The sequence below is a fragment of the Acinetobacter sp. YH12249 genome, assembly GCF_013417475.1.
Taxonomy (GTDB): domain Bacteria; phylum Pseudomonadota; class Gammaproteobacteria; order Pseudomonadales; family Moraxellaceae; genus Acinetobacter.
Window position 1 is genome coordinate 1 of record NZ_VPDX01000004.1, and the last position, 57,671, is coordinate 57,671.

Below are 57,671 nucleotides of genomic sequence, written 5' to 3' on the forward strand. Positions count from 1 at the left end.
GTCAGATAAATATCACTTAAAACAGCGCAATAAGATAGAGACTTTATTCAGTTTATTGAAAGGTCAGTACAATTTAGTGACAAGCAAAGCACGTAGTGTTCATGGATTTCTAGGAGGGATTTACGCGTCCTTGTGTGCATATCAACTGATCCATAAAAATAAGCCAACAATTCAAATTATGAAGTCATCGGCTTAAGCAGGATTCGGGTTAATTAGCTTTATAAACATAAAACGTGGATTTAGGTCCACGTTTTATTTAATACTTTCATTCTACTTTATCGATAAAGAAAAGTAGAAGCTATTTAAATCAATCCTGTAGATTTTTATTTTTTATCATCCTTATTTTTTGATATATTTAGATGACTATATTATTTAATATTTTTTATAAAAATTAAATTTTATCTAAAACTAAGTTAAAATATAATTACCTTCATGGGAAATTAATTAAAATTTAAAATATATTTATTGTTCTTTATTTTTTAAAATTGGCAGTAAAAATGATTATTTAGAGGTAGTTTATGGAAACAGGTATTATTCTTGGTATTCTATTCGCAATTATTGTGTTGTTAGTTATTTTTTATAAAAAGAAAAAGTAAATAACAGTTTTTTGGCAAATACAGATCCCCTACTTACATAAAACTGAAAAATTCATTAGATTAATTTCAGATACAGATTAAATTTTGACTTGTGGATATTGAAGACGGCGATCATATTCAAATGCAGGATGAGACCAGATGTCATGCATCGGGATTTTTACGTCTAGTGCAAGCGGTAATTTTTTGGGATTAAATTCCATCTGGCTTAAATCATTTCCCCATGCAATCAGGTCGACATCCAGGCTGATCTGATGCGATGGTCGAACCCGCCCTGAATCCGTTTCCATTTGCTTTAATAAATCTGTCATATCTTGAACAGAAACTTCACTGTATAGGAGGCAGGCCGCATTCCAGTAATCTGCTCCGATACTATCCCGACATGGAATGAGGTAAATTGGAGAAAACCGGACTTCCCCCAACTCACTGATCCGTTGCTGGGCAGCCTGAAAATGTTGCTGTGGATGACAATTACTCGCCAGTGCTAGGGCGAATATCGTTGCGGTGGCGTTCAAGACGTATCCCTACAGAATTGGCTTGCGCGATAATGGCAGGCTTACGGATCGTAATCATAATCGATTCTACACTTTCAAAGGTAGCAAAAAGCGCGTCTAGTACCAGTTTTGCTGCATGTTCGATCAATTTTGGCTGAGCTTCCTGAATCACCCGCGCTGAAATCTCACAGATTTCGGCATAATTCAAAGTATCTTCCAGTTCATCTGACTGTGCCGCTTGTTCTAAGTTGGTACGAATGTTTAGATCCAGCATTAAAGGCTGAATGATTTGACGCTCCCAATTAAAGCAGCCGACTACTGTATCGACCTTTAAGCCTTCAATAATAATTGCGTCCATTTTAAAACTCGGAATTTAATATTTAAGAATAATTTCCCTAAATCCCTCTTTAATAAAGAGGGACTTTCATCACTTCTATTTATTTTGTAATGAAAGCCTCCCTTTCTTAAAGGGAGGACGGGAGGGATTAAATTAGTGCTTTAACAACAAATTTGGGTCCATGGTCTGAACCATCTGCAAACGCTGATCCGCATAAATGTCCGTATACGGTGCAAGAATTCGCATGAAACGGTCGAAATACAGCATTTGCTTAAACAATAAGGCAAAGTCACGTGGGAAACGGATACCATGACGTTCACCGACTGCTACCATATCCATCATGATATCGTTAAGATCAGCCGGGCTTGAAGTCAGTAACTCCTGAGGATCGGCTAACATTACACCACTAAACAAACGTTCGAGATCAGCCGCAAGCACTTTGGTATCAATCTCAACTGCGGTCATGCCCATTTTCAGCATGTTTTCTGCCATCAGGGTATAATTGGTATGCTGCAAGGCATCCATAAAGGCCATACACGCGGTCCAGACTTCTGGTTTAAGCTGGCCGACAATACCAAAATCAATAAAGCCCACACGACCATCTTCAAGCAGCATCAGATTACCCGCGTGTAAATCAGCATGGAAACTGTTACACATCATCAGGCTGCCAAACCAGGTGTTCATTGCAGTGATGAGAACCTGTGACGGGTCTTTAGCGACCTTTTTCACCACTTCAAAATCAGTCAGTGGCACGCCATATAAACGTTGCATAGTCAGCACACGACGTGTTGAATATTGATGATAAACCTTAGGAGCAGTTGCTGCCTTATTATTGGTGATATTCAGATAATTGACGAAATCATCCAGATTTTGTGCTTCTTCAATAAAATCAACTTCACGCACCATCCGGGTTTTGATTTCTTCGACAATATCGGCCAATGACGCAAATTTCACTTTCGGTACCGCTTTTTCCAGCAGTTTGGTCGCCCAATGCAATACATTTAAGTCGGTATATAGAATTGTTTCCACACCCGGCTTTTGTACTTTAATGACCACATCTTCACCAGAAACCAGCTTGGCCGCATGTACCTGTGCGATGGAGGCAGAAGCTAGTGGTGTTTCCTCAATTGAGGCAAAGATTTCATCCAGATTGCGACCAGAAAACTCTGATGCCAGTACTTCCTGGATATAGCTGAATGGTAATGTCGGCGTCTGATCCAGACAGCCCTGAAACTCTTCCACATATTCACGCGGAAACAGCGACGGCGTACTGGCAATAAACTGACCGAGCTTGATATAGGTTGAGCCTAAAGACTCAAACGTTTCACGCATGAGTTTGGCATTACTTGGCTTTTCAGTAGCATATTTAATGCCGGCCTTCGCCGCAACTACCGCGGTTTCACCCATACGGGCAACCGAACGTATTCCATCTAACCAGATATTTTTTTTCATAATGTCTTAGGAAAAATTAATTACATGCAGTGTAGCAAAAAAATTAAATTTTGCAGGCCTATCTTGCCTGACAGACCGGGCAATCTGTATCTTTTTCGAAACTTAAAATGCGCTGTTTAAAACTCAGACCATCCCAAAGTAAAAGTTTCTGCCTAAGTGGCATTTTACCCAGGCCTAAATAAAGCAATGCATGATGAGCTTGCAAACTCGCCATCACATTCGGCGTAGTCGCCAATACGCCTGAATCTGCACAGCGCAAACTGGTATCAGCCTGATGTTCAGATGGGAACAGGCAAGCATAACAGGCTGAATCCCCTTCCATCATGAACAGTTGCCCTTGCAAGCCAATCGCAGAAGCACTGATTAAAGGCACATTCAGTTTTACACAGCTCTGATTGACCAGATAACGTGTCTCGAACTGATCACATCCATCCAGCACTAGATCCTGATGTTCAATAATACTTTCTGCATTTTCAGTCGTTAAAGCCTGATTAATATATTCAACCTGAACATTCGGATTAATCTGAGCCAGTCTTTTCGCGAGTATTTCTGCCTTATAAAAGCCTAAATCATTTGGCGTAAATGCCAGTTGTCGTTGCAGATTACTCATCTCAATCGTATCAGGATCGATCAGGGTAATTTTGCCAACACCTGCCCGTGCCAAAAGTTCTGCCAAGGCACAACCAATCCCGCCGCACCCCACGATACAGACATTAGAAAATTTCAACTTTTCCTGTGCTTCAATATCCCAGCCATCCAGAAGAATCTGGCGACTATATAAGTGCAATTCAGCATCGGTGAGTTCAAACTCTGGGGATATGGCATCCATAGTCGATATAGACAACGTCGTTCCTTGTTTCGAAGATTTTTAAGAAGCATGTGCCAAAAAAAGTGCATTTACCGAAATTTCAATATGCTGATAAATCTCGAGCAAATTAACTTCTCTGCGCATAAACAGCAAATCAATAAATGGCTTGGCAATACTAGCGCTAAATAGCATATCAGTTAAATGCTCCGTATCAAGCTGATAGTGTCCTAATAAATATGTAATAGTCATATTATGAATGCACTTAACTTGATCTATATGCCACTTAATTTATTCACGTATTACATCTTCCTGGAACCTCGTTCTTCTATTCTTTTATCACCCTGTAACTGAATTTCGATTGTTTAGCACTTCTGTAGCTGCTACCTGCAATTCAGTAGGAAAATGTATCAGTTCAGTGAGACCCTCTGTATCCATTCCCAAATATGATTAAGCTGCTTAAGGAATAGCAATTATCCTCGCTTTCAATAAATAGTATGGAGCATATAGATGAACGAACAAAATCAGCATAATAATCGTGAAAAATTATGGGAACTAATTAAAGATGTGCGTTACACCATGATCAGCCATGTGACCGAAAGTCAGGAAATTCATTCTCAGCCAATGACCATGCTCAATTCTGAGCAAATGAATGAAGATCAGAATTTGTATTTCATCATGCGTGACACCAATGATCTGGTTAAAGCTGCCAATACTGGTCGTACTCAGATCGGCCTGTCTTTCGCTAAACCTTCTGATGGTATTTATGTGTCAATTAGTGCAAATGCACAGATCAGTACTGACCGTATTCTGATTGAAAAATTATGGAATCCATGGGCAGAAAACTGGTTTGAAGGTAAAGATGATCCTAGCGTGCGTGTACTGATTGCTGAAGCTGAAAGTGCAGAATACTGGAATGTCACCGATAACAAAGTAACGCAGCTATTTAAGGCATTAAAAGGTGGTGTGACTGGCGAAGCTGGGGAACCAGATGCTGAGCACAAAAAAGTTGATCTATAAGTAAATAAGAATTCCACCTTCAATTTAGCCTCTTAATAAGAGGCTAAATTTTTGATTTATTTTATTTAAAAGATGAATAGTATTACATTGTAATGACAATTATTTTCTCTGATAAATTCGAACATAAACAAATTAATCATATAAAAAAGGCCGCAATTGCGACCTTTTCAAAATGTTTAAATGAATATATTAACTGACCTGTTTAATGCCTTGAATCTTGGCAATTTCCTGCTGTTTAAGCAGATTACGCTGAATTTTACCGCTAGATGTTTTAGGTAAATCACTTACAAACTCGATCTCTTTTGGATAGGCATGTTTAGATAAACGGGAACGCACATAGTTTTGCAATTTCAGCATCAGTTCTTCACTAGCGGCATATTGTGATTTAAGCACTACAAAGGCTTTCACAATTTCGGTACGTTCCGGATCTGGTTTTCCAACCACAGCGGACTCCAGCACTTCTTCACACTCCAGCAAGGTACTCTCTACATCAAAAGGTCCAACTCGATAACCCGAAGTCGTAATGACATCATCCGCACGACCAATGAAATCTATTCCACCATGTTCATTCAGTTTTACGGTATCACCCGTTAAATAGTACTGTCCCACGAAGGCTTTACGATTATTACCGCCATAGCCTTCAAACCACATCAAAGGTGAGGCTGAGCAGTCCATGGCCAAGGTCCCAATGCCGCCTTTTTCGACTTCCTGATGCTCTTTATTTAAAACTGCAAAACGATGTCCTGGAATGGCAAAGCCAGCAGAACCGATTTTCTTGTGATGCTCCAGCGCATGATGATTAGCAATCACCATCCCAAGTTCAGTCTGTCCATACTGGTCGTAGATATTCACGTCCATTTCATGATTAAACCACTGAATGACTTCAGGCGTTAATGGCTCACCTGCACTACTGACCACACGTAAACATGAGCTAATCTCAGCATCAAATTTCTCCTTAAAGCCAAAGAACATCCGGAATGCAGTTGGAGAACCAGTCAGGTTATTCACCCGATATTTTTTAATGACTTCAACAGCATTGTCTACACTAAAGGCACGTTCATCCAGAATAATGCTATGCCCCAAACTTAATGGACCTGCAATTCCATAATACAGACCATAAGCCCAACCCGGATCTGCCAGATTCCAGAAAGTATCTTCATCGCGTAAATCTACGGCGTGCAGCATATAGCCTTTAAATGCCAGTAAAGCTTTAAGTGGTACAGGCACTGATTTTGCAAGTCCCGTTGTACCCGAAGTAAACATCATCAGGAAAATGTCACTAAAACGACCTTGAACCGGCTCAAATTCAGTTGGGCATTTCTTGAGTTCTGTCCAGAAATCAGCATCCTGATTGGTACTTTCAGGCGTTTGATGGACGGTTAAAAGATGTGGAATATCGAGATTATCTAGTTTTGCACGCTGTTCCTGATTGGTAATAATCAGTCGGGTATGTGCGGTATTAATACGATGCTCGATTGCCTTGCTTTCAAAAGCGGTAAATAAAGGCTGATAAATCGCACCAATACGCCAGGTAGCAAGAATGGTAATTAATAATTCTGGGGTTCGTGGGAGCAAACCAGCGATACAGTCACCTGCTTGTAAACCCAGTGAGGTCATATAATGAGCCAATTGTCCTGAAGCCTCAGCCAATTGTTCAAAAGTCCAATATTGGGTCTTGCCATTTTTACCTTCCCAAATTAACGCGATCCGGTTTTGTCCCAGAAAACGTCCACAGCATTCTGTATAGGCGTTGAGTGCATCTGGCACTCCTGCCAGATGTTGTTGAACCATAGTGTCAAAACTAAATTCACGATACGCTTGTTCTAGTGTCTTCATCACGACAACCTCTATTCCGTTTATAAACAGACTTTATGTCTGTGTCCGTTGTATTTGTTGTTCTGTCTGCCGCCTGCAAATTCCATTGCAATGCTGGTTTTATATAACATGCCCTATTGGTAGGACATGTTAGGTGTCACTCTGCTGAGTCACTTTTCGCCTTATCAATAATTGACCATGTTTTATAGACCATCACAATTTCCATATCCCTCAAATGAGCTGCAGGATTTGAACAGTCGGCTATTTCATGACTTTTAAACTTTGCTCACTTCCCGGGCAATGACCAGACGCTGAATATCTGATGCACCTTCATAAATCTGGCTCACTCTGACATCACGGTAAATACGTTCAACCGGGAAATCTGAGACATAGCCATAACCGCCATGAATCTGAATCGCATCCGAGCAGACTCGCTCTGCTATAGTCGAAGCAAACAGTTTAGCCATGGACGCTTCTTTTAAGCATGGTAATCCTGCATCTTTAAGCGTTGCTGCATGTAAGACCAGTTGTCTTGCTGCCTCAATCTGGGTGGCCATATCTGCGAGACGGAATGCTACTGCCTGATGCTGCACCAGCTCTACACCAAAAGATTTACGTTCATTGGCATATTCAACAGCAGCATCCAGTGCAGCTCGTGCCATACCTACAGATTGTGCTGCGATCCCGATCCGGCCAGATTCCAGATTAGACAAGGCAATCTTGTAGCCGTCACCTTCTTGACCTAACAGGTTCTCAGCCGGAATCCGGCATTGATCAAAAATAATGGTCGCGGTATCGGAACAATGCTGCCCCATTTTTTCTTCCAGATTCGAGACGATATATCCTGGACTATCGGTAGGTACCAAGAAACATGAGATTCCTTTCTTGCCCGCAGATTTATCTGTCACTGCAAATACCAGTGCAATCTGGGCATGCTTACCGGTAGTAATAAACTGCTTGGTGCCATTTAATACCCATTCATCGCCATCACGTTCTGCCTTACATTCTAGTGCGCTGGCATCGGAACCGGCTTGAGGTTCCGTCAGGCAGAAACACCCCAACCATTCACCGGTCGCCAGTTTGGTCAGGTATTTCTGCTTTTGTTCCTCGGTACCATAACGCTGGGTAATCCCGCAAGGCAGTGAATTCTGCACACTGACAATGGTCGAGATGGCTCCATCTCCAGCAGCGATTTCCTCAAGAGCCAGTACCAGCGACACATAGTCCAGGCCTGCTCCACCCCATTGTTCAGACACGGTCATACCGAGTGCACCGAGTGCACCGAGTTCTTTCAATTCTTGTGCTGGAAATTGAGCCGTTTTATCCCTTAGACTAGCGGTAGGTTTCAGTTTTTGCTGCGAATAGTTTCGCATCATCTCCTGAATCATTTTCTGTTCGTCATTTAAAAGCACTGCATATATCCCTTACTTATCTTTTAATTTTCCATATAGAGTGAATAAACCTATCTACTCTGACTTTTGTATTTTGCTTCGTTGGCTCGAACTTATTTTGGAGCCATACGGATGGCGCCATCCAGACGAATCACTTCACCGTTCAGATAGCTATTTTCGAAGATATGACCTACTAACTGGGCAAACTCCTGAGGTTTGGCCAGACGTGGTGGAAATGGAACCATCTGCCCCAGAGCATCCTGTACATTTTGCGGCATGCCTTTCAGCATTGGGGTTTCCATAATGCCGGGTGCAATGGTCATGACACGAATCGCTTCACGTGCCAGCTCACGCGCGAGTGGCAGCGTCATCGCAACGACTGCACCTTTAGACGCAGAATAAGCTGTCTGACCAATCTGACCATCAAAGGCTGCAACTGAAGCCGTATTCACGATTACACCGCGCTCCTCTTCATTGGTTTGCAGCTCATACTTCGCGATTAAAGCCGCTGCAAAACGAAGCATATTGAATGTGCCACTTACATTGATATTCAACACTTTCTGGAACATCGCCAGTTCATGGATTCCATTGCGGCCCAGTACCTTGGCAGAAGGTGCAATACCAGCACAGTTCACCAAGCCATTGAGTTGGCCATACTGATTTTCAACATGATTAAAGAAAGCTTCAACCGCCTGCTCATCCGTTACATCCAATTGTACAAATTCAGCCTGCTCACCCAGTTGCTGTTGTAAGGCATTGCCCTGTTCCTGGTTCATATCCACCAGAATCACTTTTGCACCCTGTTCTACCAGATGAGTCGCTGTGGCTGCACCCAGACCTGATGCACCACCAGTTACCACAATCACTTTTCCCTGAATTTTCATGTTAATGTCCTGTTCCTATTTTTATGACAAGCTACGACTTAATAGGCAGAGTAAACAGAGATTTTATTCTGTACAATTTCCAAATATTGCATCTTCACTGATGGATTTGGACAATAAAGAAGGGATATCTGACTGGCTATGCAATTACCAGCCTTGGAATATAGTAAGGGAACCATCTCGATTGATCTGGTTCATGAAGCACTGCTGAATGCCAAAGCACAGCATTATGACATTGCTGCGATTTTAACTAAGGCTGCCATTCCTTTAGAGATTCTGCACTCTGCTAAAGCACGGGTGTCAGTGGCGCAGTATGCCGCGCTATGGACTGCACTTGCCGATAGCATGAATGACGAATTTTTTGGCATGGACAGCCATCCAATGCGCCGTGGCAGTTTCAAACTCTTGTCAAAAATGCTGTTACAGACCGATACGCTGGAAAAAGCTCTGCAGCAAATCCTGCAATTTTTTAATCTGATTCTGGATGATCTGCACAGCACACTGATGGTCGAAGAAAACTTTGCCTATATCGTGATCTATGACCAGAACCAGACCAAGCGCATGTTTAGTTATGCAACCTATCTAATGCTGATTCATACCCTGCTATGCTGGTTAAGCGGACAGCGGGTTTTACTTAATCAGATTCAACTGAAATGTGCCGCACCACTCGATGATTTTGATTATAAAGTCCGTTTTTGTGAGCAGATTGAATATCAGGCCAGTGAAAACTATATCCAGTTTGATGCAGCCTATTTGCAGCTCCCAGTAAAACAGGATCAAACCTCCTGGTATCAGTTTATTCAACAGACTCCGCATAACCTACTAGTTCGCTTTAAAAATCCTTATGCGCTAAGTGCACAGATCCGCAAACAGCTTTTAAAAGTACCTCCGGCTGAATGGCTTGAACTGAATGAGCTTGCTTTGAAAATGAATATGTCTGAAGCCACCATGCAACGGCGTCTTAAAAATGAAGGTGTGACTTATCAACAGCTCAAAAATGAAATTCGTCGTGATACAGCCATTGAACTATTAACCCGTACGGATCAAAGTTTGCAGGACATCAGTGATCAGCTTAACTTCCAGGAAGTCAGTGCTTTTCATCGTGCCTTTAAAAAATGGACAGGGGTTAGTCCAGGTGCCTATAGACAAAATATTACTAGATAATTTATATTTAATAAGACTTAAAAACGATTAAAATTTAGCATATAAATTTAAATTTATATTTTCTCAACAGTTATATTTTTCAAGGCTTACAGCCCAAAAATAGAGGACTGAACGGTCATCCATAATGCTTTGCATTCCCTATTAATATAGTTTATTTTTCAATCGATTTTTAGTGCTTCACTTTTGGCTGTACTCCCTTTCCCTCTTTCCTTGTTGAAGGTATTTTCCATGTTAAAGATGACTGATGTTCTTGGACAAAATCTTGTTCAAAACTTCGCCCAGGCTTTAGTTTCTTCGACCGATCTTAATGCAGAGCAATTGAATCAAGGCATCTTGAATGCGTCTGATTCTGCCCTCAAAGATGCTATTGTGCACTTCTTTAACCAGATTGATGCCACTGAAGCTGCGAAATCGCTTGAAATTCCGGCTGAGCGCATCGTTGCATTACAACAAGGTATTGCACTGAAAGATGAACAATATCTTGCTGATACTGCCAAAGTCGTGGCTCTTTGCCTGGCAATGGAAACTGGTAGCCTAGATCAAGTCGAGGTTTATGACTGTCTGCAAGACTACCCAATGTAAGCTATCCAGATTGATAAAATAGTGACTCAAAAAGCGATGCTAATGCATCGCTTTTTTTATGGCACTCGTTATTTATAAAACTTCCTACTGCAAAGACGAATGATTAAAAAAACAGCTTATCAATTTACGCCATACCATTTTTAAAATTTTATCTAAGCAAAACCTTTCTATTCTTTATTTAATAAATTCAAATAAAAACAAATACCTATATTTAAAGCTGTTAATTATTTCATTTTTTGATTTGATTATCTTTTTTTCTTTTTTGTGTGCTTATTTATTTACCGCTATGAATGTCAAAAATTTAATTCAAGATTGAGATATTCATGAAAAAAACATTAAGAACTTCGGGTCTGACTTTACTCGGTCTTTCTATTTCTCTCTTTACCGGCTTGGCTAACGCAGCGATTCCATCTGAATTAAAATTGGACTATGCCTATTACGCACCGACCAGTCTGGTGGTTAAAGAACAGAAACTGCTAGAAAAAGCTTTGCCAAAAACCAAGATTAAATGGGTATTTAGCCAAGGCAGTAACCGCTCACTCGAATATCTAAATAGCGGTAGCACAGATTTTGCTTCTACTGCAGGTTTAGCGGCAGTGCTTAGCCGCGCCAATGGTAGCCCGATTAAAACAGTTTATATCCAGAGCCAGCCTGAATGGACAGCACTGGTCGTTAATAAAGATTCAAATATCAAATCTCTGAAAGATTTGAAAGGTAAAAAGATTGCTGCCACTAAAGGTACAGATCCTTTCTTATTTACTTTACAAGCCTTAGATACGATTGGTTTGGGCAAACGCGATGTAGAGCTCGTTCATTTACAGCATCCGGATGGTAAGACTGCGTTAGAGCGTAAACAGGTCGATGCCTGGGCAGGCCTTGATCCTTTAATGGCATCTGCGCAGGCACAGTCAGGTGCCAAATTACTGTATCGCAATGTCAGTTTTAATTCTTATAGCGTACTGAGCGTAAAAGACCAGTTTGCCAAATCCAGTCCGGAAGCGATTGAAGCAGTGATTAAAGCTTATGAACAGGCACGTCAATGGGCGAAAGCCAATCCCGACAAATTGGCTGAATTACTGGCACGTGAAGCCAAGCTTCCGATTGAAGTCGCCAAGCTTCAACTCAGCCGTACTAATCTGGATCAGAATATTCCAACCACCAAACATACCGGGGCATTACAAAAAGCTGGTCGTATCCTGACGGAAGAAGAACTGGTTCGTAAAGGAACCAATGTCAATCAGGTCGTGACTCAATTATTTGATGCCCGCTATGCTAAAAAGGTTGCAACTAAGTAATGGCTATACCGAAAAGCATCTCGGAACAGTTGAGCGTGGAAGAACAGTCAAAATCCGCTGTGTTACCACGCAGCATTTCGCTGATCAAAGCCCTCACCCTGCCTGTTATTTTTATCGTATTGGTAGAAATACTGGTTCGTAATGGCGTAATCGAACCTTATCTGTTGCCTGCACCGAGTAGCCTGTTTCAGTCCTTTACTGAACTGGCTGAGGGCGATTTATGGCAACACATCTGGACCAGTAGCTGGCGGGTTTTTCTTGGCTTTGGGATTGGTAGTGGATTGGGACTGATCTTTGCGATCCTGGTTGGGCTAAACAGACATGCAGAAGATTTTCTGGAACCAACGTTTTCTGCAATTAAATCCATTCCGAGTCTAGCCTGGATTCCTCTACTCCTACTTTGGCTGGGAATTGATGAATCTTCTAAAATCACCTTGATTGCGATTGGTGCCTTCTTCCCGACATATACCAATACTGTGGCTGCGATTCAGGGTGTAGATCGTAAACTGCTTGAAGTCGCGAAAGTCTATCGCCTGAAATACTGGCAACAGGTTCAGCAGATTGTATTGCCTGCTGCCTCACCGGGAATATTGACTGGCTTAAGGAATAGCCTGAGTTTATCCTGGATGTTTATGATTGCAGCTGAATTGATTGCTGCCACTCAAGGGATTGGTTATCTGCTCAGTGATGGTCGTGAAACTTCACGTCCGGATATTGTGATTATTGCGATTATCCTGTTAGCAGTCCTAGGCAAAATCACCGACAGTATTATGAAATTGTTTGAAACCCGCTTACTGCGCTGGCGAGATGTGATTAAAAAGTCATAATTTATTGAATAAAAGAATTAAAAAAGCGACCTATCCAGGTCGCTTTTTTATTATATCAAGCTTTAAAAATTAATGTGGCCACTGACCTAAAGTTACCCGGTCATTTCCGCCATAATCTTTCACTGTACGGACCTGTTTATAGCCAGCTTGAGTAAACAGATGGCGGACCGCATCGCCCTGATCATAGCCGTGCTCAAGCACAACCCAGCCATTTACGGTTAGATGCTTTTTAGCTTGCTGAATAATCATCTCAATATCAGCCAGACCATTTTTGTCTGAAACCAGCGCACGTTCCGGCTCAGTCGCCAGATCAGGCATATGCTCATCGTCTGCATCAATATACGGTGGATTAGATACAATCGCATCAAAGAACTGCCGACCAAATGGTTTTAGCCAGGAACCAAGCACAAACTGCACCTGATCTAAATCATGCTGTTCCGCATTATATTTCGCAACTTCCAGTGTGGGTTCATAAATATCCGAAGCGGTAACAGACCAGTTAGGGCGCTCAGACGCCAGTGACAAGGCAATGGCACCGGTACCAGTTCCCAAGTCAACAATTCGTGCATCTTCCGGCAGGTCTAATTTCAGGACTGTTTCGACCAGCACTTCGGTATCCGGGCGTGGTACTAGCGTATCTTTAGTGACTTTTAGATCCAAAGTCCAGAACGGTTGTGAACCTGTGACATAGGCCAATGGCTCACCTGCAGCAATCCTCGCCAGGCTTTCGACATAGGCCTGTTCCTGTTCAGGCGTTAACTGCTGGTCTTTTTTCATTACCAGATCAAAAGCATCAATCTTGGTAATGTGTTCCAACAGCCAGGCATTTTCCTGACGTTCATAACTTTCAGGTTCACCACGTAAAGCCAGTGCTTCTTGAATGTTCATTAGCCACCATTCTGCTGTGCAAGCATGGCCAACTGATCGGCCTGATATTCACGATGCAGACTGTCTAATAGCTCAGTCAGATCACCTTCCATCACGGCATCCAGCTTATATAAAGTCAGGTTAATACGGTGATCGGTCATACGACCTTGTGGATAGTTATAGGTGCGAATACGTTCTGAACGGTCACCCGAACCGACCAGGTCACGGCGCATTTCAGAAGTCGCTGCATCTGCTGCGGCACGTTTGGCATTTTCCAGACGTGAAACCAATAAAGCCATCGCTTTGGCTTTGTTTTTATGCTGTGAACGTTCATCCTGACATTCCACCACAGTACCGGTTGGAATGTGCGTAATACGCACCGCAGAGTCAGTTTTGTTAATGTGCTGACCACCGGCACCTGATGCACGGTAAGTATCGATACGCAAGTCAGCCGGGTTAATGTCGACTGAAGTATCTACATCCACTTCTGGAAGAATTGCTACAGTACATGCTGAGGTATGTACACGACCTTGCGATTCTGTTGCAGGCACACGTTGTACACGATGCGCACCACTTTCAAATTTCAGGCGACCATAAACGCCTTCGCCATTAATCAGGCAGATGACCTCTTTATAGCCGCCATGTTCGCCTTCATTTTCAGACAGAATTTCCAGACGCCAGCCTCGGCTTTCCGCATATTTACTATACATACGGAATAAATCGCCCGAGAAAATCGCAGCTTCGTCACCACCTGTTCCGGCACGAATTTCCAAATAAGCAGAGTTGGCATCATTCGGATCTTTTGGAATCATCAGGATATTCAAATCAGCCTCAAGCTGTTCGATCAGGGCTTTATTTTCCTTAATCTCTTCCTGCGCCATTTCCTTAAAGTCAGGATCAGACAGCATGGCTTGCGCAGTTTCAATATCTTCTTCAGCCTGTTTGTACTTGGTCCAAACGTTGGTAATCTCGGTTAAATCATTATGCTCACGTGATAACTGGCGAAAACGCTTGTTGTCCGAAATCACTTCAACATCTGCCAATAACGCAGTCAGTTCTTCATGACGGTCAGAGAGTTGGTCTAATCGTAAACGTAACGATTCTTTCATTTTCTAAAAAATCTCAAACATAAGGCTGTGACTAAACTAAACAGTGATTTAGCACAGCGAAATCAAAAAATTGCGCCTAGTTTAACGATTCTCTGGGTCAATGAACATCATTATTCAGTAAGTCATTGCTTAGATGCAGCGATGTCACCGCCATTTGTTAACAAATATAAATAAAATCTTCAGTTTTGGATTTTTTCTGCTCAATTCGATCCTTATTTATTTCTCATTTTACAAATTGGCAAATAAACACATTAAATATGGAGGTAGATCTTCACATTCTTTTGGGCATGATTTGTTACATTTTCTGCGTCGAAACACACTAACATATGAAAGTCCTATCAGGGACACGGAGTTACAACATGAAACTCAATGCAATTTTACTGAGTGCTGCAATGGCTGCTGGCTCAATGATGACAGTGAGTGCGCATGCAGACAGTACTGCACGTGTGGCAGCAGCAAGTGCTTTAGGTAGCGTTGCTGGTACTGCACTGGGCAAAAACATGGGGGGCAACACTGGCGCAACAATTGGTGCTGCATTAGGTGGTGCAGGTGGTGCTGCTGTTGCAAGTAACAAGAAAAACCGTACCTCATCTGCAATTGGTGGTGCTTTAGGTGGTGGTGCTGGTTATACCGTAGGTAAAAACATGGGCGGTTCTAATGGCGGTTACATCGGTTCAGCACTCGGTGCTGCGGGTGGTGCAGCCTTAGGTAATAAAATTTCTAAAGATAAAGCAGCCGATCGTGCCAAAGCGAATCGTGCTAAACACTGGAAAAAACGTCACCGTTAATTTCTTGCCCTTAGGCTCTTTAAATTCGACGCTACATTTAACATTAAAAGCACCTGTTTGGGTGCTTTTTTTATTATGCGTTCAACGTATTCAAATTCATGTAATACATCAACTTATTCGAACAAGATCATGAATAAATTAAGGAGATAAAAATCACAATTCGCCAACACTGCCTCCATGCTATTTGACGGTTGCTAGATTAAATTTATCTCATCAACAAATACAGCTAGATATATAAAAGGTGTACTCATGAATTACAAATCTCTAATGATCGCTGTCGTAGCAACCTCAGCCATGGGTATGACAGCCGCCAATGCCGGAAATACAACGAATACGGCTTTAGCTTCTGCTTTGGGTGGTGTCGTTGGTGCCGCAGTGGGCAATAAAATGGGTGGTACAACTGGCGCAACAATCGGTTCTGCGATTGGCGGTGGTGCTGGTGCCGCAGTAGCAGCAAATAAACGTGACCGTAATGGCGCGATTATCGGTGGTGCTTTAGGTGGTGGTGCCGGTTATGCCGTAGGTAAAAACATGGCGGGTTCTAATGGCGGCTTAATTGGTGCTGCATTAGGTTCTGCTGGTGGTTCTGCCCTTGGTAAAAAAGTCAGCGAAGACCGTCGTTATGATGACCGTTATGACCGTCGCTATAGTTCAAAAAACTATCGTACTAGCAACTACCGTTATAACCACCGTCGCTAAGATTTCCTCTAATCACTTTTCCTCCTTGAATAAGCATCTTCGGATGCTTATTTTTTGCCTGTTATTTTGGTTTACATATATATCGATTTTTTTCGATATACAAATACAATGCAAAGTCGTATGCTCTTAGTCATGTTTATTCAAGAGTAATATTATGCGTACGCTTACCGATACCCAGTTCTCTATTCTCGAACTGGTTCCAGTTCGTGACGATAAGACCATTCAATTCTCCCTGCAACATGCGTTGGAATTGGCCCAGACCGCAGAACGTCTAGGTTATAGCCGAATGTGGCTGGCCGAGCATCATAATATGGATGGTATTGCCAGCTCAGCGACTGCCGTTCTCTTAGGCTATTTACTGGCAAATACCAATAGCATCAAACTTGGCTCTGGCGGCATTATGTTGCCAAACCATGCACCCTTGGTAGTAGCAGAACAGTTCGGTACATTAGCGACTTTATATCCAGATCGTATTGAGCTGGGACTAGGCCGTGCTCCTGGTACCGATCAAATGACCATGCGTGCTTTACGTCGTGGCCGTCAGGAAACTGAAGATCAGTTCCCGCAGGATGTTTTAGAAATTCTGCAATACTTTAAAGATCCGATTCCAGGCCAACGCATTGTGGCAACTCCAGGCCAAAGCACACACGTACCTGTGTGGTTATTAGGTTCGAGCCTGTTTAGCGCACAACTGGCAGCAAAACTTGGTCTACCTTATTCTTTTGCATCTCACTTTGCTCCGCGTATGCTTGGACAAGCGATTCAACTGTATCGGGATAATTTCGAACCGTCTGAATATCTGGATCGTCCTTATGTTTCTATGGGCGTACCAACTTGTGTCGCAGATACAGATGAAGAAGCTGAATATCTGACAACAAGTGCTTACCAGCGTGTCCTTGCCCTGATTCGCGGTCAAAGCCTGAAATTGAAAGCACCGATCGATTCTATGGAAGGACTCTGGTCACCACCTGAAAAGATGTCTGTCGACAATTTCTTTGCCATGGCACAAGTGGGTTCTAAAGAAACTGTTAAAGCCGGTCTGGAAGCACTCATAGCAAAATATGATGTAGATGAGTTTATCTTCACCTGTGACATCTATGACACAGAGAAACGTCTGCATAATTTTGAATTGCTGATGCAAATCAAAAACGGGCAATAATGCTGTCTTGTTTTGCCTAATTTATTCTCATCTATATACCTATTCTTCGGAATGGGTATATTTTTTAAAACTTTGTTTGAAAATTTTAAGTCTCCAAATGGATAAATTTATTTCTAAGATGGAACTCCTGTTCTTTAATACATCTATCTCTTATTAAAAATACAATAGAAAAAAGAATGACTGTCTAAGTTAAATTTTGAACTTTACCGTTCTAGGGCTTTTGTTAATATCTATAACAAAGCAAATAAGACCAATTATTAAATAATTTCAAGGAAAAACAATGTCCACCAAGCAGGATGCATACGCGGGTATATTTGAGAATCGTCCCGAAAATTTCCAGCATTTTACTGGCATTAAAATGCCCTCTTCCCAGCTCGCTGAACTTGACTGTGCCGGAAAAGATATTGCGATTATCGGTACGGATCAATTTACCGTAAGCCAGCTCAACAAGATTAGCCAGCAAGCTCACTCAGTAAAAGTTTTTCAGATTAATCCGCAATTTGTATTGCCAGGTACTGAACGTGGTTTGCAGCGGTTATTAAATCACCCCTTAATCATTAAAAATCGACGCCTATTTAATAACCGCATTAAAAGCATTTTATCATTACGTTATCTAGAAAATCAGGTACAAAATTTATGGCTCAGACGCCAGCTCATGCCAAATCTTGCAGCCGCATCCAAAGTTTATCTTAAATCAGATCACTATTATGCTGCTCTGCAACGTGAAAATTGCCAGCTGATTACCTGGCCTATTGCAAAAATTTCCGAAAATAGTATTCATTGTATTAATGGAGATGAACATCAGGTTGAGCTAATTGTGCATACTTTTCAATCAGCAAGTTAATCTGTTTTTAGCACATAAGATTAAAAATTCGGAGTGTATTTGGAAAAATTTAGCTCTGCAAAATTGAATTTTTGATTTCATTGAATAGCAAAAAAGTTTAAAAAACAATCACTACATTTTTTATTAAAATATTGAATATTTCAACAACTTATAATATTCATATTTTATTTCTATGAAAGCAGTATTTTTATTAATTTTTATCTATAAATCAGAGCCAAACTGAAGTCTGGCTCTGAATTCTTTTTAGCCAATTCGACGTTTTAGTCCTGTCATCTGTAAGACACGCGTTGAGATTTCTTCAATCGACATTTCCGAAACATTCAGGTACTTTATCCCTTCCGAAATATAGATGCCTTCAATTGCACGCAGTTCCATCTGACACTGGCTAAAGCTGGCATAACGGCTGTTGGCCTTACGTTCTGTACGAATTGCAACCAGACGTTCTGCATCAATCATCAAGCCAAAAAGCTTGTTTTTATGCGGTCTTAGCACTGCTGGCAGGCGGTTATCGTCCAGATCTTCTTCAGTTAGCGGATAGTTCGCTACACGAATTCCAAATTGCAGAGACAAATAAATTGAGGTTGGAGTCTTACCGGAACGCGATACGCCAATCAGGATCAGATCAGCCTTATCATAGTGACGCGTACGCGCACCATCATCATTGTCGAGCGCAAAATGTACGGCATCAATACGTGCCTTATAAGACTCAGAATCGGTCACCGCATGGGTCTGACCGACTAAAGTCGTAGGTTCAGTACCAAGCTCTTCTGATAATTTACTGATAAGCCCTTCAAAAACATCAAGATTTACTGCATTTGCAGTATTAATGATTTCACGCACATAGGGATCCACCAACGTATCGAAAACCAAAGGTTTTTGACCGTCTTTTTGGGCACGTTCATTGATCTCTGTGACCACATTCATGGCCGCTTCTTCAGAGCTAATATAAGGGATAATATGAATGTCAAAATCCACATGCGGAAACTGCGCTAACAGTGAGTGGCCAAGGGTTTCAGCAGTAATGGCAGTACCATCGGAAATAAAAAACACACTCCGCTGAATTTGTTTACCTTCTGACATTAAAATTCTCCTCAAACATTTGTCTTAGTACTATATAATCTTTATAGTAAACCGATCTTACATGACTGTCGCTTAGTAAAATCAAAAACCTAGAAGATTTGCTATACTCTCATGCCAAGATAGTGATTAATACTGCAAAAGTGGAGTAACAACTTTGGAAGCGCGCGTAATTGGTCTAGAAAAATTAGGGAAGCACGATGTTGAGCTTGTAGGTGGGAAAAACTCATCTCTGGGCGAAATGATCAGCCACTTATCTAATGCTGGTGTATCAGTACCAGGTGGCTTCGCAACAACAGCTGCTGCTTATCGTGAATTTCTCGAGCAAAGTGGCCTAAACGCTAAAATCAATGCAGAGCTTGCTGCACTTAACGTTGATGACGTCAATGCACTTGCTGAAACTGGTGCAAAGATTCGTCAATGGATTGTGGAAACTCCACTTACTGCTGAACTGGAAAAGGAAATTCGTGCAGCTTTTGCAGAACTTTCAAACGGCAACCCTGACATCGCGGTTGCCGTTCGTTCATCTGCGACTGCAGAAGACTTACCTGATGCTTCTTTCGCAGGTCAGCAAGAAACCTTCCTGAACATTCGTGGTATCGATAACGTTCTGATCGCGATCAAAGAAGTGTTTGCATCTTTGTACAATGACCGCGCGATCTCTTACCGTGTACACCAAAACTTTGCGCATGACGTGGTTGCTCTTTCTGCAGGCGTACAACGTATGGTTCGCTCAGAAACTGGTGCTGCTGGTGTAATGTTCACTCTAGATACTGAATCAGGCTTCCGTGATGCAGTATTCATTACAGCTTCTTATGGCTTGGGTGAAATGGTAGTTCAGGGTGCAGTAAACCCGGATGAATTCTATATTTCAAAACCGCTTCTAAATGCAGGCAAACACGCTGTACTGCGCCGTAACTTAGGTTCTAAACACCAGAAAATGATTTATGGTGAAGAAGCCGCTGCGGGTAAATCAGTTGTTGTAGTTGATGTAGAAAAAGCGGATCGTCAACAATTTGCATTGAACGATCATGAACTGCAAGAATTGGCTAAGCAAGCACTGATCATTGAAAACCACTACGGTTCTCCAATGGACATCGAGTGGGCGAAAGACGGTGATGACGGCAAAATCTACATCGTTCAGGCGCGTCCTGAAACTGTGAAGAGCCGTGAAAATGTCGGCACGATGGAACGCTACCTGTTAAAACAACGTGGTACTGTAATCTGTGAAGGCCGTTCAATCGGTCAACGTATCGGTTCTGGTAAAGTCCGCATCGTAACTTCAATTAAAGAAATGGACAAAGTACAAGACGGTGATGTACTTGTATCTGATATGACTGACCCGGATTGGGAACCAGTAATGAAACGTGCTGCTGCGATTGTAACTAACCGTGGTGGTCGTACTTGTCACGCTGCAATCATTGCACGTGAGCTTGGTGTTCCAGCTATCGTAGGTTGTGGTAATGCAACCGAAGTCCTGGTTGACGGTCAGGAAGTAACTGTATCTTGTGCTGAAGGTGATACTGGTTTCATCTACGAAGGTGCATTGGATTTCGAAATCCAAACCAACTCTATCGAATCTATGCCAAAACTTCCGTTCAAAATCATGATGAACGTAGGTAACCCGGATCGTGCATTTGACTTCGCGCAAATTCCGAACGAAGGTATTGGTCTTGCTCGTCTAGAGTTCATCATCAACCGTATGATCGGTGTGCATCCTAAAGCCCTATTGAACATCGATAGTCTGCCACGTGAAACTCGTGCTGCTGTACTTGCCCGTACTGCAGGTTATGCATCTCCAATCGAATTCTATGTAGAAAAACTGGTTGAAGGTATCTCTACTCTTGCCGCTGCGTTCGCTGACAAACCAGTGATCGTACGTATGTCTGACTTCAAGTCAAACGAATACGCTAACCTGATCGGCGGTAAACTGTACGAACCTGAAGAAGAAAACCCAATGTTGGGCTTCCGTGGTGCAAGCCGTTATGTATCTGACAACTTCCGTGACTGCTTCGAACTTGAATGCCGTGCACTGAAAAAAGTTCGTGACGAAATGGGCCTGACTAATGTTCAAATCATGATCCCGTTCGTACGTACTGTTGCTGAAGCTAAACGTGTTATTGAGCTATTAGGTCAAAACGGTCTGAAACGTGGTGAAAATGGTCTTAAAGTGATCATGATGTGTGAATTGCCAACTAACGCTTTGTTAGCTGAACAGTTCCTTGAACACTTCGATGGTTTCTCTATCGGTTCAAACGACTTGACTCAATTAACACTTGGTCTGGACCGTGACTCTGGTATTGTTTCTCACTTGTTTGATGAACGTGATCCAGCAGTAAAAGCGCTTCTTTCTATGGCCATCCATGCTTGCCGTAAAGCAGGCAAATATGTAGGTATCTGTGGCCAAGGTCCTTCTGACCACCCAGATCTTGCACAATGGCTGATGGAACAAGGTATTGAATCTGTATCTCTTAACCCAGACTCAGTATTGGATACCTGGTTCTTCCTGTCTGAAGAGAAAGCTCAAAAGGCTTAATTCGCTCTATAAGAAAAGACCCTTTCATAGGGTCTTTTTTTATGTTCTCAATATTACCTAGATACTGTCTTAATCACATTCATAGTTAAGCGGTTAATCATATGTTTTTTGATTTAGCTGAAATCAAATTATTTATATAAGCATAAGCTTCTTAGTGTAATGACAAACAAATACCAACAAACAGCATGAGAAAAAATTGCATAATTAAATTTAAGTGAATTTTCACATCTTGATAGCAAAATCATCAATCCTTGCTACACTGTCTCAATTATGGAGGAATTTGGTGATGAACATTCTTGAAAATCCTAAACTTATCCATATATTACACTTATATTCTTTTATTTGTTTTCAGCCTGAAAATACTTAAACTCCTAGTTCAATTTTTGTCTAAATTTATATTTTGAGATTCAGTTTATATGCAGATTTACTTGGCACGAAATAATCAACAAGCTGGCCCATATACGCTCGAGCAATTAAATCAGATGCTTGCCAACCAACAGGTACTTCTGACTGATTTGGCTTGGCATCAAGGTATGACCGAATGGAAAGCTTTAGGTGAACTCACCCAAGGGAAACTGATCTATCAGCCTGAAGGCTATGTAGCACCAGAAATGCCAGCGACACCTGCCTATCAGGCTCCACAGAACGCAAATGAGTTAAGTACAGACCATCTTCGTGCCCGCAGCTCTCAAAATGTTGCAGCAAAAAAAGAACTGGCGAGTATTCCAAGCCGTATTTTAGCCAAGATTGTGGATCTGCTTTTATGGCTGCCTGCGACGTTTATTTTGACCGCATTTTTTACTCCTGAACAGGAAACCCAATTCGCACAACTGAACCAGGAATTTATGAATGTGATGTTAAGTAGTGATGCTGACCCTGCTTTGGCACAGCAGCTACAGACTCAGATGTTTGACATGTTTTCACAGCAGGCATGGATTGCGACTGCAATTTACCTGGTGATCATGCTCGCTATTCAGGCTTTTCTGATTGCCAAATCGGGTCAAAGTATCGGTAAAAAACTGACTAAAATTAAGATCGTAGATGCTGAGACTGGTGAAAAAACCAGCTTGATGCGTGCCTTCACTATTCGCAGTGTGTTCTTTATTTTCCTGAATATTATCTTCATGCCACTCAGCACAATCATTGACTGGGCGTTCGGTTTAGGGCAAAAACGTCAAACCGTGCACGATAAACTGGCAAAAACTCAAGTCGTTAAACAATAATTAGTTATGCCATAAAATGGGATGTTTTGGCATCCCATTTTCCTACATAACTTTGAAATTACAATAAAATTCCTATAAATATTCTTGAAACTCGACCGACAAAATCGGTTTTTATTACAGTCATTTAAAGCACCTTTATATATAGCTTAGTTTGGCAATATCAGGCATAATGCCCTACAACGTAGCGGTGTATTATGATTAGAAGGGTGTTTTGTAAAAAAACGGCCTCTTTTATCATGCGACACTTTAATCGCTATCCCATATTAAATTAGGGAATGGGACTCTTCACCGAGGTTGTAAAATGAGACAAACGATTTTAGCTGTATTGTCTTTATCAACGATGGCTGCACTTTTAACAGGGTGTGGTGGTGATCTAGTACTTCTGAACTCTAAGGGTCCAGTTGCTGAAGGCCAAAGTAGCCTGATGATGACTGCGATTTACTTAATGCTATTGGTGGTAATTCCATCAATTATCATGGCATTATGGTTCGGTTGGAAATATCGCGCATCGAATAAAGACGCAGACTATAAACCTACATGGGCACACTCTACTGCGATTGAAATTGTAGTTTGGGGTATCCCTGTCATTATTATTGGTATTTTAGCTTGGTTAACTTGGTGGGGTTCCCACAAGTACGACCCATACCGCCCACTTGAGGCAGATAAAGCACCATTAACAGTTCAGGTTATTGCTGAACAGTTCAAATGGATCTTCATCTACCCAGAACAAAACATTGCGACTGTAAACGAAATTCGCTTCCCAGAGAAAACTCCGGTAAGTCTTCGTTTGACTTCTAACTTCACGATGAACTCATTCTTCATCCCTGCGTTAAGTGGTCAGATCTATGCAATGGCGGGTATGCAAACTCACCTGAACTTAATGGCAGACGAAACTAGCCCAGCTGAAGGCTACCGCGGTTTCTCTTCTAACTATTCAGGCTATGGCTTCTCACAAATGCGCTTCCGTGCACATGCTGTGACTGATGCTCAGTTTGCTGAATGGGTAGCTGCAGTTAAAGCAGGTAACGGTACTTCAGTAAATCCAGAAGCAGTTCAAAAAACTGTTTTAGACCAAGCTGAATTTGCAAGCTTGCGTGACGGTAACCGTGGTAAACACCAAATCGAAGCGATTATTGCAAAAGCTACGACTCCTGAAGAGAAGGCTGCTGCTGAAGCAATGAAGCCTTACCCAACTAAGCCACATCCAGTGACTTACTACTCTTCTGTTGAGCAAGGTTTGTTTGAATCTGTGATCAATAACTACATGAGTAACTATCACGGTGCTGATCACTCAGCGTCTTCTGTTGCTCACCAGGAAGCAGCTGCTTCTGAAGCACATGTAGATGTTGAACATGCGACTGCTTCTCAAGGAGAATAATTCATGAGCTTCTTAGGTAAGTTAGGTCCAGATGCAATTCCGTACGATCCAATCGTACTGGTAACTGTTGCAATGATGATCTTAGGTGGTATCGCAGTTGTTGCAGGTATTACCTACTTCAAAAAATGGGGCTACCTGTGGAACGAATGGTTCACATCTGTAGACCATAAAAAAATTGGTATCATGTATATCTTTGTATCAGTGATCATGCTGGTACGTGGTTTCGCCGATGCGATCATGATGCGTCTTCAGCAGTTCCTTGCAAAAGGTGGCGGCGAAGGCTACTTGCACCCAGAACACTATGACCAGATCTTCACCGCACACGGTGTGATCATGATCTTCTTCGTGGCAATGGGTCTTGTTGTTGGCTTAATGAACATCTCTGTACCGCTTCAAATCGGTGCACGTGACGTTGCATTCCCATTATTGAACTCTTTAAGCTTCTGGCTGTTCGCTGGTGCTGCGGGTCTGATGATGGCTTCACTTGCGATTGGTGAATTCGCTGCGACTGGTTGGATGGCTTATCCTCCACTATCAGGCATTGAATACTCTCCTGGCGTCGGTGTGGATTACTACATCTGGGCACTGCAGATTTCAGGTCTGGGTACGCTATTAACGGGTGTTAACTTCTTCGTTACCATCATCAAAATGCGTGCGCCTGGCATGAAACTGATGGAAATGCCAATCTTTACCTGGACATCTTTATGTACAGCAGTATTGATTATCGCAGCATTCCCAGTGTTGACTGCTACTATTGCAATGCTGTCTCTTGACCGTTACTTCGGCTTCCACTTCTTCACAAACGAGCTAGGCGGTAGCCCAATGCTTTATGTGAACTTGATTTGGACTTGGGGTCACCCAGAAGTATACATTCTGGTATTGCCAGCATTTGGTATTTACTCTGAAGTTGTATCGACTTTCGCTCGTAAAGCATTGTTCGGTTATAAATCAATGGTGTATGCAACAGTTGCAATTACAGTATTGTCATTCGTTGTATGGGTTCACCACTTCTTTACCATGGGTGCAGGTGCCAACGTTAACGCGTTCTTCGGTATCATGACCATGATTATTGCGATTCCTACTGGTGTGAAAATCTTCTCTTGGTTGTTCACCATGTACAAGGGTCGTATCGTTTACACTACCCCAATGCTATGGACACTTGGCTTCCTTGTGACTTTTGGTATCGGTGGTTTAACAGGTGTATTGATGGCAGTTCCACCAGCGGACTTCTTGGTACATAACTCTTTATTCCTGATCGCTCACTTCCATAACGTAATTATTGGTGGTGTAGTATTCGCGATGTTCGCGGGTATCATCTTCTACTGGCCGAAAATGTTTGGTTGGAGACTGAATGAGACTTGGGGTAAAGCAGCATTCTGGTTCTGGTTCTTCGGTTTCTACTTTGCATTCATGCCACTTTATATCCTTGGTTTCATGGGTATGACTCGTCGTCTGAATACATTTGATAACCCAGACTGGGATCCGTATGTAAACATCGCAATGTTCGGTGCAGTTCTTGTAGCACTTGGTATTGTATGTTTCATCATGCAAATCGTTGTTGGTTTCCTACAACGCGATCAACGTCTAGATTTGACTGGCGATCCATGGGATGGTCGTACGCTTGAATGGGCTACATCTTCTCCTGCTCCGTTCTATAACTTTGCTCATCTTCCAAAGATCAATGGTATTGATACTTTCTGGATCGAGAAAGAAAACGGTGTTGCTTATGCAAAACCTACGAAGTACGAAGATATCCATATGCCGACTAACCGTGCTGCTGGTTTCATTATCGCAATGTTCATTACTGTTATGGGCTTCGCGTTAATCTGGCACATCTGGTGGTTAGTAGCGGTTACTTTCGTAGCAGCTATCATCAGCTTCATCGTGTCTTCTTTCACCAAGAAAGTGGATTACTATGTTCCTGCTGCTGAAGTTGAGCGTATTGAAGGTGAACGTTATGCGATCCTTGAAAAACACTTGAAGAAGGACTAAGACCATGGCTGAAGTACTTCATCACGATAACCACGGACACGATGAGCATCATCATCACGATGATACTGACATCACTGTCTTTGGTTTCTGGACTTACTTGATGAGTGACCTTATCCTTTTCGGTACACTCTTCATTGCATTCGCTGTTTTAAGTAGCCACGTTCCACTAGGCACTCCAAGCGCGCGTGATCTGTTTGGTGATTCATTAGGCTTCGTTTTAACTGAAACGTTTGCCCTCTTGATCTCTTCCGTAACTTTTGGTTTTGCCGTTCTAGCTGCCTACAAGAAAAACGTTAGTCAGGTTCTTACCTGGTTAGCGATCACTTGGTTATTTGGTGCTGCCTTCATCGGTATGGAACTTTATGAGTTCAATCATTTAGTTCATGCTGGTCATGGCCCTAGCACTTCTGCGTTCCTGTCTTCGTTCTTTACGCTGGTAGGTACGCACGGTATCCACGTGACTTCAGGTTTGGTATGGATGATCGTGTTAATGATTCAAATCAAGAAATATGGTTTGACTCTACCTAACACTCGTCGTCTTGCGTGCCTAAGCTTGTTCTGGCACTTCCTTGACATCGTATGGATCTGTGTATTCAGCGTAGTTTACTTGATGGGAGTTCTATAATGAGTCATGATCATAACGCTGCTGGCGAATCACACGGTAACATGAAGCAATATACTGTTGGCTTCATCCTGTCTGTTGTCCTTACTGTAATTCCATTCGGTATGGTTATGGCAGGTGGTTTTAGCCGCGGTATCTTGATTACTGCTATTGCAATTACTGCAGTCGCTCAGATTCTTGTGCAATTAATTTACTTCTTGCACATGAACTCTTCTTCAGAGCAACGCTGGAACGTAATTGCATTTGTGTATACCATCTTAACCATCGCTATTCTTTTAGTGGGTTCTGTATGGATCATGAACTACTTACACTACAACATGATGATCTAAACTGGTTGTCATGCTGAAAAAGTATTTATTCCTGACTAAGCCAGGAATTCTCTTCGGTAACTTTGTTACCACTTTGGGTGGCTACTTCGTAGCCACTCAAGGTTCTGTAGATTTCCTTCTCCTGCTTCTTACTCTTATTGGTACTACTCTCGTAGTGGCATCAGGATGTGTGGTCAATAACGTTATTGATCAGGACATCGACCAAAAAATGCAGCGCACGCAAAATCGCGCACTTGTCAAAAAAACCATTTCTGTACCTGTTGCTCTCGCCTTTGCTTTTGTATTGGGCCTGATCGGTTTTGGCATTTTATGGTTGTGGGTAAATGCATACGCTTTCCTATTCGCAGTTATTGGTTTTGTCGTATACGTTGGTTTTTACAGCTTATGGACAAAACGAACAACTATTCACCAAACACTGGTAGGCAGTATTTCTGGCGCAGCACCGCCTGTGATCGGTTATACCGCAGTTGCAAGCCAGTTTGACCTGGGTGCCCTTTTAATTTTTCTAGGGTATGCACTCTGGCAAATGCCCCATTCATGGGGAATTGCAGTCTATCGTTTTGAAGATTACAAAAATGCAGGCATTCCAATTCTGCCTGTCGCCCGTTCAATTCGACGTACCAAGATCGAATCTTTGATCTACGTGATATTGTTCGGAATTACCATGAATGCTTTATTTGTTTATGGTTATGCAAACTGGATCTATCTGGTGGTATTAAATCTGATGACGCTTTACTGGATCTATCTCAGTATTCAGGGCTTTAAAGCTGAAGATAATCAGGCATGGGCAAAACAGTATTTCATGTTCTCGGTTAAACTAATTACCGTGATCAGTATTATTTTCAGTTTTACTTCTACTGCCCCGCAGAATCCAATCATATTCTTTTAAGAAGATAGAGTTTTACTCTATCTTTTTTATTTCTCCTGCTAAATACCTAATTCCTTTCAAGCTTACTTAAAGTAACTGTGTTTCTTCTAGAAATTTCCCTCTTGTAAATTTTTTCATTTACTTCCTTACCTGCTTAAACATTCATCATCTGGCAAGATTTGCTTGTATTTCAGCCCCAAAACCACTAAACTTCACGCTTCGCATATTATGCGACACAACCAAGGTTGTGACTCCTTGCTTCAATTTCACTTAAATTGGGGCTGTTTAAACCGTAAGGAGCTGACAATGCGTCACTACGAAATCGTACTATTGGTACATCCAGACCAAAGCGATCAAGTTGTGGGTATGGTAGAACGTTACCTAACTCACATCAAAGAAGCTGAAGGTCAAATCCACCGTCTTGAAGACTGGGGCCGTCGTCAATTGGCTTACCCAATCAACAAGATCCACAAAGCTCACTACATTCTGATGAATGTTGAGTGTGGTCAAACTACTCTTGATGAGCTAGAAGAATTGTTCCGTTATAACGATGCAATCATTCGTAGCCTTATCATCCGTCGTGAAAACGCTATCACTGAAGAGTCACTATTGGCTAAGAGTGCTGAAGAAAAACGTGCGCGTAAAGCTCAACGTGAAGAAGCACAACAAGCTCAAGACTCTGCTGAAGCATAAGGAGAACCTAACATGGCACGTTTTTACCGTCGTCGCAAGTTCTGCCGCTTTACAGCTGAGAACGTTACGTACATCGATTACAAAGATATCGACACTTTAAAACAGTACATCACTGAAAACGGCAAGATTGTTCCTAGCCGTATTACAGGTACTAAAGCTCGTTACCAACGTCAGCTAGCACTTGCTATCAAACAAGCTCGCTACTTGTCTTTGATCCCTTACACTGACAATCATAAGTGAGGTTGAGCTGTGGATATTATCTTATTACAACGCATTAAAAACCTTGGTAAACTTGGTGATAAAGTTTCAGTTAAAGCTGGTTACGGCCGTAACTACTTGATCCCTCAAGGTAAAGCAGTTGCAGCTACTGAAGCTAACACTGCTGCTTTTGAAGCTCGTCGTGCTGAACTTGAGAAACAAGAAGCTGAAGTATTAGCTGCTGCTCAAGCACGTGCTGACCAATTGAACGAAGTAAACATCGTAATCACTGCGAAAGCTGGTGATGAAGGTAAACTGTTCGGTTCAATCGGTACTCGTGACATCGCTGACGCGTTGACAAATGCTGGTCTTACAGTTGACCGTGCTGAAGTTCGTCTTCCAAATGGCGCACTTCGCAACACTGGTGAATTCAACATCGCAATCCAATTGCACCATGATGTTGCTGCAGAAGTTCTGGTTACTATCGTAGCTGAGTAATTTCTCACCGAAAAAAGGGCATGCTTTGGCATGCTCTTTTTTTATCTCTAAAAAATATAATCTGCTCAACAGTAGAAAATTCAATTTATTCTTCGCGTTCACAAAAAATTGCACTTCGCATTTTGGATCAGACCGCGTATCATTTCATCTCGTAGTGAATAAACCTTATTCATCTCCGACAATATTTAACCATTGTATTTAAAATCAGGGATTTATATGTCACAGGCGAATGCCAGCAAAAAGGCACCTACCGCTAAACCAGAAATTGTTGCTGATACCCAACTTAAGGAGTTCCGTACTCCCCCGCACAATTTAGCGATTGAACAGGCTGTACTTGCTGCCCTTATGACTGTGGCTGAATCTTTTGAACAAGTCGGCGATGTACTTACCGAAAATGATTTTTATGCGACCCGGCATAAATATATCTTCCGTGCCATTGAACAGCTTTCTAAAGAAAACTCGCCTTATGATGCAGTACTGGTTCATGACTGGCTGATCAAGCAGAACTTACTCGATGCGGTCGGTGGTGAAGAATATTTAATGCAGCTGATGGCTGATTCGCCTTCGAGTTTCTATAACCTGGAAACCTATGCCGGCAAAATTAAAGAGTTCTCTACTTTACGTAGCATGATCAAGGTCAGCTCTGAAATTTTACAGAATGCCTATGACACTAAAGGCCGTCCGGTGAGTGAAATTCTAGATCTGGCTGAAACTAATATTTTCTCGATTGCCGAACAACATAATAACAATGCCAAGGCTCAAGGCCCAAAAGCCATTAATACCGTTGTCGCAGACGTATTCGATAAGCTAAATGAACTTTCTCAGCTTGAAGGTTCAATTACCGGTCTGACCACCGGTTTCGTGGAACTGGACAATAAAACTTCCGGTATGCAGGCTGGCGACCTGATTATTGTCGCAGCCCGTCCTTCTATGGGTAAAACCACCTTTGCCATGAACCTGGTCGAAAGCGTGCTGTTTAACAACAACCTCCCTGCACTGGTCTATTCGATGGAAATGCCAGCGGATTCGATTGCGATGCGTTTGATTTCCTCTTTCGGCCGGGTGCATCAAGGTCACTTACGTGCTGGTAAAATGGACAGCGATGAATGGTCAAAAGTGACTAGTACCATTGTGCATTTACAGGAAAAGCATCTTTATATCGATGATTCCTCTGCACTACCACCGACTGAGGTTCGTGCGCGTGCGCGTCGTATTGCCAAAATGCATGGCGGTAAGCTCGGTTGTATCATGGTCGATTATCTTCAATTGATGAAAGTACCGGGTATGGGTGATAACCGTGTAGGCGAGATCTCGGAAATTTCTCGAAGCTTAAAAGCCTTGGCCAAAGAGATGCAATGTCCAGTCATTGCCTTATCACAGTTGAACCGTTCTCTAGAAAACCGTCCCAACAAACGCCCGGTGATGTCTGACCTTCGTGAATCTGGTGCGATCGAACAGGATGCCGACTTGATCATGTTTATTTACCGTGACGAGGTTTATAACAAGGAATCGAAAGAAGCCGGCACTGCCGAGATTATTATCGGTAAACAGCGTAATGGTCCAATTGGTACCGTACGTCTGGCATTTGAAGGTCAATATACCCGTTTCAGTAACCTCTCTCCTGAGTTCTATGCCCAGTATGATGATGAAGAGTAAGTATTCAAGTTTGATCTGAGTGTAGAAAAGAGGCCGAAATGGTCTCTTTTTTATTTAGAATGCTTGCTGTGCATGAAATTATATAAATGAGCATGTCCATTTATAGTAGATAGGTCTACAATATTCACAATTTTGAAATGACCGCTTTTGTTTTCACAATCCTGTTATTTCTCTCCCTGTTTTGTGTGTTCCACACGATATTATTTTTGTCATCCCGCAGGAGTATCTAGGGTGCGCCAAGCTACAGTTTATATTGACAGTGAAGCACTGCAATATAATTTAAACCGTGTCAAACAACTTGCCCCAACCGCTAAAATCGTCAGCATGGTCAAAGCCAATGCTTACGGACATGGAATTAAAGACTGCTTAGCAGCCTTAAAAGATAGTGATGCCTTTGGTGTCGCCTGTCTGGAAGAAGCCCTGGAAATTCGTGAACTCGGCTACCAGCAACCCATTACCCTAATCGAAGGCATTTTCTCTGCAGATGAAATGCAGGTTGTGATCGATCAGAATATTGAAGTCATTGTGCATCATCAGCCACAACTGGACTGGTTACTGGCAAATAAAGAAGCCTATATTGCGAAAGGCCTAAAAGTTTGGGTAAAACTCAACAGCGGTATGAACCGTCTTGGTTTTAAAATTGATGTGATTAAAAATGTGATCAATCAATTAAAAGCAGAAGGTTTTACCTGCGTGCTGGCGATGCACTTTGCCAATGCTGATGCGGAACATCCTCTCAATGAACAGCAAATCCAGCAGTTCTTGGAAGTGAAGAATGACTGCGCACCTTTAATGGGTTCTTGCTGTAACTCAGCTGCGATCTATAAATATCCAGAATTGCATTTTGACTTTGTTCGTCCGGGCATCATGCTCTACGGCGCGACTCCATTTGCAGACAAGACTGTACATGATTTAGATCTAAAACCAGTCATGACTTTTACTGCCGAAGTGATTGCACTAAACAACATCAAAGCGGGTGAACATGTCGGTTATGGTTCTACTTTCACTGCTGATCAAGATATGACTTTAGCCATTGTTTCTATCGGTTATGGTGACGGCTATCCACGAGCTTTCCCGAAACAGAACTATGTTGTAATTCATGGCCAGCAAACCCGTGTGATTGGCCGTGTCGCAATGGATATGATTGCCATTGATGCGACTAACCTAAATCTGGAATTGGGTACTGAAGTCGAACTATGGGGCAAATCCCGTCTGGTCGATGATGTGGCTGAGGCCAATGGCACCATTGGTTATGAATTGCTTTGCCGTATGTCTGCCCGCCCGGTACGCAAACTAGTTTAAAGAAAAACTAGCCAAAAATAAAAAAGCCCAATATAAATTGGGTTTTTTTATAAAGTCAGCATTCAAGCTGATTTTTGCTCTTCATTTTCGATTAATGACAGTTCAAATAATAAAGCATCTACTTGTTCCTGGTTAAAATCATTAGGCGTAAAAACCTCAAATCCCATTTCTTGGCAGAATTGTTGAATAGAACTACGTTTAGAAATATATTTCATTGACCAGTCGCCAAAAGTACGCTGCTCAATCTCTTTGGTTTCAAATAGTTTAATATTTTTATGGCGTGAATCTTTAGACAGTCTCTCTGTCAGTAAAGCTTTTAAAACCAGACATTCCCCTTCCAGGCACTGGAAAAAATGTCCATCAGCAAAATAAAGCACCCCTGTTATTTGATTAGGATGATTAAAATCACGTGCTTCTTTAAGGATATCCGTTAAATCTTGAAGTAAGTCGGCTTTGGACGAGGTACTTTCACTGGCGTAACAAAATTGGTACATGCGGCTAACCTCTATTCTTATCTATGCAATATCGTATAGAAGTTAGCACTGTACACTAAGCAGTCAATTTTTACTAATTCTTATAAAAAATACTTATTTTTATTTCTATAAATCTTATAAGAAATAATCATTCGATGGTGTAGGTAATTCCGCCAAGCCTTTCTTTAAAGTTTCTGACCACTGTCGACTGATATCCGTAAAATATTCATCGTCTTCAGCAATACGCTTACCCTTTGGCATCATTAAGCTGTCTTTTTTATAGACAAGTACATCCAGCGGCATACCGACAGATACATTTGAACGTAAGGTAGAGGCAAAAGAAATCAGAGAACAACGTAATGCCTCATCGAGTGGCATCTCATAGGTCAAGGCACGATCCAGAATCGGCTTACCATATTTACTTTCACCAATCTGGAAATATGGCGTATCCCGTGTCGCGCAAATAAAATTACCTTGCGGGTAGATATGATAAAGCTGCATTTCCTGATTTTTAATCTGGCCGCCGACCAGAAAATTACAATAGTAAGTACTTTGTTCTAAACTATCATCCGTCACATTGGCAATTACTTTTTTGAGCGTATTACCCACCAGTTCCGCGACATCAAACATGGTCGGTAAACTCAGGATATTCGGTTCCTGCCTGAGCTCCAGCTGATTTCTGATATGTCCGATCACTGCCTGTGTTGTTGCCAGGTTTCCGGAGGCCTGGAGTACGATAACGCGTTCCCCATCTACCCCAAAGGTATATAATTTTCGAAATACCGAAATGTGATCCACACCAGCATTGGTACGTGTATCACTGATAAATAGCATACCTTGCTCTAAACGAAGGGCACAACAATACGTCATTTTTTGTCCTTATTAATGAATTAACATCCTAGTACCTGGACGATGGAATACATGGATTCCTCACCGCCTTCTTCTCTTACACCACGTACCGGTGCAACATCCCAATAGTCGCGTCCCACCGCAACATAGACATGCGCACTAGGCGTAAATAACAGGTTACTCACATCAAAACAGTACCATGCCTGTTCAATAAATACCTCAGCCCAAGCATGACTCGCCAGATGTGAGGCATTCTGTGCATAAAGATAACCTGATATATAACGTGATGGTAAACCTAAATGTTTACACATGGCGATAAAAATATGACTGTGATCCTGACAGACGCCCTGACGTGCTTCAAAAGCATCAATCGCAGAACCCTGTACCGTAGTACTATTTGATATATAAGGAACATGTTCGAGTACGGCTTGGGCCAAGCTGATTAAATGTTTACGAGTTAGTGCTGGAACATGCTGCTCTACAAAATCCTTCATCTCTGCATTGCATTTTGTGGCTTCTGTTGGCTGTAAAAATAGATATGGATTTAAGGAATCATTTAAGCCCTGCTCATGCGCGAGATTTAGCTCAACGATGCCTTGTGCCATGATCATCAGGCTATGATAGGATTCACGCTGTGTACTGGTCATCCAGAAATTTTTAAAGGCATCATGCCGAATCACTTTCTGACCCGGTACACTGACATCCCAATAATGCACCTTCTGATGTTCATTGGTGGAAGGCATCATTTTGATGTACTGAATACTGTTCCTCACCTCGGCTGTGTACGTGTATTGCGTTTGGTGATTCACCATCAATTTCATACATCAGCCTCGAACAAGCGATGAATATGATCACTAAACTGATAAAACTGCTTCAGATCAGGTGCAGCACGTAACTGTGTCCAGTATTGCTTTACACTGCCCCAGCCAATCTCACAGAGCGTATCCACAATATAATCAATTTTACATAAGGTACGGGTAGTATCCTCACCGAGACGTAACTGCTGATCAAGCTGTTCCAGACATTGGCCCAGACTGAAAAACAGAAATACATCTGATGATTCTGCTTCCAGAATTTCAGCACAATCTGTCACGACATCGCAGATATAACCGGCATTCTGATCCGCAGTTTTAATCAGTTTCAGTAGTTCGGAATAGGCTTTGCCAGACAATACACCGCGTAATTCCTGAATATTGTCTTTTGCCACCTGAAACTGTTGGGTAAATGAAGTCGGTTGGGTACTATCCAGAACCAGCTCATTTAATGAACTGGCATCAAACGCAGGCAAACAGAAAGCATGTGCATAAGCCACAGCGGCTTCATCATCTAAAAATGGAAAATGCGAACATAAAAACTGGGTACGAGATAAATAACGGCCTAACCAAAAAATATGTTGCGCATTGGTATTTAACAAAACCATGACGTTATCCTTCTTTGGAATGTTATGAATGTAAGTTGTCGACTACCCAAGTATCTTTGATCCCGCCGCCTTGCGATGAGTTGACCACCAGTGAGCCTGCCTGCATGGCTACCCGAGTCAGACCACCTGGCACAATTTCAGTACGGTAGGGTGAGCTCAAGACAAAAGGACGCAGATCAATATGTCGTTCAGCAATACCAAAATTGCTTAAAGTCGGACTGACCGACAAATCCAAAGTTGGCTGCGCAATGTATAAATGCGGCGCAGCTAAAATTTTATCTCTGAAAATATCAATATGCTGTTGAGAGGCTTGTGGCCCAATCAGCATGCCGTAACCGCCAGAACCTTGTGCTTCCTTGACGACCAGCTGATCCAAATTTGTCAACACATAGTCCAGATCTTCCGGATTACGGCATTGGTAGGTTGGAACATTATTTAAAATCGGTTTTTCACCCAAATAAAAATGAATCATTTTATCGACATAAGGATAAATCGATTTATCATCTGCCACACCTGTACCCGGTGCATTTGTGATTACAACATTATGCTGTAAATATGCGGACATTAAGCCCGGAACACCCAAAGTACTGTCTGGTTTAAAGCACAGTGGATCAAGATAGGCGTCGTCGACCCTTCTATAAATAACATCAACCTGTTGACGCCCACGTATCGTTTTTACATAAACCTTCGAGTTCTCAACAAAAAGATCACGTGATGTCACTAAAGGCACATCCATCTCCCTTGCAAGAAAAGCGTGTTCATAGTACGCACTATTGAAACGACCCGGAGTCAAAACCACAATGAATGGATTATCGGTATAGGCACTTTCCGCCAGAATTTCTTTTAAGAGTTTTGGATATTGTTCAATACCGGCAATATTGGATTGCTCAAACACTTTTGGCATTAACTTCTGGCTGATCTTGCGGCATTCCAGCATATAGGACACACCAGATGGCGTTCTCAGGTTATCTTCCAGTACATAAAATTCGCCTTTGGAATCCCGAATAATATCAATCCCGCTAATCTGGCTATAAATACTGCCTTTCAAATGATGCTGATACATATGCGGCTGATACGCCTCATGGGTGAGTACCTGAAGCTCAGGGACAATATTGGCTTTGAGAATATCCTGCTGATGATAAATATCATGTAGAAACAGGTTTAAGGCTCGAACGCGCTGTGCTGAACCGAGTGCCACCATATTCCACTGTTTACGAGCAATCACCCGGGGAATTACATCAAAAGGAATAGTCCGCTCAGTGCCTTGCTCATCTCCATACACGGTAAATGTAATACCGTCATAGAGAAAATGTTCTTTTGCCACTTCATTTAGCTGATTCAGTTCATCTAATGTATGCTGTGACAGCCATTCTTCAATTCGTTGACCTGCCTGGCTGTTCATCACCTGATGATTACGCATTTCATTGAAAAATTTCGAAGAAATCTCTTGGTATAAAAAATGCGGACTGTGCTTAATTGAAATATTGAGTGCTGTAGTATCTGTAAAATTTTTGCTTAAATCTGCTGCAGTATGATTTTCTACTGTTGTAATAGTATTTGTATCCTGGCTTTCTTTTAGCATACAAACCTCGTCATTGTAATCTATTATAATAAAATCAGAGCAATATCCATGCCATGACATCCGTTTCGAAGTCTGTATTAACCCAGCAAAGTGCCTATTCACTCAATATCATTTTTCACCAAGATGTTTACGGATTGTAGGACAATTGTTGCGCAGAATAACTTGCGAAAAAAATCCAGATTTCTTATTGTGGTAAGCTCATATTTAATTTGTTTCCACTGATTGCCAGTAAAAATACATTATGTCAGCACAAGAAAAAGAAACCTCCAATAGCCTTTACCGCCAATGGCAAATCTTGTCGCGTCTTTCTACCGGCAAATGGATGGGAACCCGTGAACTCCAGGAAATCCTGAATCGTGAAGGGATCGAGATCAGTTTGCGTACCATTCAGCGTGATCTGAACCAGATTGCCCAGCGTTTCCCGATTGAGAGCAGTAAAACCACGCCCCAGGGCTGGCGCTGGCGTTCAGATGCCCCAATTCAAAGCTTGCCGCATATGACCAGTTCGCAAGCGGTGACCTTTATGATGGTGGAAGAACACCTGAAACATTTGCTACCACCTAGTCTGATTGAAGAAATGAATCCCTGGTTTGATCTGGCTCGACGCAGCCTGTCTTCACAAAATAACGTACGACAATGGATTAACCGGGTCAGAATCGTGCCAGCTACCCAACCGCTTATTCCGCCTGTCGTTGATAAAACGGCCCAACAGGCGATTTACGAAGGCCTGTTACAGGACAAACAGCTGGAATGTGTTTATCAGGGTCGTGGTCATAATGGCGAAGAGAAAACCTATATTTTAAATCCGCTGGCATTAGTGCAAAAAGGTTCAATTATCTATCTGGTCTGTACCCGTCATGATAAATCGGATATTCAGACCTTTGCCCTGCACCGTTTTAAATCAGCAGAGGTGCTGAATTCTCGTGCCCTACACCCGGTAAATTTTGATATTGATGAATATATTGAATCTGGCGCTTTAGGATTCCGGGTCGATTTTAACCAGCCAACGGAAAATGTATTGCTTCAACTGAGCATGCCTGAATCTGATGCGCACTATTTTGAAGAAAGTCAGCTCAGCAAAGATCAAAAAATTGAAAAAATTGAAAATGGCATAGCCCTGATTAGCGCAACTGTGCCTTTTACCTCACAACTGGTTTGGTGGTTACGAAGTTTTGGCAATAAAATCAAAAATATCGAACCAAAAATAGTGGCAGATGCTGTTTACCAAGTAGAGGAAATTGATTTAACTTCTTCTAAAGAATAAAAAAGTCCCCATTTTGGGGACCTGATCAATTTATCATTTTATTTTTATTATTGCTCTGGTGATCTGTTACTGAGCCAGTCTGCTTTCCTCTTGCCCCAGAAAACAGACTGGATGTGTCACATTAGAAATTAAAGAGTCCGGCAACATGAGCAAGCCAGCTCTGCATTATTAAAACGGATCGATTTTTTTGTCATAATTTACACTCCTGCTGTGGGGATAAAAATCACTATAGAGCGCTTAAGCCTATTTTTGAAATAAAAAGATAGAGCGCTTAAGCCTGTTTTTGAAATAAAAAGAATGCATGCCTTTTGCACAATTTTTCCATAGAAGATTATTTGGAAAATTTATTATCTATCTAGAAGATAAGTATGGCGGCCATTAAAAGACTTTCAGCAAGTTTATAAAATTAAAAAACAATTCTATGCTTGTATAAGCCAGGAAGCTCTGCACATTATTAAACGCTATCGTAGTGGAAATAGGGATTTAATTTCATAATGGCTAACCCTGCGCAATTAGTACGACACAAATTACTTAATACTTTCTTTTCACGGCATTCAGTCTGGTTTGCCTGCATCACCATCGCCGTTATTTTTACGATTTTTCATATCGGTTATGAGCCGCGCTATATTTATTATTTTATGCCGGCAACCTTAGTAAATACACTATGGATCGTTAGTATTCTGCTGAGCCTGCTAGGCCTATATGACGTCTTGCAGAACAGACATTCAATCTTAAAAAATTATCCGATTATGGGTCACTTCCGTTTTATCTTTGAAGAATTCCGCCCCGAAATTCGTCAGTATTTTATCGAAGCAGATCGGGATGCTTTGCCATTTTCACGTATGCAGCGTAGTCTGGTGTATCAACGGGCCAAAAATGAAAATTCAGATAAGCCCTTCGGCTCAATCATGAATGTCTATGAAGAAAACTATAAGTTTATTAGCCATTCCCTCACCCCTTGCCGACCTGCTGATCCAGAAACCTTTCGCATTCTGATCGGCAATGAACAATGTACCCAGCCTTATTCTGCTTCCATTTTGAATATCTCGGCTATGAGTTTCGGGAGTTTAAGTGCCAATGCGGTTCGGGCTTTAAATCTTGGTGCGCAAAAAGGCAAATTCTTTCATGATACCGGTGAAGGTAGTATCAGCCCTTATCATCTGGAACATGGCGGTGACATTGTCTGGGAAATTGGTAGCGGCTATTTTGGCTGCCGGACCTTAGAAGGTCAGTTTGATCCGGTAAAATTTGCAGAAAAAGCTAAGCTACCTCAGGTAAAGATGATTGAAATCAAGCTTTCACAAGGTGCCAAGCCTGGACATGGGGGGATTTTACCTAAAGCCAAGATTTCAGAAGAAATTGCTCAGATTCGCGGGATTAGCCGTGAACATGACTGTGTCTCACCTTCTGGACATCCGGCGTTTAAAACCCCGATTGAAATGATGAATTTCATTCAACAACTACGTGAGCTTTCTGAAGGTAAGCCAGTCGGATTCAAGCTTTGTCTGGGTCAACCTTGGCAATTTATGAGTATGGTGAAAGCCATGCTACATACCAAAATTTATCCTGATTTTATTGTGGTAGATGGATCTGAGGGCGGTACCGGTGCTGCACCAATTGAATTGATTGACTATATGGGTACTCCTTTAAGAGAAGGTCTTTTGTTTGTGCACAATACCTTGGTCGGTGCAGGATTGAGAGACAAGATTAAAATTGGTGCAAGCGGGAAAATTATCAGTGCCTTTGATATTGCTAGTACCATGGCACTTGGAGCTGACTGGGTTAATTCAGCGCGCGGATTCATGTTTGCAGTCGGATGTATTCAGGCTCAAAGTTGTCATACCAATCAATGCCCTGTGGGAGTCACTACTCAGGATAAAGAGCGTCAAAAAGCCCTGCATGTCCCGACTAAGGCCGAGCGAGTATTTTATTTCCATAAAAATACAATGCATGCCCTGTCTGAGCTAATCGCTTCAGCAGGTTTAAAACATCCTTCTGCTATTAAACCGCATCATCTGGCACAGCGAATCAGCAATCATGAAATCAAGAACTTTGCCCAGATTCATTTCTGGCTTAAAGAAGGTGAATTATTACATTGCGAAAATAAAGATGAGGAAAATTTCTATTTTCGTATGTGGAATATGGCCAAATTGGAAAGTTTTTAGACTTAAAATAAGTGAAATTTAATCGAGTTAGACAAGAAAAAGGCGTTTACTAAAACGCCTTTTTTTAATTGAGAGTGTCACAGTCTAATAATAGGTCTTACTGCCATGCGCATGTAAAAAGGCTGGAATTAAACCTGTTAATGCTGCACGGATATCCGCGCGTTCATTAATCAATTGATGTGAACCTTCTTCCAGCATTAACAAAGTTTGCAGGCGGAACTTGCGACGGATAAATTCAATATTATAACGCCAGTCCACTGTCTGATCCTGAGCACCTTGAGCTAACCAGACAGGGATTCGGCAAGCTGGACGTGCTTCCATTTCCTGCATCCAGCGTGACATCGCCAGAATCCAGTCCATGCCCATCATGCGGGGTTGCAAAGGATCTTTGAGGCGGATAAAACGCAGAAATTCAGGATTATGGTTATTACGACGGAAATGACGTGGTACTTCACGCTTGATCCGGCTGATAATGCCGAGTCCGAGCGGATTATGCCACCAGGCAGTTTTAGCCGGACGAATCAACGGTGACAATAACAGCACGCGATCTACAAACGGATTTTCACGTCGTTCTGCAAATTCGAGCAAATGATGCATCCAGATCGCACCACCGGTACTCTGTCCAATACCGACCCATGGTTTAGGTAACTGCTCGGCATGTTTGACATAGCGATATACCGCATGCAAAACCTGCTGATAATGGTCAAAATTCTGGATACTGGCAGATGAACCATCACTCAGACCATGCCCCGGCAGATCATAGGTTAGAACGCTAAAACCCTGTTCCAGCAACTCACGTACGATCGGCTGATAAATTCCGCTATGTTCCAGATATCCATGTAATAGAAACGCCGTTCCCTGAATTTTGTCAAAACGGGTATTTTCTAGATTAGGTGTAAATACTTGCACATGCAGTTTAAACAGCGGCATCTGTACATAGCCCTGCCAATGCTTGCAATCCAGTAAATCAAAACCATACAGTCTGCGATAAGACAACAGATCAATAGTGGGCTGGTCATCCCTATTCAAGTTTAAGGGCTGTAAAAGCTGTGGCGTTGTTTCCCTGCTTGGCACAGGTAAATCCAGCTGTTTCAGGATGGTCGGGTTTAAAAACGGAATATCAGACATTAAGGCACCTCCCGACAGTCACTGGAGCCAAACCACATATCGCGGATAGTGGCCAGCATTTCATAATTGGCACGGCGACTATGATCATAATTTTGTCGACTTGGACGCCAACGGGTCAAGGACTTCGGCATCGGTGCTTCCACTGGAATCGTTTGAATACCATTCAGTGCAAACAGACGACGGGTACGCGGCATATGATAACGGTCGGTAATCAGAATCACAGTCGGTGCCCCACCTTTTTTTTGCAATAATAACGAGCTGAAACGGGTATTTTCACAGGTATTCATGCTGCGGTCTTCAAGCAATTTGGCATCGACATTGTAATTTTGTAACCAGCGCTGCATATACGGCGCTTCCACACCACTCAATACGATCGGTAACTGATACTGTTTTTCAACTGCGAGTGTAGTTTCCAGACGCAAACGGGTATAGTCATTGACCACAATGTCCTTACCATTTTCATGTAAAGTTAAACCACCACCTAAGACCACAATGGCATAAGGTTTAGACTGATTTACCGGTTTCTGTTGCTGCTGTTCTTGCAGTAAAGCCAGATCTTCCTTGATTTCCTCTTTCGCTGTGACCTGTACGGCACTCGCTTCTTCATCTTCCAGAGGATGAGTCGTCAAGAATTCAATATATTGCTCAATCCGTTCCTTGTTTTCATTACTATCCCATTCCAGCAGTTCGCGGACCTTCTGAGTCGGGTCAACGGCTTCCACAGGTTCTTGCTGGGACAATAAAGGCACTTGTGCAGGTTGGTTCTGTTCTGCTTTTTCTTCCTGCTGTTCACGCTGATGTTCTTCAATCATCTGTTGCAGTATCTTGTAGCGTGCCTGAATCAGCATCAGATTGGACGAATGATTTTTCTGGATATCCTGCTCCATCACACGCAAATAAGCCTGACGGGCAATCCACTGATCAGAACCTGGTTCAAGCGTATCATCTTCACTCAAGGAAGCCATTTTCTGGCTTTGTGCTGCAACTTCGTTAATTTCAAAGGAAACAAATCGATTGAGTCCCTTAACCACAAGCTGCGAATAAAATGGCGAATAGATCAACATCACCAGACAGCCGAAAAATACAAACAGTCCTGCGACGATTTGTACTAAACGGACCATCCAATGGGTGTTTTTCATATACGTTATTTATCCTGATGAGATCGAATTAAGCCTTTACAATCAAATAATACCGGTTCAGGTTCGAGCATAATCTTGAATTTGTCCCAGACAGCCTGCTGTACTGCGCCATAGGCTTGACGGACATCCGTCAGAGAAGCATGACCATAGTTCACCAGAACCAGTGCCTGTTTATGGAACATGCCTACTGACCCAAGCTGTTTCCCCTTCCAGCCTGCCTGATCAATCAGCCAGCCTGCCGCCATTTTAACCTGATCATTGGCCTGCGGATAATGGGGCAAATTAGAAAAATGCACAGCAATTCGGTCAAAAACCTGTTGATTTACGATAGGATTTTTAAAGAAACTTCCCACGTTTGGAAATTCTTTAGGATCAGGCAGTTTGCTCTGACGAATCCGGATCACCTGCTGCTGCAAGTTTTCTGCTGTGAGATTACCACCCACCGCTGCTTTAAGATCACCATAATTCAGTTTCAGATTTGCCTGTTTTAGTAATTTAAAAGTAACGTGTGTAATCACATAACGTGTTGGATCATCTTTAAAAATACTATGACGATAGGAAAAATGACAGTCTGAAGCAGGAATGGAATCAAATTTTTTCAGCTTACGGTCATAGACCTCTACCGCATGAATAAATTCGCCGACTTCGACACCATATGCCCCAATATTCTGCACTGGAGATGCGCCGACCAGTCCGGGAATCAGGGCCAGATTCTGTAGACCATAGAGTTTCTGTTCTGTCGTCCAGAGTACGAAGTCATGCCAAACTTGGCCCCCACCTACCCGCAGACATTGATGCTGCTCATTTCCTTCTAGCATTTCAATGCCCTGGATATCCATATGCAGGACGAGAGCATCAATCTGTTCCGGCAATAACATATTGCTACCGCCAGAAAGAATCAGCACATTCAGTTGTTGCTGCTCAGCAAACTCCAGTGCAGCAATCAGATCATCAGTTGATTGGATCCGGCTGTAGTAAGCGGCAATCACTTCGAGATTTAGCGTATTAAAAGGTTTAAGTTGAACCTGAGTCTGAATCTGCATGACTTAAACCTTTTCTGTTTGATGTTGTTTAAAAATTTCTACCCAGGCCCGACTGCTAGACTCACATTGGTTCAGGACACGTTCAAAACCATCTGCCCCGCCATAATATGGATCTGGCAAAGCCTGTTTTGGATAAAGCTGATCATGTTCACTCATTAAAGCAACCTGAGCACGCAGGCGTCCGAATTCTGCCTCTGCCTGATGCTGGAGCGCCTGAATATCTGCCAGATTTTCCAGATCCATCGCTAGAATCAGATCATAATCAATAAAATCATGGGTTTTGAGTTGACGCGCACGCAGGCCAGAAAGATCATAACCCCGTTTTAAGGCATGTTGCTGGCTACGCAAATCAGGTGCTTTCCCCGGATGGTAATTACTGGTTCCTGCTGAGTCGACCACAATATCGAGTTTCTGTTCATCACAATAATGTCTGAGTACCACTTCTGCCGTGGGAGAACGACAAATATTTCCCAAACAAACACATAACACCTTATATGGCGTTCTGGATGACATAAACAACCTCAGAGTTAATCATTTTCAAGATACTTATGTTAAGTTATTTACCTGATGAATCCTATATCACCGCCCCATAATAATTTTGTATTTGCGATAAAAATTAAAGGATAAAGACATGAATCGATTTCAGTTTCAAACCGTTCCCAACATCATCGCCGGCCTCGGCACGATTCAGGAATTATCCTCTATTCTCAAACAGGGCCGTTATCTGCGTGTTTTACTGGTCACTGATCCAGGCATGCTACAGCATCAATTACACCTGCCTATTCTGGAAATTATTAAAGATGCGGGACTGGATTATGCAATTTATTCCGATGTACAGGCCGATCCACCTGAGCATGTAGTGCTTGAAGCAGCAGATTTTGCCAAACAGGAAAATGTCGATATCGTGATTGGCTTTGGTGGTGGCAGCTCTATGGATGTCGCCAAGCTGATCGCAATCTTGAGTCATCCGGCACAGCACCAATCTTTGTCTGATCTGTATGGCGTAAATCAGGCTACTGGCCCCCGTTTGCCCTTGATTTTGGTTCCTACCACTGCAGGTACGGGATCTGAAGTTACTCCGATTTCAATTGTTACTACAGGTGAAACTACCAAAACCGGAATTGTGGCACCGATCCTGTTTGCAGATACTGCTATTCTGGATGCAACCTTTACCCAAAATCTGCCGCCCTTAATTACTGCTGCGACCGGCATTGATGCCATGGTCCATGCCATTGAAGCTTATACTTCTAAAATCAAAAAAAATCCCTATTCCGATATGCTGGCCAAGCATGCCTTAAAACTGTTAAATGGCAATCTACAACGTGTGCTGGACGATGGTCAGGATCTAGAGGCACGTCAAAACATGCTGGTCGGCTCGATGCTAGCAGGTCAAGCCTTTGCCAATGCACCGGTTGGGGCTGTGCATGCACTGGCTTATCCATTAGGTGGGCATTTCCATATTTCACATGGACATAGTAATGCACTGGTATTAACTGAGGTGATGAAATTTAATACGCCGGATGCCAAAGCCCTCTATGCCGAACTGATGTGCTGGTTAGATCCACAAAGCAAAGGCTGCCATGATGGCCTGACTGACCTGTTTATCGATCATTTTAATAATCATCTGGTGAAAAGTGGCTTAACCCTGAAACTTAAACAGTTAGGAATTCCTGAACATATGCTAATGATCATGGCCGAAGATGCCATGAAACAGAGCCGCCTGTTACAGAACAATCCACGTGAACTTACTCTGGAAGATGCTTACAACATTTATCAGGCGATCTATTAGATTTAGGATTATTTTCGACTCAGCAGATCTAGCCACTACAAGTTATTTAAAAATATGAAAGCAGCTCTTAAACAACGCGAACATTATTTATTTTTTCTGCCGATACAGACTCGTTGGGCGGACAATGACCTGTATGGCCATGTGAATAATGTCACTTATTACAGCTATTTTGATACAGCCGCGAATGCCCTTTTGATTCAGGAAGCCGCATTTGATCCCAAATATTCTCCAATGATTGGACTGGTGGTCAGCTCACAATGCCAGTTCAATCAGGAGCTGTCTTATCCGGAAATTATAGAGGTAGGTGTCGCCATAGAAAAAATGGGGAATAGTTCTCTCAGCTATGATCTGGCAATCTTTAAAATGAATTCTGATACGGCAGCAGCTCAAGGCAGTTTTGTGCATGTGTTTGTCGATCGCTACACACGAAAAAGCACACCGATTCCAGCTGAAATGCGGGATGCTTTAGCGCGTTTTGTCTCAGCCTAAAATATTTTATTTCAGCTGAATATTGTGCAACTCACCATCAAACTGTTCCAGCAAGTCACGTACAGCCGGTTCGGCATGCAGTAGCTCTTCTGCGCGTTTAAAAGCGCGTACTTTACGTTCTTGCTGCATGGTATATGGCGTTAACTGCTCTACATCTTCAAACTTCACCTGGAAAATAGTCTGCGGCCATTGTTCCCGCAAAGCTGCTTCCAGATTATGTTGTAGCTGCGATAAAAGCGGCTGATAACGCTCTGGAATATGAAAGACCGATGCTGCATTAATCTGGCCAGTCATGATGCCATACTGAGCCAATTCCTGAACTGCCGGAGATAACTGGCTGTTACGGAACCAGAATTCCCATTTTTCTACCGTCCATTCACCCTGCATATCCTGTACCGGAATTTGCAGAATATCCTGCGGCATCAGATTACGGTCTGTAGAAATATTTGTATTTGCAATCTGAGTTGATGCAGCCTCTGTCTGAGTAGAAATTTCCGGCTGGCTTTCATCTGCTTTATGAGTCACTTGTTCTGATTCAGGAGTCGAGGCATCCAGATTAAACTCCGGTTCTTGTTCTACTGGTGCAGCAGTATCATTTTCAGGAATGAATTCTTCTAAGAGGAAATCATCACTGCTGGCTTCAGGGCTGGATGGAACAGGTTCTGCATGAACATCGTCAAAACCAAACAGACCATCTTCCAGATTTGGATCAAATACAATCTGATCAGACTCAGATTGTTCTACCCTAGTTGATTCAGCTTGTATAATTTGAGGCTCAGAATTAGTTTCTGGCTCGTCTTCATCCAGAAAATCATCCGAAGATGGTTCAGACTGTGCAGTGACTGGATGATTATCCTGCTCGTCTTCATAGCCAGCATCTAATGAAAAATCTTCTCCAGTAGCTTGAGCAACCGGCGCACTTTCCTGCTGCGTTATCTGATTTTGCTGTGGAGCTGATGCAGCTACAGCTTGTGATATCTGAACTGTATTGGCTGGAATTTCATTTGGCTGTAACGGACGGAAGGCTAGCAAACGTAGCACCGTCATCTCAAAGCCTTGCTCTTGCGTAACCGCAAGCTGTAGGTCAGCACGACCTTTACAGGCGATCTGATAATACAGTTGCAAATCTTGTGCTGAAATCAAAGCCGATAACTGCATGATCTTTTGATTGATCTCGGCACTGTATTTCAGACTTAAATCTGGCAGGTATTGTAATAAAGCCAGTTCATGCAAGGTAGAAATCAGCTGATCTAATACCAGTGATACATCCAGCGCCTGCTGACGGAATTGCAATAATAATTCGCTAACACGTGCTTTCTGGTTCTGATGAATCGCCAGAATCAGATCATAAATGATGGTTCGGTCGATCAAGCCTAGCATGTCTTTGACATCCTGATGCTGGATCGCCCCCTGACCATAAGCAATCGCCTGATCGGTTAAAGACAAAGCATCACGAAGCGAACCCTGTGCTGATTCGGCAATCTGCCAGATTGCATCCTGATCAGCCTGAATGCTTTCTTTCGTCAGGATATTGCCCAGATGTTCGGTAATTTCATCAACGGCCAATGGGCGCAAAGTAAATTGCAGGCAGCGAGAAATAACGGTAATCGGCAGCTTTTGTGGATCTGTGGTAGCGAACAGGAATTTGACATGCTCCGGTGGTTCTTCCAGTGTCTTTAATAGAGCATTGAAAGAATGCGTGGACAGCATATGTACTTCATCGATCAGATAAACCTTGAAACGACCCTGAGTTGGCGCATAAGGGACATTGTCCAGCAGCTCACGGGTATCTTCGACTTTGGTACGTGATGCCGCATCGATCTCAATCAGATCAATGAAACGACCTTCATTGACGGCGGTACACGTCGGACACACCTCACAAGGAGTTGATGTAATACCGGTTTCACAGTTCAAGCACTTCGCCAAAATACGTGCAATCGTGGTTTTACCAACACCACGCGTTCCCGTAAACAAATAGGCATGGTGCAAACGGCCACGCTCCAGTGCGCTGGTTAAGGCACGTGAAACATGGTTTTGACCGACCAATTCGTTGAAATTGCGGGGACGGTATTTTCGCGCAAGTACTTGATACATGTATGCTCCTTTTTACAGGTCTAAGCATACTGTTTTTTTGATAAATAGTGAATGAATTAATCAGTTATGATCTGGAGAGATAGGCCTATCAATCTGATTTAAATCAACTATCTCGAAGCTGTTTGCTCCATTTTTATGCCTGACTAAAATATCAGGATAGTTTTAGTATATTTGAAAGATAAAATATCTATTGAACTTCCATCTATTTAAGCAGATTAATACGATCTTAAAAATGAAAATTTCTGATCGAAGATAAAGGATTGGGTTGAATCTGTTTAAGCGAATCGCCCTAAAATAAAATCACTCTGCATCTGGTAACGTTTACCGCTTTTGTCTTCGCGGATTTCCAGCACACGCTCTTCCAGATCAATATACAGTAAATTACGAGTCGCTACATTCACCAGCTCAATTTTCTGATGAGAATCATCTTGGAAACGAATCGGGCCACTAAAGGTTTCCACCTCATTATGACCACTCAGGCTTTCACGTTCTAAAGTATAAGTCTGATCTTCATGCAGGGTTAGCATGACCGCCATACCTGGACAATCATCACAACGGGACAAGCAGCCCATACAAGGAGTTGTACCCTGATACTCTCCCGCCCATGCTGGAATCTGTGCCTTGGCTTCAACAATAGTATTTTTAGCTGACTGGGTTTGATCCTGACAACCGAATAAAGCACCGGTTGCCACTAAGGGAATCAGTATTACTTTTTTCATGGCTTCATTTCGCAGCACTGGAATTTGCCACAAAATAGCATATTTTAAATGACTGACTAAACTCCAAATCAAGGATATTCAGTTAGCGCCAGCCTTTTCTTCCCGTCAATACCGCATCAGCACAGCGCAAAGTTTCCTGCGTCAGCCCCCAAAGACGGTAATCTCCAGTTAATGAACCTGTTGGGAAGTTATGGGTATAGGCAAAACTTAAACCGCGTTCCGGATCACACCAGGCACCAGAACCGTTAAAGCCCATATGACCAAAACCTGTAGAGGCTTTACCCAATGTCAAAATACGGTGATAACCCAGACGCCAGTGCATTGGCACAGGCATCACCCGATCACGACGGGTATATTGCACCTGGCTTAGTCGCTGGAATACTGGAGGTGAAATCAACTGCTGGCCTTGCCAAGCACCGTGATTGGCCAACATCGCATAGATTTTTGCCAGACTGTCTGCAGTAAAGACGCCATTAGCTGAAGGAATAATCGCCTGTAATCCCTCATCACTAAAGAAGCTAAAATTCTTCATGCCTTTAGGAATCATGCCATCCTGAAAATCTTGTGGACTCTGACCACTCCAGACCAGAGCACGCTCCATTAAACCGGGTTTGCGTGTAACTACTCTTTTGCCTTTAGAAGATTGAGATGCAGATTTTGCTTTAAAGATCGGTCGCGCAACTCGAGGCAGTTCATCCAGCGGCACACTAAAATAGGCACCATTTAATTGCAGAGGCTGAACTAAATATTCCTGCATTAATTGGCCTAATGATTTACCGGTTGCCTTTTCCAGTACTCCCCCCACCTGCCAGCCAAAAGTCAAAGGTTGATAAGCGGCATCAGTCGTGGTCTGAAAACGTGGTTCAGCTGCCGCGATCCGCTCCAGCATGTGTGACCAGTCAGCCATTTCAGTGGCATCATCAATGATATTACGGATATCAAACAAACCACTTTGATGGCTCAGCATATGTGCCAAAGTAATCGACCGTTTACCTTTCTGGGCAAATTCAGGCCAGTATTCTGCAACTGATCTGTCATAGTCCAGATAACCTTTACTGACCAGAATGTGTGCCAATGTCGCCAGTACACCTTTGCCAGTGGAATAGCATAGTGACATGGTATCGGGCTGCCAGTTTTCTGTGGCAGACTTCTTTCCGGTATAAATATCGACAACTTTTTGTCCCTGAAAATATACGACAAGTGCTGCACCACCCTGTTCAGTACGTGCATCCTGTAGGCGGCTAAACTGACGAGCAAGGTCGCGAAAACGCGCATCCACATTGCCCTGATAATTATGCTGATCAGCAAACAGATAATCTTTGATTGGCTGCATCATTCTATCCATAGAATTTTGATCCCTTAAAATAAAAAAGCCTAAATCGAGTTTAGGCTTTTGATTTAGATTTAAATTGCTTTTACATGACCAGTGACATGCGGCTTCTGGTTTTTGCTGTTCCGGATCAGGAAATCTGTATCATTCGCTGCTTGAGCGGTCAGGAACTCAACTTTAGAGGGTAAGTACATCGGCAACTTGAACCAGACATCGGCTTCATATGCATCTGGCAATGACAGATTAGCCAGCGCTTTGGCTTTGCTCCACATACCATGTGCAATTGCCTGTTTAAAACCAAAAGCCTTCGCTGTAACAGCATGAATATGAATCAGGTTAAAATCACCTGAGGTCATGGCATAACGGCGGCCTGTATTTTCTGAAATTTTCCATTCAGTATTCAGCTTATAGTCCGGCGCTTTACTTTCTGCCGGTTTTTCAGCCGCTTTAGCATCAGTCTTTTGACGTGAAAGATAAGTCGTTAATGCCTCAACGACGACTTCATTGCCTACTTTGACTGTGGTAATAAAATCAAACTGAACACCTTTGTCATGAGGCTGTAACTCACCAAATTTGCATGACAGGGTTAAAGTCTCATTTACACCGACTTTACGGTACTGCTTGACCTGATTACGGATATGTACCAGTCCTAAAATCGGGAACGGAAATGCTTCCGAGGTCATCATGTGCATTTGCAGACTTTGAGATAGCACGGTCAAATAAATAGCTGGAATATAACCATTATTTTTAAAGCCACATACTTCATTATAGGCTTTTAAATGTTTCTGATCGACCTTGAATGAATCCACCACATATTCAACTTGCGGCAGAACTTTTTCAGCTTTCGGCTTTTTAAAAATCAAGCCTTGAATCACTTTTGGATAGGCTAAATAAGGTTTTGGAAGTTGACTAAAATGGCGCGTATTCATACTGAACCTTTGGAAATATTATCTTTATAAAGTGACCTCTCCTGAGCATACTTCAATCATTGTATGAAAGTGAAGCACTGGAGAGGTTTTGAGAATTCTTGGAATTTTCTCTTTAGAATTTTAATCTCCCTGAATTCCCCTTTAAAAGGGGGCTTCTCCTCTCTTTAAGAGAGGTCGGGAGAGATTCCATTAAGCCCCTAATAGGCTTTGACCACAGACACGAACCACGTTGCCATTTAAACCTGTTGAAGCCGTAGAAGCAAACATGGCAATTGTTTCTGCAACATCTACAGGTAGACCACCTTGGCTCATTGAGTTCATACGGCGGCCTGCTTCACGGATTGCAAATGGAATCGCAGCCGTCATTTGTGTTTCGATAAAGCCCGGTGCAACAGCATTAATGGTTATACCATTTTTTAAGGTTGGTGCTGTAAATTTCACCACACCAATCACACCCGCTTTAGACGCTGCATAGTTGGTTTGACCCAGGTTACCTGCAATACCTGAAATTGAGGATACACAGATAATGCGACCATTGGCATTTAGACCATCGTTGGAGATTAAATAGTCATTTACACGTTCAATGGCAGACAGGTTGATGTTAATCACCAGATCCCATAGCTCAGGCTTCATATTGGCCAAAGTCTTGTCACGGGTGATACCGGCATTGTGCACAATAATGTCCAGACCGCCTTGCTCAGCTGCTGCCGCTTTGATTTTCTCACCTGCATCTGCAGCAGTAATATCGATGGCTAAAGTTGAACCGCCAATTTCACCGGCTACACGGTCAAGGTCCGCTTGCTGCTGCGGAACATCCAGACAGATAACATGTGCGCCATCACGTGCCAATACATGAGCAATCGCTTCACCAATACCACGGCTCGCACCGGTCACTACAGCAGTTTTACCCGCTAATGGTTTAGTCCAGTCCACATCCACTTTTTCAGCAGGTGAAACACGGATCACCTGACCAGAAACATAGGCAGAACGTGGAGAAACTGCAAAACGTAAAGCAGACTCAAGGTTTGCTTCAGCACCGGCATCTACATAGATCAGGTTCGCTGCAATACCCTTTTTAAACTCTTTACCCACAGATTTTACAAAACCTTCCAGTGCGCGTTGAGCAATTGACTGACTGACTGATTTAGCAGTTTCAGGCGTAGTCCCCACAATCACGACACGGCCAGAACTTTGGATTTGACGCGCAATCGGGTTAAAGAAATCATAAAGTGATTTTAACTGTTCTGAATTTTCGATTCCTGAAGCATCAAAAATGACAACTTTGAATTTTGATTCTTTATCGCCCGGATTAAACGCGCCCAGATTCAGTCCAGCCGATGCAGCAGCCTGTTGCAGTTCAGCATTGTTACCTGCATAACTATTGGCATGAATATTTGCCAGAACCTGAGCAATAGCACCAGTCAAGGTACTTGCCGGTGCTGCTCCAAACAATACCGCACCTTTGACAACTGGTGTAGCAGACTCAAAACGGTCTAAAGAAGTTGGGGATGGCAGACCCAAATTTTTAATGACAAATTTACCAATAGGAGATTTTGCAAAAGTTTGGTACTGATCAGTCATGTTTATTATCTCTCATACAAATTAATTTTTGGTTGATCTAAAGTTATCCTTAAACTTCAGTATGATGCCAGACACTTATATTTCAATAGATCTACCAGTTTCCGCCCAATCATACTTGAGATAACAGGCAGATGACTTGACCTAAGCGCAGTCTGTAATGTCATTGTAGTCAATACAGCCTATCTTCTTCTATGCTAATGTAACCGCCAAGAAGACGATCTATTTGCCTGGTAAAGCCTTATGAGCAAAACAACTCAAGATAATCCAGCAGTCGAGAACTCTGCGACAGAAACTGTGTCAAAACTATCAACGCGTAGCAAGCGTAGCACTAAAAATCCTGATACAGCCAATGCCGCAGAAAAAAGTCCGGCTAAAACCACACGTACACGCAGTACATCTGCACGTACCAAAAAAACGACTTCAAGCCAACAAGATTCAGCATCTATAACACAGACTTCTGTTCAACAGGAACCAAACATGAGCCAAAATACAGTTCGCCGCGTTGCTATTATCGGTGGTAACCGCATTCCATTTGCACGTTCTAACGGTGCTTACTTTACGGCATCCAATACTGATATGTTCACAGCAGCCCTGAATGGTCTGGTTGAACGTTTTAACCTTCAAGGTCAACGCTTAGGTGAAGTGGTTGCAGGTGCTGTACTGAAACACAGCCGCGATTTCAACATGACTCGTGAATGTGTACTAAATACTGCTCTTGCACCGGAAACCCCTGCTTATGACATTCAGCAAGCATGTGGTACTGGCCTTCAAGCGGCCTTCCTGGTCGCGAACAAGATTGCTCTAGGTCAAATCGAAGTGGGAATCGCAGGCGGTGTAGATACGACTTCTGATGCACCAATCGCTTTCGGTGATGGCTTACGTAAAGCATTACTTGAGCTGAACATTGCGAAAACGGCGAAAGACCGTTTAAAAGCCCTGACTAAAATCAATGTGAAAGACCTGATGGACGCACCAAAAAATGGTGAGCCACGTACTGGTCTGTCTATGGGCGACCATCAGGCGATTACTACACTGGAATGGGGTATTTCCCGTGAAGCGCAAGATGAGTTAGCTGCTTCTTCACACCAGAAAATGGCAGCAGCCTATGAAGAAGGTTTCTTTGATGACCTGGTGACTCCATTCCTGGGTCTTGAACGTGACAACAACTTACGTCCAGATTCTTCAGTTGAAAAACTGGCGAAACTAAAGCCTGCTTTTGGTAAAGGTGATGCACGTACCATGACAGCGGGTAACTCTACTCCACTGACTGATGGTGCATCTTGTGTGCTATTGGCTTCTGAAGAATGGGCTAAAGCAAATGGTCATGAAGTACTGGCTTACCTGACTTTCCAGGAAACTGCTGCAGTTGATTTCGTAGAGAAGAAAGAAGGCTTGTTGATGGCACCTGCTTATGCAGTTCCTCGTATGCTGGAACGTGCTGGTCTGAAACTTCAAGATTTTGACTACTATGAAATTCACGAAGCATTTGCATCGCAAGTACTTTCAACGCTGAAAGCTTGGGAAGATCCAAAATTCTGTAAAGAACGTTTAGGTCTGGATGCTCCACTAGGTTCAATTGATCGTGCCAAGCTGAACGTAAAAGGTTCTTCTCTTGCTGCAGGTCACCCGTTTGCAGCAACTGGCGGTCGTATTATCGCAACTGCAGCAAAACTGATTAACCAGAAAGGTTCAGGTCGTGTACTGGTTTCGATCTGTGCAGCTGGTGGTCAAGGCGTAACAGCAATTATTGAAAAATAATCCAAACCTCATATAAAAAAGCCGCTCTTTATGAGCGGTTTTTTTATTGCAATATTATTAGCGAAGTATTTGAGGATTACTCTAGTAAAGACTCAAGTTAAGTTTTTCGGTAGTCTGGTTCCAGCCCCATTTTGGCCTCAAGGTGGTCATAGCACCACTGGAAGATAAAGGTATACACCAGAATACATAGTGTCATCGCCAAATCCAGAAGAAAAGCCTGCGCCAGACCGATCTGTAATGCATAAGCTACCATCGGAATCGTCGCCAGCATCAAACCACCCTCAAATCCAATCGCATGAGCAATCCGCACTTTGATGGTTCTTTTCAGACGATGTTTGGCTTCAAACTTTTCAAAATAATGATTAAACAGCATATTCCAGAACATTGAAGTCACAGCCATCGCAATTCCGAGAGCGCCTGTGACCTCAAGCGGCATATGCATGAGCGTACTCAGTAATATGGCAATTACCACCAATAAAATGCCTTCATATAAGGTGGCATGAATCAGTCTTCTTTTCGAAATTAACATTTCAGTTCATCAAGTCAGGAGATAAAAGAATTTTATTTCTTTAAATTTGATTATTCGAGTTAGAATCTATCAATAAAAATGAAAGATAGAATTCATGAATATTAATCAAGAACAGCTACAGATGTTTAAACTGGTTATGGAAACTGGCTCCTTCTCTGCTGCTGCGCGTAAACTTGGTAAAGTTCCTTCTGCAGTGAGTATGGCCATTGCCAATCTAGAAATTGATCTTAATCTGGTGCTATTTGAACGCATTGGCCGTGAGCCAAAACCAACTGCACAAGCGAAAGTACTGTATGAAAAAACTGAGCAGCTTTTGGTTGAAATCAACCAATGGAAGCAACATGCCCTAGCACTTAGTTCAGGTCTTGAATCTGAACTGAATATTGTGGTGGTGTCTGAATTACTCCATACCCGCTGGACCGATTATATCGTTTTGCTGGAACGGGAATTTCCAGCCCTGCAAGTTAATGTCTTTAGCGCACCTCAAGAAGATGCTCATCGCATGCTGTTTGAAGGTTCAGCGCAGTTAGCGCTGATGTTTGAACGAGAACAGCTGGAAACCCGGGAACAGTTTATAGAATTAAAACGTGAGGTACTGGTCGCTGTGGCGGCCAAACAACATCCATTAAGTCAATTTCACCAGGTCAGCTATGAACAGATTTTACAAAACCGACAGATTGTTGTTGCCAGTCGTGATCGTAGCATTAAGCCAGAACTGCTCTTTTCCCGGAATTACTGGCGCACTGATAATCATCATTCAGCCTGCAGCATGATCCAGCAAGGTTTGGGCTGGGGCGTGCTTCCCTTAGAAATGATTAATGAACAGCCACATTTGCAGGAGCAGCTACAGATCTTGCATCTGCTCGATTTCACCCCAAAATTTGAATATTTTGTCGATCTGGTCTGGAGCCGGGAAACTCGACTGGGTACAGCTGCTCATTTTTTGATTAATCACTTGCGTCAGCAGCGAAAAACCGACCATTAATCACAGAAATTCAACGACAGTCTACTTGGTAAGAGGATGATTTATGATATATAAGAATGCATAAGCAATAACCATAGAACTAGATCGTAATGACATTAACTGCATTAAACCAATTAAAAAACTTGACGACTATTGTGGCAGATAGCAGTGATTTAAGCGCAATTGAGAAATTTCGCCCTCTGGATGCAACCACAAATCCATCTCTGATTACTGCAGCAGCGAAACAACCTGAAAATCAGGCATTGATTGAAGCAGCTTTTCAACAAGCCCAGCAAGAAGGCTATGTGAATAATGCCCTGATTGAACGCACGATTGATATTTTGACCGTCAAATTCGGTGTTGAAATTTTAAAACTGATTGAAGGTCGTGTTTCGACTGAGGTGGATGCTTCCCTGTCTTTTGATACTGAAGCGACCATCGCCAAGGCTAAAGAATTACTCGCGCTGTATGAGCAATATGGAATTAATTCTGACCGCATCCTGATTAAGATCGCATCAACCTGGGAAGGCATTCAGGCAGCGAAAGCACTGGAAGAAGAAGGTATCCATACCAACCTGACCTTATTATTTGGTCAGCATCAGGCTCATGCCTGCGCTGATGCCAAAGTGACTTTAATCTCACCTTTTGTCGGCCGCATTCTAGACTGGTACAAGAAAGCGGAAGGTGTTGAGTCGTATCCGATCGAAAAAGATCCGGGCGTACTCTCAGTGAAGCGCATTTATGAATTCTATAAAGCGCATGGGATTAAAACTGAAATCATGGGGGCAAGCTTCCGTAGTATTGAACAGGTCCTGGGCCTCAGCGGTTGTGATCTACTGACTGTCGCACCAAACTTGCTGGAACAACTGGAAAATGATCAGCGTGAAGTTCAGGCTCAGCTTTCAGCCAAAGATATTCAATCTCAAGGTGAACTGAATCCAATCAGTCATGCCGATTTTGATGTGCAACTGAAACAGGACCAGATGGCCAGTGAATTACTGCAAGGTGGTATCGATGGCTTTATCAAAGCCCGTGAACAACTGGCGGCTTTATTAAAGGAAAGTTTTTTGAGCACCACCTAAATTCACAGCGAATTTATAGAATTTCTCCAGGCCGATGTTGCTATAATGCCGCATCGGCTTTTTTCATTTTTGCGAGTTCTTCGTGTTTGGTATCACAGATCTAACGACCTTTATTATTGGGACAACGTTAATTGTGTTACTGCCGGGGCCGAATTCCCTCTATGTCATGTCAATTGCCTCTCGTTTTGGCATCAAGACCGGTTATATGGGTGCCTTAGGGGTTTATACCGGTGACTTGATTCTGATCCTATGTACGGCGTTAGGCGCAGCCTCTCTACTTCATGCGTTTCCCGTGCTGTTTATTGCCCTGAAAATTATTGGTGCTGTTTATCTCAGTTATCTTGGGATCAAACTGATCATTGCCGCCTATCAGACTTTCTTTCCGAAACAGTCGTCACAATGTGTTCAGATTAAAAAGGCTACTTCTGAAACTGTCGAGTCGATTCAGCCTTTCCGTACAGCATTAACAATCAGTGTTTTAAATCCTAAAGCGATTCTGTTCTACCTGTCTTTTTTCGTGCAGTTTGTTGATCCTGTTTACCCTTATCCGGCACTGACTTTTGCACTCTTGGCTTTAATCCTGCAACTGATCAGCATGACCTACCTTTCAATCCTGATCTTTTCCGGGGTCAAACTCGCGAGCTATTTCAACCAGAATTATAAATTGACGGCTGGCGGGGTTGCTTCAGTAGGAATTCTCTTCTGCGGGTTCGGAATTAAACTGGCGACTTCAACCTTCTAAAAATTAGCAGCTTTCTGGCAAGAGCAGCGCTTTCAAAAATTGTTAAAAACATTGTGTTGATATATGAAAAGCGTATGATTTAAACGCATTTAAAAATAGTGTCATGGA

Annotated in this window: 55 protein-coding genes and 1 pseudogene; 30 read left to right on the top strand and 26 right to left on the bottom strand. The window is 42.5% G+C overall.

Going from position 1 to position 57,671, the window contains the following annotated elements:
* Positions 1–196: pseudogene (locus tag FTV25_RS03210) on the top strand (IS982 family transposase); the annotation flags it as partial.
* Positions 197–673: 477 nt separating this feature from the next.
* Here FTV25_RS03210 and FTV25_RS03215 read toward each other — a convergent pair.
* The 5 genes from FTV25_RS03215 to FTV25_RS03235 all read right to left on the bottom strand — a co-directional run bounded on the left by FTV25_RS03215 (position 674) and on the right by FTV25_RS03235 (position 3,933).
* A complete protein-coding gene (locus FTV25_RS03215; protein ID WP_004783827.1) occupies positions 674–1,108 on the bottom strand; it encodes a 2-amino-4-hydroxy-6-hydroxymethyldihydropteridine diphosphokinase in 435 nt (144 codons plus the stop codon).
* Positions 1,065–1,445 carry a dihydroneopterin aldolase gene (gene folB, locus FTV25_RS03220; RefSeq protein WP_004783828.1) on the bottom strand — a complete coding sequence of 127 codons (381 nt, stop codon included), beginning with the start codon at positions 1,443–1,445 and terminating at the stop codon, positions 1,065–1,067. Before folB ends, FTV25_RS03215 begins: the two co-directional genes overlap by 44 nt.
* Positions 1,446–1,577: 132 nt before the next feature.
* Complete coding sequence (locus tag FTV25_RS03225; RefSeq protein ID WP_180002241.1) at positions 1,578–2,876, bottom strand: AarF/ABC1/UbiB kinase family protein; 1,299 nt, start codon at positions 2,874–2,876, stop codon at positions 1,578–1,580.
* Between the two features lie 58 nt (positions 2,877–2,934).
* Positions 2,935–3,705 (bottom strand): HesA/MoeB/ThiF family protein, encoded by a 771-nt coding sequence (locus FTV25_RS03230; RefSeq protein WP_180002248.1) that lies wholly within the window; start codon positions 3,703–3,705, stop codon positions 2,935–2,937.
* Between the two features lie 39 nt (positions 3,706–3,744).
* Entirely contained in the window at positions 3,745–3,933 is a 189-nt protein-coding gene (locus FTV25_RS03235; RefSeq protein WP_180002240.1) for a hypothetical protein, read from the bottom strand.
* Positions 3,934–4,191: 258 nt separating this feature from the next.
* Between FTV25_RS03235 and FTV25_RS03240 the strand changes: the two genes are divergently transcribed.
* A complete protein-coding gene (locus tag FTV25_RS03240; RefSeq protein ID WP_004783835.1) occupies positions 4,192–4,701 on the top strand; it encodes a pyridoxamine 5'-phosphate oxidase family protein in 510 nt (169 codons plus the stop codon).
* 189 nt (positions 4,702–4,890) lie between these two features.
* Here FTV25_RS03240 and FTV25_RS03245 read toward each other — a convergent pair whose 3' ends face one another.
* The 3 genes from FTV25_RS03245 to FTV25_RS03255 form a co-directional block, all read right to left on the bottom strand.
* On the bottom strand, positions 4,891–6,537 hold the full coding sequence (locus FTV25_RS03245; protein ID WP_180002239.1) for an AMP-binding protein: 1,647 nt from the start codon (positions 6,535–6,537) through the stop codon (positions 4,891–4,893).
* 254 nt (positions 6,538–6,791) lie between these two features.
* Positions 6,792–7,928, bottom strand: a complete 1,137-nt coding sequence (locus FTV25_RS03250; RefSeq protein WP_180002238.1) for an acyl-CoA dehydrogenase family protein — start codon at positions 7,926–7,928, stop codon at positions 6,792–6,794.
* A 92-nt stretch (positions 7,929–8,020) separates the two neighbouring features.
* Positions 8,021–8,791 (bottom strand): 3-hydroxyacyl-CoA dehydrogenase, encoded by a 771-nt coding sequence (locus FTV25_RS03255; RefSeq protein WP_180002237.1) that lies wholly within the window; start codon positions 8,789–8,791, stop codon positions 8,021–8,023.
* A gap of 138 nt (positions 8,792–8,929) precedes the next feature.
* Between FTV25_RS03255 and FTV25_RS03260 the strand changes: the two genes are divergently transcribed.
* From FTV25_RS03260 to FTV25_RS03275, 4 genes are all read left to right on the top strand, one after another.
* Positions 8,930–9,952, top strand: coding sequence for an AraC family transcriptional regulator (locus FTV25_RS03260; protein WP_125279512.1), 1,023 nt, complete (start codon positions 8,930–8,932; stop codon positions 9,950–9,952).
* Positions 9,953–10,180: 228 nt separating this feature from the next.
* Positions 10,181–10,534, top strand: a complete 354-nt coding sequence (locus tag FTV25_RS03265; protein ID WP_004783846.1) for a hypothetical protein — start codon at positions 10,181–10,183, stop codon at positions 10,532–10,534.
* Between the two features lie 323 nt (positions 10,535–10,857).
* Complete coding sequence (locus FTV25_RS03270) at positions 10,858–11,829, top strand: aliphatic sulfonate ABC transporter substrate-binding protein (RefSeq protein ID WP_180002236.1); 972 nt, start codon at positions 10,858–10,860, stop codon at positions 11,827–11,829.
* Complete coding sequence (locus FTV25_RS03275) at positions 11,829–12,656, top strand: ABC transporter permease (RefSeq protein WP_159123179.1); 828 nt, start codon at positions 11,829–11,831, stop codon at positions 12,654–12,656. The genes FTV25_RS03270 and FTV25_RS03275 overlap by 1 nt, the downstream gene beginning before the upstream one ends.
* Before the next feature lie 69 nt (positions 12,657–12,725).
* Here the strand turns inward: FTV25_RS03275 and prmC are convergent, their stop codons facing one another.
* Both prmC and prfA read right to left on the bottom strand, forming a co-directional pair.
* Positions 12,726–13,544 carry a peptide chain release factor N(5)-glutamine methyltransferase gene (gene prmC, locus FTV25_RS03280; RefSeq protein ID WP_159123180.1) on the bottom strand — a complete coding sequence of 273 codons (819 nt, stop codon included), beginning with the start codon at positions 13,542–13,544 and terminating at the stop codon, positions 12,726–12,728.
* Entirely contained in the window at positions 13,544–14,632 is a 1,089-nt protein-coding gene (gene prfA, locus FTV25_RS03285) for a peptide chain release factor 1 (protein ID WP_180002235.1), read from the bottom strand. Before prfA ends, prmC begins: the two co-directional genes overlap by 1 nt.
* A gap of 359 nt (positions 14,633–14,991) precedes the next feature.
* On the opposite strand from prfA, the gene FTV25_RS03290 reads away from it, so the two are divergent.
* From FTV25_RS03290 to FTV25_RS03305, 4 genes are all read left to right on the top strand, one after another.
* Positions 14,992–15,420: a glycine zipper domain-containing protein gene (locus tag FTV25_RS03290; protein ID WP_034171622.1), complete on the top strand. Its 429-nt coding sequence runs from the start codon at positions 14,992–14,994 to the stop codon at positions 15,418–15,420.
* Positions 15,421–15,669: 249 nt separating this feature from the next.
* Complete coding sequence (locus tag FTV25_RS03295) at positions 15,670–16,119, top strand: hypothetical protein (protein WP_004783858.1); 450 nt, start codon at positions 15,670–15,672, stop codon at positions 16,117–16,119.
* Positions 16,120–16,273: 154 nt separating this feature from the next.
* Positions 16,274–17,278 carry an LLM class flavin-dependent oxidoreductase gene (locus FTV25_RS03300; RefSeq protein WP_180002234.1) on the top strand — a complete coding sequence of 335 codons (1,005 nt, stop codon included), beginning with the start codon at positions 16,274–16,276 and terminating at the stop codon, positions 17,276–17,278.
* 280 nt (positions 17,279–17,558) lie between these two features.
* Positions 17,559–18,122 carry a flavoprotein gene (locus FTV25_RS03305; RefSeq protein ID WP_179992468.1) on the top strand — a complete coding sequence of 188 codons (564 nt, stop codon included), beginning with the start codon at positions 17,559–17,561 and terminating at the stop codon, positions 18,120–18,122.
* A 243-nt stretch (positions 18,123–18,365) separates the two neighbouring features.
* On the opposite strand, the gene FTV25_RS03310 is transcribed toward FTV25_RS03305, so the two are convergent.
* Positions 18,366–19,202, bottom strand: a complete 837-nt coding sequence (locus FTV25_RS03310; protein ID WP_166134959.1) for a pyruvate, water dikinase regulatory protein — start codon at positions 19,200–19,202, stop codon at positions 18,366–18,368.
* 154 nt (positions 19,203–19,356) lie between these two features.
* Between FTV25_RS03310 and ppsA the strand changes: the two genes are divergently transcribed.
* The 12 genes from ppsA (at position 19,357) to alr (ending at position 32,494) form a co-directional block, all read left to right on the top strand.
* Positions 19,357–21,735, top strand: coding sequence for a phosphoenolpyruvate synthase (gene ppsA, locus FTV25_RS03315; protein WP_004783865.1), 2,379 nt, complete (start codon positions 19,357–19,359; stop codon positions 21,733–21,735).
* Between the two features lie 416 nt (positions 21,736–22,151).
* Positions 22,152–22,958, top strand: coding sequence for an RDD family protein (locus tag FTV25_RS03320; protein ID WP_179992467.1), 807 nt, complete (start codon positions 22,152–22,154; stop codon positions 22,956–22,958).
* Positions 22,959–23,259: 301 nt separating this feature from the next.
* Positions 23,260–24,336, top strand: a complete 1,077-nt coding sequence (cyoA, locus tag FTV25_RS03325) for a ubiquinol oxidase subunit II (RefSeq protein ID WP_005236020.1) — start codon at positions 23,260–23,262, stop codon at positions 24,334–24,336.
* A gap of 3 nt (positions 24,337–24,339) precedes the next feature.
* Positions 24,340–26,328 carry a cytochrome o ubiquinol oxidase subunit I gene (gene cyoB, locus FTV25_RS03330; RefSeq protein WP_166134966.1) on the top strand — a complete coding sequence of 663 codons (1,989 nt, stop codon included), beginning with the start codon at positions 24,340–24,342 and terminating at the stop codon, positions 26,326–26,328.
* Positions 26,329–26,332: 4 nt separating this feature from the next.
* Positions 26,333–26,953: a cytochrome o ubiquinol oxidase subunit III gene (cyoC, locus tag FTV25_RS03335; protein WP_166134969.1), complete on the top strand. Its 621-nt coding sequence runs from the start codon at positions 26,333–26,335 to the stop codon at positions 26,951–26,953.
* Positions 26,950–27,279 (top strand): cytochrome o ubiquinol oxidase subunit IV, encoded by a 330-nt coding sequence (locus FTV25_RS03340; protein WP_171064814.1) that lies wholly within the window; start codon positions 26,950–26,952, stop codon positions 27,277–27,279. Before cyoC ends, FTV25_RS03340 begins: the two co-directional genes overlap by 4 nt.
* Positions 27,280–27,289: 10 nt before the next feature.
* Positions 27,290–28,168 (top strand): heme o synthase, encoded by an 879-nt coding sequence (gene cyoE / locus FTV25_RS03345; protein WP_180002233.1) that lies wholly within the window; start codon positions 27,290–27,292, stop codon positions 28,166–28,168.
* Between the two features lie 285 nt (positions 28,169–28,453).
* Complete coding sequence (gene rpsF, locus FTV25_RS03350; protein WP_004696436.1) at positions 28,454–28,840, top strand: 30S ribosomal protein S6; 387 nt, start codon at positions 28,454–28,456, stop codon at positions 28,838–28,840.
* A gap of 12 nt (positions 28,841–28,852) precedes the next feature.
* Entirely contained in the window at positions 28,853–29,080 is a 228-nt protein-coding gene (rpsR, locus tag FTV25_RS03355; protein WP_004278792.1) for a 30S ribosomal protein S18, read from the top strand.
* A gap of 9 nt (positions 29,081–29,089) precedes the next feature.
* On the top strand, positions 29,090–29,536 hold the full coding sequence (gene rplI, locus FTV25_RS03360; protein WP_004783880.1) for a 50S ribosomal protein L9: 447 nt from the start codon (positions 29,090–29,092) through the stop codon (positions 29,534–29,536).
* A 216-nt stretch (positions 29,537–29,752) separates the two neighbouring features.
* Complete coding sequence (gene dnaB / locus FTV25_RS03365; protein WP_004783882.1) at positions 29,753–31,192, top strand: replicative DNA helicase; 1,440 nt, start codon at positions 29,753–29,755, stop codon at positions 31,190–31,192.
* Between the two features lie 231 nt (positions 31,193–31,423).
* A complete protein-coding gene (gene alr / locus FTV25_RS03370) occupies positions 31,424–32,494 on the top strand; it encodes an alanine racemase (protein ID WP_180002232.1) in 1,071 nt (356 codons plus the stop codon).
* Between the two features lie 62 nt (positions 32,495–32,556).
* Here alr and FTV25_RS03375 read toward each other — a convergent pair whose 3' ends face one another.
* The 5 genes from FTV25_RS03375 to FTV25_RS03395 form a co-directional block, all read right to left on the bottom strand.
* Positions 32,557–32,988, bottom strand: a complete 432-nt coding sequence (locus tag FTV25_RS03375; protein WP_180002231.1) for a BLUF domain-containing protein — start codon at positions 32,986–32,988, stop codon at positions 32,557–32,559.
* Between the two features lie 114 nt (positions 32,989–33,102).
* Complete coding sequence (locus tag FTV25_RS03380; RefSeq protein WP_180002230.1) at positions 33,103–33,837, bottom strand: proteasome-type protease; 735 nt, start codon at positions 33,835–33,837, stop codon at positions 33,103–33,105.
* 20 nt (positions 33,838–33,857) lie between these two features.
* On the bottom strand, positions 33,858–34,637 hold the full coding sequence (locus FTV25_RS03385; RefSeq protein WP_180002229.1) for a transglutaminase family protein: 780 nt from the start codon (positions 34,635–34,637) through the stop codon (positions 33,858–33,860).
* Positions 34,634–35,236: an alpha-E domain-containing protein gene (locus tag FTV25_RS03390; protein WP_004783892.1), complete on the bottom strand. Its 603-nt coding sequence runs from the start codon at positions 35,234–35,236 to the stop codon at positions 34,634–34,636. The genes FTV25_RS03385 and FTV25_RS03390 overlap by 4 nt, the downstream gene beginning before the upstream one ends.
* Positions 35,237–35,258: 22 nt before the next feature.
* Entirely contained in the window at positions 35,259–36,818 is a 1,560-nt protein-coding gene (locus FTV25_RS03395) for a circularly permuted type 2 ATP-grasp protein (RefSeq protein ID WP_180002228.1), read from the bottom strand.
* A 241-nt stretch (positions 36,819–37,059) separates the two neighbouring features.
* Here FTV25_RS03395 and FTV25_RS03400 point away from each other — a divergent pair, with 241 nt between their 5' ends.
* Both FTV25_RS03400 and FTV25_RS03405 read left to right on the top strand, forming a co-directional pair.
* The gene (locus FTV25_RS03400; protein ID WP_180002227.1) at positions 37,060–38,082 is read left to right on the top strand and encodes a YafY family protein; all 1,023 of its coding nucleotides are present in this window, start codon (positions 37,060–37,062) and stop codon (positions 38,080–38,082) included.
* A 494-nt stretch (positions 38,083–38,576) separates the two neighbouring features.
* The gene (locus tag FTV25_RS03405; protein WP_004783900.1) at positions 38,577–40,247 is read left to right on the top strand and encodes an FMN-binding glutamate synthase family protein; all 1,671 of its coding nucleotides are present in this window, start codon (positions 38,577–38,579) and stop codon (positions 40,245–40,247) included.
* 84 nt (positions 40,248–40,331) lie between these two features.
* On the opposite strand, the gene FTV25_RS03410 is transcribed toward FTV25_RS03405, so the two are convergent.
* The 4 genes from FTV25_RS03410 to FTV25_RS03425 are packed head-to-tail and all read right to left on the bottom strand — an operon-like array spanning position 40,332 to position 44,070.
* Positions 40,332–41,375 carry an alpha/beta hydrolase gene (locus FTV25_RS03410; protein ID WP_004783902.1) on the bottom strand — a complete coding sequence of 348 codons (1,044 nt, stop codon included), beginning with the start codon at positions 41,373–41,375 and terminating at the stop codon, positions 40,332–40,334.
* A complete protein-coding gene (locus FTV25_RS03415) occupies positions 41,375–42,514 on the bottom strand; it encodes a YdcF family protein (protein ID WP_180002226.1) in 1,140 nt (379 codons plus the stop codon). Before FTV25_RS03415 ends, FTV25_RS03410 begins: the two co-directional genes overlap by 1 nt.
* A gap of 5 nt (positions 42,515–42,519) precedes the next feature.
* On the bottom strand, positions 42,520–43,557 hold the full coding sequence (murB, locus tag FTV25_RS03420) for a UDP-N-acetylmuramate dehydrogenase (RefSeq protein ID WP_180002225.1): 1,038 nt from the start codon (positions 43,555–43,557) through the stop codon (positions 42,520–42,522).
* A 3-nt stretch (positions 43,558–43,560) separates the two neighbouring features.
* Positions 43,561–44,070: a low molecular weight protein-tyrosine-phosphatase gene (locus FTV25_RS03425; protein WP_180002224.1), complete on the bottom strand. Its 510-nt coding sequence runs from the start codon at positions 44,068–44,070 to the stop codon at positions 43,561–43,563.
* A gap of 118 nt (positions 44,071–44,188) precedes the next feature.
* Between FTV25_RS03425 and FTV25_RS03430 the strand changes: the two genes are divergently transcribed.
* Together FTV25_RS03430 and FTV25_RS03435 are read left to right on the top strand one after the other, a co-directional pair.
* Positions 44,189–45,346, top strand: a complete 1,158-nt coding sequence (locus FTV25_RS03430; protein WP_180002223.1) for an iron-containing alcohol dehydrogenase — start codon at positions 44,189–44,191, stop codon at positions 45,344–45,346.
* Positions 45,347–45,400: 54 nt separating this feature from the next.
* Positions 45,401–45,835 carry a thioesterase family protein gene (locus FTV25_RS03435; RefSeq protein WP_180002222.1) on the top strand — a complete coding sequence of 145 codons (435 nt, stop codon included), beginning with the start codon at positions 45,401–45,403 and terminating at the stop codon, positions 45,833–45,835.
* Between the two features lie 6 nt (positions 45,836–45,841).
* Here FTV25_RS03435 and dnaX read toward each other — a convergent pair whose 3' ends face one another.
* The 5 genes from dnaX to FTV25_RS03460 all read right to left on the bottom strand — a co-directional run bounded on the left by dnaX (position 45,842) and on the right by FTV25_RS03460 (position 52,488).
* On the bottom strand, positions 45,842–47,929 hold the full coding sequence (gene dnaX, locus FTV25_RS03440; RefSeq protein ID WP_180002221.1) for a DNA polymerase III subunit gamma/tau: 2,088 nt from the start codon (positions 47,927–47,929) through the stop codon (positions 45,842–45,844).
* A 275-nt stretch (positions 47,930–48,204) separates the two neighbouring features.
* Positions 48,205–48,648 carry a copper resistance protein NlpE N-terminal domain-containing protein gene (locus FTV25_RS03445; protein WP_180002220.1) on the bottom strand — a complete coding sequence of 148 codons (444 nt, stop codon included), beginning with the start codon at positions 48,646–48,648 and terminating at the stop codon, positions 48,205–48,207.
* An 82-nt stretch (positions 48,649–48,730) separates the two neighbouring features.
* Positions 48,731–49,993: a serine hydrolase gene (locus tag FTV25_RS03450; protein WP_180002219.1), complete on the bottom strand. Its 1,263-nt coding sequence runs from the start codon at positions 49,991–49,993 to the stop codon at positions 48,731–48,733.
* Positions 49,994–50,052: 59 nt separating this feature from the next.
* Positions 50,053–50,907 carry a MaoC/PaaZ C-terminal domain-containing protein gene (locus FTV25_RS03455; RefSeq protein ID WP_180002218.1) on the bottom strand — a complete coding sequence of 285 codons (855 nt, stop codon included), beginning with the start codon at positions 50,905–50,907 and terminating at the stop codon, positions 50,053–50,055.
* Positions 50,908–51,096: 189 nt separating this feature from the next.
* The gene (locus FTV25_RS03460) at positions 51,097–52,488 is read right to left on the bottom strand and encodes a 3-oxoacyl-ACP reductase (RefSeq protein ID WP_004783922.1); all 1,392 of its coding nucleotides are present in this window, start codon (positions 52,486–52,488) and stop codon (positions 51,097–51,099) included.
* 240 nt (positions 52,489–52,728) lie between these two features.
* Between FTV25_RS03460 and FTV25_RS03465 the strand changes: the two genes are divergently transcribed.
* The gene (locus FTV25_RS03465; RefSeq protein ID WP_180002217.1) at positions 52,729–54,246 is read left to right on the top strand and encodes an acetyl-CoA C-acetyltransferase; all 1,518 of its coding nucleotides are present in this window, start codon (positions 52,729–52,731) and stop codon (positions 54,244–54,246) included.
* 97 nt (positions 54,247–54,343) lie between these two features.
* Here the strand turns inward: FTV25_RS03465 and aceI are convergent, their stop codons facing one another.
* Complete coding sequence (gene aceI, locus FTV25_RS03470) at positions 54,344–54,775, bottom strand: chlorhexidine efflux PACE transporter AceI (protein WP_180002216.1); 432 nt, start codon at positions 54,773–54,775, stop codon at positions 54,344–54,346.
* Between the two features lie 94 nt (positions 54,776–54,869).
* On the opposite strand from aceI, the gene FTV25_RS03475 reads away from it, so the two are divergent.
* The 3 genes from FTV25_RS03475 to leuE all read left to right on the top strand — a co-directional run bounded on the left by FTV25_RS03475 (position 54,870) and on the right by leuE (position 57,563).
* Positions 54,870–55,760, top strand: coding sequence for a LysR family transcriptional regulator (locus FTV25_RS03475; protein ID WP_180002215.1), 891 nt, complete (start codon positions 54,870–54,872; stop codon positions 55,758–55,760).
* Between the two features lie 89 nt (positions 55,761–55,849).
* A complete protein-coding gene (gene tal / locus FTV25_RS03480; RefSeq protein ID WP_180002214.1) occupies positions 55,850–56,821 on the top strand; it encodes a transaldolase in 972 nt (323 codons plus the stop codon).
* 82 nt (positions 56,822–56,903) lie between these two features.
* Complete coding sequence (gene leuE / locus FTV25_RS03485; RefSeq protein WP_180002213.1) at positions 56,904–57,563, top strand: leucine efflux protein LeuE; 660 nt, start codon at positions 56,904–56,906, stop codon at positions 57,561–57,563.
* Positions 57,564–57,671 lie beyond the last annotated feature (108 nt).

Bases quoted from the DNA above. Each gene is read 5' to 3' on its own strand.
- folB (WP_004783828.1), bottom strand. From the start codon at position 1,445: ATGGACGCAATTATTATTGAAGGCTTAAAGGTCGATACAGTAGTCGGC.
- FTV25_RS03225 (WP_180002241.1), bottom strand. From the start codon at position 2,876: ATGAAAAAAAATATCTGGTTAGATGGAATACGTTCGGTTGCCCGTATG.
- FTV25_RS03230 (WP_180002248.1), bottom strand. From the start codon at position 3,705: ATGGATGCCATATCCCCAGAGTTTGAACTCACCGATGCTGAATTGCAC.
- FTV25_RS03235 (WP_180002240.1), bottom strand. From the start codon at position 3,933: ATGACTATTACATATTTATTAGGACACTATCAGCTTGATACGGAGCAT.
- FTV25_RS03240 (WP_004783835.1), top strand. From the start codon at position 4,192: ATGAACGAACAAAATCAGCATAATAATCGTGAAAAATTATGGGAACTA.
- FTV25_RS03245 (WP_180002239.1), bottom strand. From the start codon at position 6,537: ATGAAGACACTAGAACAAGCGTATCGTGAATTTAGTTTTGACACTATG.
- FTV25_RS03255 (WP_180002237.1), bottom strand. From the start codon at position 8,791: ATGAAAATTCAGGGAAAAGTGATTGTGGTAACTGGTGGTGCATCAGGT.
- FTV25_RS03260 (WP_125279512.1), top strand. From the start codon at position 8,930: ATGCAATTACCAGCCTTGGAATATAGTAAGGGAACCATCTCGATTGAT.
- FTV25_RS03265 (WP_004783846.1), top strand. From the start codon at position 10,181: ATGTTAAAGATGACTGATGTTCTTGGACAAAATCTTGTTCAAAACTTC.
- FTV25_RS03270 (WP_180002236.1), top strand. From the start codon at position 10,858: ATGAAAAAAACATTAAGAACTTCGGGTCTGACTTTACTCGGTCTTTCT.
- FTV25_RS03275 (WP_159123179.1), top strand. From the start codon at position 11,829: ATGGCTATACCGAAAAGCATCTCGGAACAGTTGAGCGTGGAAGAACAG.
- prmC (WP_159123180.1), bottom strand. From the start codon at position 13,544: ATGAACATTCAAGAAGCACTGGCTTTACGTGGTGAACCTGAAAGTTAT.
- prfA (WP_180002235.1), bottom strand. From the start codon at position 14,632: ATGAAAGAATCGTTACGTTTACGATTAGACCAACTCTCTGACCGTCAT.
- FTV25_RS03290 (WP_034171622.1), top strand. From the start codon at position 14,992: ATGAAACTCAATGCAATTTTACTGAGTGCTGCAATGGCTGCTGGCTCA.
- FTV25_RS03295 (WP_004783858.1), top strand. From the start codon at position 15,670: ATGAATTACAAATCTCTAATGATCGCTGTCGTAGCAACCTCAGCCATG.
- FTV25_RS03300 (WP_180002234.1), top strand. From the start codon at position 16,274: ATGCGTACGCTTACCGATACCCAGTTCTCTATTCTCGAACTGGTTCCA.
- FTV25_RS03305 (WP_179992468.1), top strand. From the start codon at position 17,559: ATGTCCACCAAGCAGGATGCATACGCGGGTATATTTGAGAATCGTCCC.
- FTV25_RS03310 (WP_166134959.1), bottom strand. From the start codon at position 19,202: ATGTCAGAAGGTAAACAAATTCAGCGGAGTGTGTTTTTTATTTCCGAT.
- FTV25_RS03320 (WP_179992467.1), top strand. From the start codon at position 22,152: ATGCAGATTTACTTGGCACGAAATAATCAACAAGCTGGCCCATATACG.
- cyoA (WP_005236020.1), top strand. From the start codon at position 23,260: ATGAGACAAACGATTTTAGCTGTATTGTCTTTATCAACGATGGCTGCA.
- cyoB (WP_166134966.1), top strand. From the start codon at position 24,340: ATGAGCTTCTTAGGTAAGTTAGGTCCAGATGCAATTCCGTACGATCCA.
- cyoC (WP_166134969.1), top strand. From the start codon at position 26,333: ATGGCTGAAGTACTTCATCACGATAACCACGGACACGATGAGCATCAT.
- cyoE (WP_180002233.1), top strand. From the start codon at position 27,290: ATGCTGAAAAAGTATTTATTCCTGACTAAGCCAGGAATTCTCTTCGGT.
- rpsF (WP_004696436.1), top strand. From the start codon at position 28,454: ATGCGTCACTACGAAATCGTACTATTGGTACATCCAGACCAAAGCGAT.
- rpsR (WP_004278792.1), top strand. From the start codon at position 28,853: ATGGCACGTTTTTACCGTCGTCGCAAGTTCTGCCGCTTTACAGCTGAG.
- dnaB (WP_004783882.1), top strand. From the start codon at position 29,753: ATGTCACAGGCGAATGCCAGCAAAAAGGCACCTACCGCTAAACCAGAA.
- FTV25_RS03375 (WP_180002231.1), bottom strand. From the start codon at position 32,988: ATGTACCAATTTTGTTACGCCAGTGAAAGTACCTCGTCCAAAGCCGAC.
- FTV25_RS03380 (WP_180002230.1), bottom strand. From the start codon at position 33,837: ATGACGTATTGTTGTGCCCTTCGTTTAGAGCAAGGTATGCTATTTATC.
- FTV25_RS03385 (WP_180002229.1), bottom strand. From the start codon at position 34,637: ATGAAATTGATGGTGAATCACCAAACGCAATACACGTACACAGCCGAG.
- FTV25_RS03390 (WP_004783892.1), bottom strand. From the start codon at position 35,236: ATGGTTTTGTTAAATACCAATGCGCAACATATTTTTTGGTTAGGCCGT.
- FTV25_RS03395 (WP_180002228.1), bottom strand. From the start codon at position 36,818: ATGCTAAAAGAAAGCCAGGATACAAATACTATTACAACAGTAGAAAAT.
- FTV25_RS03400 (WP_180002227.1), top strand. From the start codon at position 37,060: ATGTCAGCACAAGAAAAAGAAACCTCCAATAGCCTTTACCGCCAATGG.
- FTV25_RS03405 (WP_004783900.1), top strand. From the start codon at position 38,577: ATGGCTAACCCTGCGCAATTAGTACGACACAAATTACTTAATACTTTC.
- FTV25_RS03410 (WP_004783902.1), bottom strand. From the start codon at position 41,375: ATGTCTGATATTCCGTTTTTAAACCCGACCATCCTGAAACAGCTGGAT.
- FTV25_RS03415 (WP_180002226.1), bottom strand. From the start codon at position 42,514: ATGAAAAACACCCATTGGATGGTCCGTTTAGTACAAATCGTCGCAGGA.
- murB (WP_180002225.1), bottom strand. From the start codon at position 43,557: ATGCAGATTCAGACTCAGGTTCAACTTAAACCTTTTAATACGCTAAAT.
- FTV25_RS03425 (WP_180002224.1), bottom strand. From the start codon at position 44,070: ATGTCATCCAGAACGCCATATAAGGTGTTATGTGTTTGTTTGGGAAAT.
- FTV25_RS03430 (WP_180002223.1), top strand. From the start codon at position 44,189: ATGAATCGATTTCAGTTTCAAACCGTTCCCAACATCATCGCCGGCCTC.
- FTV25_RS03435 (WP_180002222.1), top strand. From the start codon at position 45,401: ATGAAAGCAGCTCTTAAACAACGCGAACATTATTTATTTTTTCTGCCG.
- dnaX (WP_180002221.1), bottom strand. From the start codon at position 47,929: ATGTATCAAGTACTTGCGCGAAAATACCGTCCCCGCAATTTCAACGAA.
- FTV25_RS03445 (WP_180002220.1), bottom strand. From the start codon at position 48,648: ATGAAAAAAGTAATACTGATTCCCTTAGTGGCAACCGGTGCTTTATTC.
- FTV25_RS03450 (WP_180002219.1), bottom strand. From the start codon at position 49,993: ATGGATAGAATGATGCAGCCAATCAAAGATTATCTGTTTGCTGATCAG.
- FTV25_RS03455 (WP_180002218.1), bottom strand. From the start codon at position 50,907: ATGAATACGCGCCATTTTAGTCAACTTCCAAAACCTTATTTAGCCTAT.
- FTV25_RS03460 (WP_004783922.1), bottom strand. From the start codon at position 52,488: ATGACTGATCAGTACCAAACTTTTGCAAAATCTCCTATTGGTAAATTT.
- FTV25_RS03465 (WP_180002217.1), top strand. From the start codon at position 52,729: ATGAGCAAAACAACTCAAGATAATCCAGCAGTCGAGAACTCTGCGACA.
- aceI (WP_180002216.1), bottom strand. From the start codon at position 54,775: ATGTTAATTTCGAAAAGAAGACTGATTCATGCCACCTTATATGAAGGC.
- FTV25_RS03475 (WP_180002215.1), top strand. From the start codon at position 54,870: ATGAATATTAATCAAGAACAGCTACAGATGTTTAAACTGGTTATGGAA.
- tal (WP_180002214.1), top strand. From the start codon at position 55,850: ATGACATTAACTGCATTAAACCAATTAAAAAACTTGACGACTATTGTG.